This window comes from Mucilaginibacter sp. GW821-FHT07H05, from assembly GCF_059418485.1.
In genome coordinates this window covers 865,068-922,738 of sequence record NZ_JBWKPY010000001.1, presented here as the reverse complement: position 1 = coordinate 922,738, position 57,671 = coordinate 865,068, and the positions used below count along the sequence as shown (strand labels likewise).

Below are 57,671 nucleotides of genomic sequence, written 5' to 3'. Positions count from 1 at the left end.
ACCAGCGGTAAGCGAAACAATCTCTTCTTTATTAAACGCGCCGGTTAAGTCTGTACTCCATTCAAAACCCTTATTTTGCGAAACAATGTTACGGGTTGATAAACTTAATTCGATACCACGGTTACGGGTATTACCCACATTTGATATTACCTGGCCAAAACCGGTTGATTGCGGCAACGCGAAGCCCAGCAACAAATCGAACGTATTGCTACGGTAGGCTTCAATTGAACCTGTGATGCGATCTTGTAATATACCGAAATCTAAACCGATGTTATAAGCCTCGGTGGTCTCCCATTTCAAATTAGGGTTGGGGATACTGTTAGGATAATAACCTAATGCGGCAACATCATTAAAATCATAATAAGTACGGCCAAGTACGGCCAGGGTTCCGTATGGATCTACAGCGGTATTACCGGTGCGGCCATAGCTGACCCTTAATTTTAAATTGGTAATTAAGTTGATTTTTTTAATAAACTCCTCGTTTATAAGGTTATAACCAAATGCTGCTGATGGAAAGAAACCCCATTTATTACCCGGCGAAAACACTGATGAACCATCGGCGCGGGCAGTTACGGTTAGCAGAAAACGGCTATCGTAATTATAATTGATACGCCCCATGTAGGATAAGATATCATACCGGGAATAATTACTTGTGGCACTTAATAAAGTACCCGAACCTAAATTGGTATAAGTGGTAGTGGCAACAGGCAAATCTTTAACATTTGTAGACCCGTTTTCGTTTACACGCTGTTGTATACTGTACAAGCCTGTAAAGCCAATTTTATGCTTGCCAACGGTTTTATCGTAACTCAATATATTCTCTAACGTGTACGAGAATGTATAATCGTTTGATGTACCGGCGGTTGGCAACGTAGTTCCCTGGTTGGTACTGCTATTTTGCGATTTAAAAACCCCGGTACGACTATTACTTAAATCGGGACCGAAGTTTACACGTAACTTAAGGCCTTCTAAAATTTCGGCCTGCGCGTAAAAGCTGGTTAATACCCGGGTCCTTTTTTCCAGTTGTATGGAGTTGTTATCAACAAAATCAAACAATGGATTGTACATCAGCGGGTCGCCGGTAGGGAATTTGGCTAAGGTGCCGTTAGCCTCGTAAGGGGTACCAATAGGGATTTGCACCACCGCCGCAGCAATTGGGTTTAAGCCCGCATTATTTCTTTCGGCGTACGAACCTAACATGGATACACCCAGCTTAACACGGGTACCAATATCCTGATCTAAATTTACGCGCAGGTTATAACGCGTATAGTCCTGTGTAAGGATATAGCCTTTATCCTGGTAATAGCCCAAAGAGATATTATATTTTGTGGTTTTTGATGCACCCAAAATACTAACATCATGGTTTTGCTGTGTACCGCGACGGGTAACATTGCGTTGCCAATCGGTAAACTGGCCGGCTGCTATCGCGGCAATCTCATAAGGTGTAAAAATTTTGGCGTCCGAGCCTGCGGGATCGGCGTCGTTGTAAGTATTTGGCGCCGGTAATGAACGGTACGAGTCGCGTTTAAATTCAACATATTGTGGCCCTGTTAAGTTATGGATATACCTGTTAATTTTTGTGATACCAAAATAACTATCATAATGTACATCCGGCTGTCCGTCCTTACGCTCTTTACCACGGGCTGTAGTAATGATAATAACACCATTAGCGCCCCTTGAACCGTAAATAGCGGTAGATGACGCATCTTTCAGCACATCCACAGATACGATGTCGTTTGGATTAATATCATTAAAACCATCGGTAGTTGGGATACCATCAATCACGTATAAAGGGTTGTTACCCGCTGTGATAGACCGATGCCCCCGTAACAAAACAGATGGTTCGGCACCCGGTTTGTTTGAACCTTGCTGTACCACCAAACCGGCAACGCGGCCCTGTAATAATTGCTGGGCGTTAGTTACGGGCACTTCGCGCAAAGTTTTCTCACCAATGTGCGAAACCGCGCCTGTTACGTCAATACGTTTTTGAGCGCCGTAGCCAACCACAATCACATCATTTAAGTTAGTGGTGTTATCTTTTAGGGTTATAGTAATAATGGTTTGGCTACCTACAGCTATTTCCTGCGTAGCATAGCCTACCGACGATACTACAAGTATTGCGCTACTGCTTTTTACGCGCAGTTTAAAATTACCGTTAACATCGGCAGCAACGCTATTTTTTGTACCCTTTTCGGTAATTGTAGCACCAGGGATTGTTTGTCCTTTATCATCAAGCACTTTACCGGTAATATCAATATCAACTATAGCGGCTATCTTTTTAGCTATTGCCGCTTTTGCTTGCTGAACCGGCAACAAACTGACTGACAGCACAATGAGCGCTAAAGCAAATGTTGTTTTATATATACAGCGCCGTGCGCCGCAGATAAAAAAATTTAAGTTTTTATACATATGTTTAATTTATAATTGGTTTTAGGATAGAATTATGTTTGGTGCTTGCGCAAGGCAACCAGGCAGATATCTTGATGGAATGTTGTGCGTAATTTTAAAACGATAAACATCCCTCCTTTCCAGTATTTAGCGGGCGCTGATGGCCTTTTTCATCGTAACCTGATGGAGCAATGATATAGCAGCATTTTACGATAGCGAATTTTTCTATCATCATCATTTACTTTTTAAAAATTGGACATTTTGAGTAAGCGTGCTTCCCATATAATCTCCCGTTGGAAGTGTGAAGTTTATTGCCGTGCCTTTACCTAAAGGCTGCGTATACTTACCCGTAACTTTTTTATTGATCACCAGCTTAATTTTTTCCTGGCGGTGAATAGGGTCGGCTACAGAAATGGCGTAGCCCTGCAGTTTTCGTTCGATCATTACTGTCGCTTTGCTATAGCAAGTGATACTTAAACCATCAGTCAGGGTAACTGTGCCGGGTTCGTAAAAAACAATTCCATAGTAATTTTTATAGCTTACAGCCTGCACATCAGGGGTGTTTTGGTTGATAACAAATTTTTGTATAGCTGCTTCAGCTTTAAAAGTTTCAAGCGATTTAGCAGGCATAACGATATAGGCATATTGCTGATTTGTGGGCCCGGTGCCATGGTTTAACCATGCGCTAAATACCGGCAATTTAACAACCGTATCGCTGCCTGTTACATTTAAGCTTTTCCACGTGCCCTGTTGTACTGCTTTACGCACCGTAATATTTGCTTTGCCTGGGAATATATAACCTACCCCATCATGGTATATCCATTTTAAATCTGCAAAGGCCTGGCTATCTCCGGTTAGTTTATTGATGATGCTGCCAGCATTTACGGTTACATCGCCATTTAAAAAGCATTGGTTAATGGTGGTTTGTACACTTTGTACCCCCAGGGCGTTAATTCCGGCACCTAAACAAAGCATAGCATTATCCATAAAAAAGTAAGCTTTTTTTGCTTGTACACCGTTGTAACTATGCTCATACGCGATCAATCCATTTTTACCATTACTTACCCCTCCTGAAAAAATATTTGAACCGTACTGATACCACGATAATAATGTAGACGACTCATTATTTACAGACGTTGTGCCGGGCACCTTTGTCCAGTCCCACACGGGGAATATGTTATAATATTCCTTACCTGTTGTAGCGATATTGGTAGCACCTAATGGCAGGTTAAAACCCTTAGCATTTTCGCCATTAAGCATTTCGGTGCCGGCAGTACGGGTGGAGATTACTTTGGCCGACAAATAATAATCGGCCCCGTGGTGGGTCATAATGTCCGATTTCCAGAAATATTTATTGCCCTGGTATTTGGATGGATAAGGCCCGCTATTAAGATGATCACGCCAGGCTTTATAATCGGCAGCATGTGCGGGGTCAACCGCCATCATGGTGCTTAATGTTTCATTATCAACATTATTCATCGAATTTGGGCGGGAGATTCCCCTGCCGATGGTACCAAAATCAATAGTATTGCGATAGCCAAATAACTGGTGTCCATTTAGCATCAGGCCTGAAAATAATCTTCGTTTTTCGGGGCTGAAAACAGCGGCAAAAGTGGTGTTAGTAGTAAGAGCCATTAACCGGGCGATGGATTTCACGAAAGCCATACCATAGCCCCCCGAATATAGCTGCGGGCGATGCTGATGAAAGCTATCATCCACCTTAATACCTTCGGCCCCCTGTTTACTTTCAACAACCAGTGTAGATGCTATGGAGGTAAAACCACCAGCAATTAAGGCGTAATTGTTTTCGATACAGCCTTTGTAAACCGTAATGGTTGATACGGAGATCCGGTTTTGCCCCTGATGGGCCTTATTATCAGTAGCATCTTTTAAATAAGTGGCATATTTTAATAATTGATCGTCAGGTATTTTGTTTTTCAATAAAATGAGCGCTACCATATAGTTAGATGGGGCAGCGATATCGGTATCATACCAGTTCCATGAAGGATATTTTTTATTATAGATGAAATCGAACCCTTTTACTATTGCCTTTAGCAAGTTAGCATCGTGATAGCGTTTGTGGTGCGGGTTATTAAACGCAATAGCCATTTGTTTTAAGCGCTGGCTGTGCCATGTCCACTGCACGTGTACCCCATCTTTATAGTTAATATCATTCCAGCTACCATCAGCCTGTATATTTTTTGCCAGGCTATCCACTTTACCAGGCGCTGTCTCGTTCAAGGCCAGTTGTATTAAACGATTGGTTAGCGTATCCACATTGGCTTGCATAACCGCCTGCGTTGGCTGCGCATTTGCACTTTGCACCAATATCAAACAAACAGGCACAACCAGGTGGTAAATAAATTTTAAATAATATGTATAAAGTGTTTTCAAGTTTGGTTTAATTACGGCTTCAATCTTACAGCACTGGTATGTTGCAGATCAATATAGTTTGGTTATTGCTTCTTAATTGGTTATATCAAAGCTAAGTGCCAGTGGAAAAATCGTTCAATGTTTTTTTAGCATTTTATAATACTAACTAAACAAAAAATGGAGCTTAAGCAGTTTCCTGTTTTTTTAGGGCTTCGATAAGTCTTTATCATAAAGCCTTCTCCTAATTTCAAGCAGGCATCTGCTATTATGATATGGGCATTTCCATATACCGGCTTTATCCTGCCCCTGCATAATCGTATGCTGGCCCTCTATCCCCCAATACCACTCGCCATTTACATGATCAATAATATACCGTTCAATATATTCGTAGTTATGTTTAAAAATGTCCAGGTAAAAATCTTTACCGCTTATTTGCCACGCATTTAGCAAACCAACAGTTGCTTCGGCTTGTACCCACCAATGTTTTTCGGCTATTAAATGCCCGCCGTCAACTTCGTAATTTAATCCGTTATCAAAACCTGGCAAAATGGCATCAACCATAGCTATGGCCAATTGCTTAGTTCGCGCTATCAAGGTCTCATCGCCCAATATTTCTGCAGCCTCGCACAATAACCACGATGCTTCGATATCATGCCCATAGGATATCATATCTGATCGTTTATCCCAAACATCATTAAAAAACAGCACTAGGTGTTTGGTTTTCGCGTCAACAATACGATCGTGAAACAGATTGACCAATTTTAAAATCCTGCGGGCAAGGGCAGCGTCGGGCCAAACACGGTAAAGGTTTACATAAGCTTCCATAATATGCAGATGCGTATTCATGGTTTTTTGCTCATTGCTATCTTTGTCACTCAAACGCAAGTCATCAGCGGTTGACCAGTCCCTGTTGAAGGCCTCAAAATAACCATCGTTTACCGGGTCGTAACTGTAGCGTTCTATCAACCAATACAATTCCTTTGCCTGGTCTATAATACTGTCATCGGGGTTAATCTTATAATATTCCGTTAAACCATATATCGCAAATGCCAGCGCGTAGATCTGTTTTTTATCAGCAAGTGGCTGCCCGCTGATATCTACCAGCCAATATATACCGCCATAGGTTTTATCCCAAAAAACTGTTGTTAAACAGCGATAAGCTTTCCCGGCCATTAATAAATGGCCGGGATTGTTGGTTGCCTGGTAACCGGCAGAAAAAGCCCATAATGTGCGTGCATACATCACCGAACCCAACGGCGCAGTTTCGTCGGGTACATTATTTTCATCTACCCGGCCATAAAAACGGTCGCGTTTTTTATCATAAACTACTGTAGACCAATAGCTTAGTATACTTTGTAATTGGTTATAATAACGATCGGTATCGGTCATCAATCAGGCAAGGGTTTTAACCAGTTTATTTTGCTCAATAACATTCATGATGGTTTTAACCGTACTGGCCGATGTTAAACCATCTGCCGTTGTGTGCAATACATAATCCAGTAAGCACTCAATTGTACTGGTAGCTACATGCATCCGCGAATCGGAAGAAGCATAGTAAATAAATACTTTTCCATCATCATCCAGTATCCAGCCGTTGCAAAACACTACGTTAGATACATCGCCAACACGCTCTTCGCCTTCGGGCGCCAATAAATAACCGGCGGGCTTGTATATTACTTTAGTCAGATCGTTAAGATCAGTCATAAACATATACAGCACATACCGTAAACCAGCGGCGGTATTACGCACACCGTGGGCCAGATGCAGCCAGCCATGTGTGGTTTTTATAGGCGCGGGACCTTGCCCGTTCTTGGCTTCATAAACGGTATGATATACTTTTTTGTCTAAAATAGTTTCCCTCTCAATCACGGCATTCTCTATAGATGCAGAAAGCCCGTAACCAATGCCGCCACCTTTACCAGCCTGGATAAAGGTATCCTGAGGGCGGGTGTAAAAGGCGTATTTACCGTCAACAAATTCGGGGTGCAACACTACATTGCGCTGCTGTGGCGATGGCGTTTGCAAATCGGCCAAACGTTCCCAGGCAATAAAATCTCTGGTGCGGGCAATACCGCATTGTGCTATAGCGGCCGACTGATCAGCTTCGGGCGCCGACGGGTCCCTTCGCTCGGTACAAAACAATCCATATATCCAGCCGTCCTGATGCATCGTTAGGCGCATATCATAAATATTGGTGTCGGGGGTACTGGTTTCGGGCATTACTATCGGGTACTCCCAAAATTTAAAATTATCTACACCGTTATCACTCTCGGCTACCGCAAAAAACGATTTCCGGTCGTTACCTTCTACCCGGCAAACCAATAAGTATTTATTGTTCCATTTGATAGCTCCTGCATTAAATACCGCATTTATCCCTACCCGCTCCATTAAATAGGGATTGGTTTGCGGATTCAGATCATATCGCCAGCTTAAAGGCACATGCGCAGCGGTTAATACAGGTAGCTTAAACCTGTTAAAAACACCATTACCCAATTCTTCCGCTTCATTTTTTTTGTGAAGGATAGCGGCATGGTCGGCACGCAACTTATTTAGTCTTTCTTCAAAATTCATCTCCATCTCTGGCATTTATATATAGTTATTAATATTTATTAGTCTTCCAGCTTATTCCACCAGGTTCTTTTCAGGATAAAGGCTATTACACCTAATATCAATACGGTTACCAGCAATGGTAGTTTCATACTTAATATCAAATACATGGGCAATATGGTTAAGCATAACTGGGCAATGATACCCAATGCCACATTAAGCATATCCTTCCCAAAATCCTTATTAGCTTTAAAGCCGGGATCGTCCATCAGCACCTGGTTATGTACCGGCTGCCAAAAGCCCCATGGGCGTACATTGCGGTAAAAACTTTTGAGCACCTGCATATCTGTAGCAGGCGCGGCATAGGTGCCAAATACACAACCGGCCAATGATATGGCGAACAATACCGGGAAGTAATACAGGAATTCGACACCATTGAAAAAACGGGTAAAAACCAGCGCGGCAATAATACCGGCAAGCATACCCCAAAAAAAGCCATTAGCGTTAAAACGCCACCAATGCCATTTTAAAACATTAGCAGCAAAGTAACCGCCGTATAAAGCCGATACGATCCATTGCAAAATACTGTTTACATCTTTAGCATAAAAACCCAGCACAATCCCTATCAAAACCACCACAATACCCACCAGGTAATTCATGGAGATGATTTGCCTGGTAGGTGCATCCGGACGGATATATTTTAAATAAATATCGTTTACAATGTAGGCCTGTGCAGCGTTAAGCGTACCACTAAAAGTACCCATAAAGGCGCCAAGCAAACCCGTAAGCACCAGCCCTACTAAACCGGCAGGCAAAAAGTTATTAATAGTAACTGGCAGTATCCGCTCAAAATCAATGATCCCTTCAGGTGTTTTCAAGTTCATTTGGTGATAGTATAGCAGGCCCAATACCGTTAAGCCAATAATTAACGAATACCGGATAGGCAACAAAATAATGGATACAAAACCACTCATTTTACTGGCTTCTTTGGGCGATCGGGTTGACAGAATCTTCTGCATATCATAATTAGGCGCCGGCCCCGCCAGCGATGCAAATACACCTTTAAACAGCATCATCATAAAAAACAGCCCGAACAGGGAGTAACCGTCGTCCTTTATTTTCAGATTTACATCGGCAATAATCTTACTCCAGTCCAGGTTTAAGCGATAGCCAAAGAAGGGATTAGCCCATCCTTGCGGCACATTTAGCTTTTGGCCATTGAGATGTGTGTATGCTATAACGGCAATAATTATGCAGGCCACAGTCATAATCGCATACTTGATCATATCACCCAAAACGATACTGTGCATCCCCCCTAAAATGGAGTAGAACATCGCAAACAGCGTAAACACTATCCCGTAAAAATGAGCTACATATTGTGGCGGTACGTTAAATGGCACATAAGCTTTAACCACATCCCAGGGGATAAAGATCTCTATGAATTTACCTAAGCCAATAAAGCCATAAGCCAAAAAACCCAGACAGCAGATAAGCGCGAAGGCAATTACTATTTTGTGCGATGCGCCTACGCCCTGCCCTTTAACCCCAAAGCGGGTTGATAACCATTCGGCACCTGTATTGGCGTTTGAGCGGCGCAACCACTTGGATAGGTACATCATTAAAAATACCTGGTTAAACACAGGCCATAGCCAGGGTATCCAAATACTTTTCATACCATATACAAAACACAGGCTTACCATCCACATGGTGCCGCTGATATCGAACATATCCGATGCATCGCTTAAACCCAGTTTATACCAGGGCAACGATTTGCCGCCCATCATATAGCTCTCTTTGTTTTGCCGCGCTTTTTTACGATACCAGAGGCCTATCCCAATAGTAATAACCAGGTAGGAAAGTATGATAAGCAGGTCGATTAGTTTTAATTTCATTATAGGTTAACAGCTAATTTTAAATAATCACAGGTGTTAAAAAAAACAAATGCAGCACATTGGCATTAACAAAAAATACATGCAGTGTGCAAAAACCTGTGATGTAAATATAATTGGCCGTTTTTATATATACGCATGTTCAAAAATACCTTCGGTTTTAGGTAATTGGTTAATACTTTTATAACATAATAGAGTACAATTATTACAAAATTAACCGACCCCACGCTACCATTTATTGCTTGATAAACTGTTTGATAATAACAGTGCCATTAACATGTATCCTTAAAAAATAAGTAACGCCAGGCGTTAAAGCACTGATATCAACCTCGGTCCCATGCACAGTTGGAAACTTACGCCCTGACAGGTTATAGACTTCAATGTCCGCTGCTTCGCGTAAACCTTTTACATAAATTACCGAGGTTGCCGGATTAGGATAAATAGAAATAGCTCCGGATATTTTGGTGTCGTTATCCAATGGCTCGATCAGATTGTTTGGATTTCCACTTGCCATTAAACCACTATTAATGGAGAAGAAATTGGTCCTTGTTTTTCCTCTTTCATCTGCCGAATAAGTGTCTACGGTAATCACCGTTTGGCCGGATGCATATACAGCGCCGGGACCTGTCAGGTTTTGGTTTAATGTTATTTTAATTGGCGATCCGGTATATTCCGGGTCGCATACAGATACCCGGTAGGTTGTTGAATATTTCTTGATCTGCACAACGGCGGGTTTATCTGATTTAATCAGCAAACCGTCGGGAGTGGTGATCTGCCCGGCGGCGTAAAAAATAACCGCGTACTGGTTTGTTCCCACGTGCCGGATAGCCTGCAGATTAACGGTATTTTGATCTACCACAAACCCGTGGTTTGCGGCAAGTGCTGTCATATCCGTAGCCAGTTTATTGGGTGCCACTATATAATAATAGGTGCCATTTAAAGGCGTTGGACTATGCCGTACATACAAATTAAATACCTGATTGCTTTGCACCGTTGTCGACCCTGAGTTATCGATACTTTTCCACGTACCTGTTTGTGTTTTATTAGTAAGCGACAATACACCGCCCGCTGGGAACAGGTAGCCTACGTTATCGTGATGCACCCACTGCAAAGTGCTATTGCTAATAGAATCGCTTGTGAAAGTTTGAGCAGAACCGTTATAAAATGCCGTAATGGTGCCGTTGGTCTTGGTTTGATTTACGGTGGTTACTATCTCGTTAGTTTTACTGGCAGTAATACTGTTGCCCAGGCAAATCATCATATTTTCCATAAAAAAATATGCTTTGCGCGCGGTAACACCTCTTTTGTTATCCAGTTTGAAGGCTATCGCTCCGGCCTCGTTAACAGCAAGGGTACCGCCAAAGGTATTTGTGGTTGTCACATAACCGCTATCAAGGCCGAACGAGGTTGATGCCTGCGCTTCGCTCATTTCGGCAGTGGTGCCAGGTATGCGCGACCAGTTCCAGGTTGGGAAAATATCAAAATACTCGTTCCCGGAGGTCATAATGTTTGTGGCGCCCCAGGGAAGATTGTAGCCCTTTAAATTTTGGCTGTTCAACGCTTCGGTACCCTTATTGCGTGCAGACATAATTTTAACCGACATATAGAAATTGGGGCCATGGCTTACCAGCATGTTCGACATCCAGAAATGCCTGGCGCCTGTTACAGGAAATGCACCGCCGCTCAGGCTTGTTTCCCAGTTTTGGTAAGCGGTAGCATTGCCCGGATCATTCAATTTTTGGGTCTCCAGGATACTGCTATCAATATTGGCCGTCATCCCTGCCCCGGTAACCGCCCTCCCCATAATGCCAAAATCCAGCACTCCCCGGTAGCCAAAAAACTGCAGGCCATTCAGCATTATGTTTTGCAGGTTGGTACGCCGTGTAGTAGTGAATTGAGAACTAAATGTGGTGTTATCCGCATCGTGCATATATCTTGATTCGTAGGTCATAAAATCTATACCGTAGCCTCCAATATTAATTTGATGACGATGCTGATGAAAACTATTGTCGGCCCTTGGCCCTTCGGCCATCGACCAGCTGGCCAGGTCCAGCGCGGCGCCCATACTTTGAAAGCCCGTGTTGGCCACAGCATAACGATCCAACGCCAAACCTTTTCTTATAGTAATAGAAGCAACCCATGACTTATTAGCACCCTGGTTACCCGCATCACCTGTATCATCCTTAACAAAATAGGCATACGCAAAAAGCGAATCGCTGAGTATCGCGCCCCTCATCAGCATCAGCCCATTAATAAGGTTTTGCGGCGAACGTATAACGGTATCGTACCAGTTGGTAGAGGTAAAATGCTGGTTAATAAAATAACGCATACCCAGTTGAAATTTTCCCGGTATCCGCGAATCATTATACAATACATTAGTAGGATCGCGGTAAGCGCAGGCAAGCCAGTTCAAACGCAGGGAATGCGATGTCCAGTTGTTACCTGTATAATCCATCTGCCCGGGTATGGCTGGCTGGCCGGGGGCCGCCTTGTCGGGCCATTTACCATTAGATTGCATGGAAGTGATCAACACGGTTAAATCGCCGGCCGGTGCGGGAGATTCGGCAGCCAGCCGGTTTCTTACGGTACTGATATCGCTCAGTTGAGTTGAGGTCGACGGATCATAGCCATAAACCTTAAACTCAGCTATGCGATAGCCCAGGGTGTTGGCCCTGCCGCGCCCATTAAAACGCACATACTGGTATTGCCCATGTAACCCGCCTATGGTTAACGACGATAGTGCATTAGTTGGCGGGATGGTACGCATGGTAACCCACGAACCCGCTACCGTAGGTGTATTTGTCCCCTGAATATCAAATGTGAGCGCGTAGCGCCCGTCGGCAAAATAGATCTGCACGTAATCGATATCTTTTTGGGCACTAAGATCTACATACAGCCACTCGTTATAACTTGCCGATGAGGATGACCATTTAGTGGTCAAACTACCGTCAACCGCATTAGATGCGGGGTACGAAGCGCTTTCGGTAGAAGAAACGGTTACCGTTTTACCTTGCGAAAGCAGCGTTTGCGCTTGTGCGCCGGTAAAAAAAACCAATAGCATTGCCACAAGCAAAACCGGGCTTACAAAGCTTGGTAATAGTTTTTTCATAGTGTTAATTTAAAGGTGAATAATTGCATATACTGCTGTACTCATTTGCACACCACAGCGTTGCAGACGGCACAGGTTAATAAAATAACATCATATTTTATCTGTCTCCCGTATAGCTGTAACAGGCTGTACAGAAACCATATAATCGTATTAAATAATTTAGTACTGAATAATTTATTATTGGTTTATGAATTCAAAAGTAACGGCATTACCGGGGGCTGGTTAATACTTTTATAGCAAAATATAATGTATTTATTACAAAATGGGGTATTTGTTTTATATTATACTTATTAGGTGATATATTTAAAATTGAGAATGTCTGGTCAGACAACCAATTATTATGAAAACTAATATCATCAGGGAAATTACCCCTCTTACCCAAAGCGATTGCTTTACACTTTTTTCGAGGCAAAAAAAACAATTTGATTTCCCTTTACATTATCACGATGAGTATGAGCTAAACCTGATCATCAACGCAGAGGGGGCCAAACGCATAATTGGCAATCATATTGATAAGATAACCGAACTTGAACTGGTATTTGTTGGCCCTAATTTAAGCCACGGTTGGTTTAATCATGAGTGTAAAAGCGACTTGATTAAGGAAGTTACCATACAGTTCCATAATGATTTTTTCAGCGAATCGTTACTCAAAAAAAATCAGCTGAGCTTTATACGGGCTATGTTAGACCGATCGCAACTGGGGATATTATTTTCTAAAGAAACCATTGAAACCATGGCCCCCCGGATAATTGCCTTAACTAAAAAAACAGGGTTTGATTCTGTACTGGAACTAATCTCTATTTTGCACGACCTTTCCACCTCGCGCAATACGGTTACACTGTCCGACGCGGAAAACAACGCTGATGCGATTAATTACAACAGCCGGCGTATACAAAAGGTATTTGAATATCTCAACGAAAACTACAGCAAAATGGTTTCCCTGGCCGAGGTAGCTCAGCACATTAACATGCCCGAAGTATCGTTTAGCCGGTTTATTAAGAAAAAAACAGGAAAAACATTTGTAGACAGCTTAAACGATATCCGCATCGGGCATGCCAGCCGTATGCTTATCAACTCTACCGACACCGTTGCCGAAATTGCCTTTAAGTGTGGGTTTAATAACATGTCTAACTTCAACCGACTTTTTAAGCGTCGGAAAAACACAACGCCGAAAGATTTCAGGGAAAATTACTCGGGTACAAGGGTGTTTATATAAACTGTCTCTGTGCTTACTACTATCTCACCGTTTTCGGTCATCACCCGGTGAGCCTCATAAGCCTGGTTTTGGAGATTGCCGGAGACAGGCGTTAAAAGCAAAGGATTTGCCCTAAAACGAAAAAGCCTGTAAATCAAATGATTCACAGGCTTTTAATGTGTTTTGCTAATCTAATCAGCGGTGAGGGAGGGATTCGAACCCTCGGTACAGTTTCCCGTACGTCAGTTTAGCAAACTGATCCTTTCGGCCTCTCAGGCACCTCACCATTTCGTGGCCTTTGCAGGCCGGTCAACAAATTGCTCCCCTTTTTTCGGGACTGCAAATATAGCAATTCAAGTTACCCGTCAAAAAAAAATTTAGAATTCTAATTTTGGTAATTTGTTGATTGGGTTCATCAGGTTTATTGAACCCGTGGCTGTTTAGATGAATTGAGTGAGCAGGAAGTCTGAACCACTCTCTTAATCAGCTTGATAACTTAATCAACCATTATTTAATGTTCAGCAGATCGATCCGGACGTGGTAAATACTCATCAGCATTTTTTTGAAAATAACTTTTATCGTTTCCAGGTCTTTCAAGGTAATATCGCTGTCGTTTAGCTGTCCCTGGTTCAGTTTATAGCTTACTATACGGTCAACCAGGTCGTTTATACTTTGCGCGTCGGGTTCACGCAGCGAGCGTGATGCCGCTTCTACCGAATCGGCTAGCATCAGTACACCGGTTTCTTTAGAGAATGGTATAGGCCCCGGATAGCGGAAAATATTTTCGTCTATCAGTTTTTCCGGGAAATTTTTCAGGAACGACTGGTAAAAATAATCTACCCGGGTATTGCCATGATGCGTGCGGATAAAATCGATCACAATTTCGGGCAGGTTTTCTTTACGGGCCATCTCTACCCCGTTGCTCACATGGCGGATAATAATTTGCGCGCTATCCTCGTACGAAAGCTTATCGTGCGGATTAAAGCCCGAACTTTGGTTCTCGATAAAATAAAGCGGGTTCTCTATCTTACCAATATCATGATATAAAGCCCCTGCCCTTACCAGTAATGAATTGCCGCCAATGGTGTAAATAGCGTTCTCGGCTAAATTAGCTACTTGTAACGAGTGCTGGAATGTGCCGGGTGCATTAAATGCCAGTTGGCGCAATAAAGGCGCGTTGGTATTGGTCAGTTCAATCAGCGTAATATCTGAGGTGATCTGGAACATCTGCTCAAATATGTAGATTAAAGGATAAGCCAGTAAAGTAAGCCCCACGCTTACCACAAAGGGGAAAAAGCTCATCCATTCCAAATTAATCAATGTCCCTTCACGGATAAAGGAGATGCCTAAAAACGAAACAAAATAGGTAAAGGTAATGATCAGGGCCGATACCAAAAACTGATCGCGCCGTACCAGGTTTTTAATACTATAGATAGAAACCATCCCGGCGGTAATCTCAAAATAGGCAAATTCAAAGCTATTCGGCACAAAAAAGCCAGCTATCAGTACCACCAACAAATGGATATTTAAGGCTAAGCGAGTATCAAAAAGGATACGGATAATAATAGGTACAATACAGTAAGGAATGTAGTAAACATTAAACTCCTGTATGCGTATAGCCCATGATAAAGTGGCCAGCATGCCTGTTACCACCAGCAATATCAAACTCACCAGCCGGTTATCCCGATAAATATCTTTCCTGAACAGGTATAAAAATATCATCAGCAAACCAACCGCTATAGATACCAGTAAAAACTGCCCCAACAGCACCAGGTTAGGATCGCCATTAACACGGGCGTTATCTTCAAATGCACTTTTATACGATCGCAGCTTTTGATAGATCTCATCATTAATAACCGATCCCTTAGCCACAATTACCTCGCCTTTTTGCACCATGCCCCGGGTAAGCGATAAACCGTCCAGCACTTCCCGCTCCTGCTTGGCTGTTAGTTTATCATCGTAGCTTAAGTTGTTTTGCAGCCGGTTTTGAATAATATTTAATAAAAAGGTTTTATCAATATCTTTCAGCCCGTTCAACTGGGTGATGCAATAAGCAATCGCCCGCTCGCGGGTAAAAAGCTCCATAGTATTTTTATCGGCTGCAATATTTTTATTTAATATGGTAATCGCGTAGTTTTCGTTACCGCGCTGGTATTTGGATACCAGGGTTAAAAGGCCGCGATCGTATATCGTTTTTAGCAGGTTATAGCCTGTTTGCAGGTATTTTTCCTTTTGCTTTTCGTTGATGCCGGCATTATGCCATTTAATTTCAAAGTCGTTTTTAAAACCATTGAGTTGCTGATCGGCCACATCCGGCAATAGCTGGTAAATAGGCGTTATGCTGCGCAGCGCGGCTTCCTGATCAGTAGCCAGTTCCTGGCTTGTTTTTAATATGGCAAAATTATAGGGTGATATCAGGTCTTTCTGGTTCCAGATACGGCCCTTCTCGTACTCGTATCTGAATTTGGCCTGCCTTGGGAGCGTATAAACAATCAGGCAAATGCTGACCAGCATCATAAAATATTTGATATTCCGGGCGTATTTGCGAAACAATGCCCTTTGGCGCGATGCTGATAGTGTTGCCATTTAGTTTTATACCCAGCAAAAATAGCATTTTATTTATTATCAGTTTATTCTTGCATTTCTCATTTTATATTTGATATCTTTATGATATCATTTTAAATCACAAAAATCATGGAATCCGAAAAATCAACCAGTCCTTTATCAGGCTTTTTTATGCTGATCGTTGTACTTGTAATGTTAATTGTTGCCATTGTGGTAGCTGTAGCCGGATTGCCGGTTGTAACTGCTGTAATCGGCGTCATTACCTTTTTTATGTTACCCGGTTTTATTGTAGTTAACCCTAACGAATCGAAGGTATTAACGCTGTTTGGCAACTATATTGGCTCGGTAAAGCAGTCGGGCTTTTATTGGGTAAACCCATTCGCGTTTAAAAGGAAACTGTCGTTAAGGGCGTTTAACTTAAACGGCCAGCAGTTAAAAGTTAATGATAAGGTGGGTAACCCTATAGAAATTGCCGCGGTAATAGTATGGCAGGTAAAGGATACGGCTAAAGCTGTGTTTGCGGTAGATAATTATGCGCAGTATGTAAATATACAAAGCGAGGCCGCGGTGCGCCACTTAGCCAATTCATTCCCGTATGATAACTTTGAGGATGAACAGGCGACAGTAACTTTGCGCGATGGCGCCGAGCAGGTGAGCATTATGCTGGAGCAGGAACTAACCGACCGGCTGGAGCGCGCCGGCATTGAAGTGCTGGAAGCCCGGATCTCGCACCTGGCCTATGCCCCCGAAATTGCAAACGCCATGCTGCAGAGGCAACAGGCATCGGCTATTATAGCTGCCCGTAAGCTAATTGTTGAAGGCGCGGTTAGCATTGTGGAAATGGCGCTGGACAGGCTGTCCGAAAAAAATATTGTTGAGCTGGACGAAGAACGCAAAGCCAGTATGGTAAGCAACCTATTGGTGGTTTTATGCGGCGAACGCGCGGTATCACCGGTGATTAATACAGGCACTTTATATCATTAATAGCAATGGATAATTACTACAGAGATTTTAACTCATTACGTACTGATGAGTTAACCGTAACAAAAATTGGCTGGTTTAGCCCATATTACGAGTTAACCGACGGGCAGTTTGTATACGGAAAATTAAGCTATACCAATTGGTCAAGGCGTAGAGCCACGCTGGAAATTGCAGGCACCACCTGGACTATCATACCCAAAGGTACGTTTAGCGGCACCGTTTATATCCATCAATCTGACGGAAAAATGATTGGGGAGATAAAGCCCGAAACATGGTCGGGTAAAATAAACATCGCTATGAACAATGGCTTCCAAACTATTTTTACCGCTAAAAAAATATTTTCAAGAAAGTATACCATAATCCATGATCAGTATGGCGACCTGATTAATATTGAGCCTAAAATCTGGAAATTTTCAACACCATTTATAATCACGTTTCAGCAAAACATGCTAAAAACCATACCCGATATGCCTTTATTAATATTATCGGGCATTTATTTGGCATTATTGCGCCAGCGACAGGCAGCAGCAGCCCATTAAAAAACTATGGCCGAAAAAAAACCATTTGTACTAAGGATAAATGCCGATATGCTGAAAGAGATTGAAGCCTGGGCAAACGATGAATTCAGGAGCACTAACGGCCAGATAGAGTACCTGCTGCAACAAGCTTTACTGGCGCGTAAAAAGAGCAGCAAAAAGAAAAAACCAGACTAACAGGAATTTAACCGCAGAGGTTTGCACGGAGGGGCACAGAGCATTTTTTAATCCACAATAAATCTCTGTGCCTTCTGTGGTTAAATCATCAATTATAAAAATCCTCTGCCCCCAAATCACTAAAAGCTTTTTTCTTTTTGATAAAGAACTCCCATACAATATTGTATTTATACATGCACTTCAGGGTAGAGTGATGTGCCTTGGCTACTTTAATACCCTGTTTATTTGATTTAAACAACTGGCGTATAAAGTTTTGATGCGCGCGGCTAACCGCCCAGGCGTCCTTACGTTTCCCCTCGTTCATAAAGCGGACAATAGCCAGCAGGTCAAGGCAAAACCGCAGACTGATAGTAAACACCGCCCGCCCAAACGACAGGTTCTTTTTCAGCAGCAACAGGTTGTTGCGGAAATTGAGATAAGTTTTAAAAGGGTTCTCCTTATCCAGCGTACCGCCGCCAACATGGAATACTTCCGATTCGGCACAGTACATAATTTTATAATCCAGGTTTTTTAAGCGCCAGCAAAGGTCTATCTCTTCCATGTGGGCAAAAAAGCGTTCATCAAAACCACCGGTTAAGTCCCAGCATTCCTTTTTAATAAACAGCGCGGCGCCCGTAGCCCAAAACACTTCGCCTGATTGATTGTACTGGCCCCTGTCCTCCTCTACCTCGTAAAATATCCGTCCGCGGCAAAAAGGGTAGCCATAACTGTCAATAAAGCCGCCTGCAGCCCCGGCGTGTTCAAAATGAGTGGGATTATGATATGCTTTTATTTTAGGTGCAGCCGCGGCAACCTGCTCATCGGCCTCCATTAGTTCAATAACCGGCCTTATCCAGTTGGGGGTAACTTCAATATCCGAGTTTAGCAGGATATAGTAATCAGCTTCAACCTGGCGCAATACGCGGTTATACCCGCCTGTAAAGCCATAATTACTATCGTTCTGAATGATCCTGACGGTTGGGAACGTGCTTTGCAAAAAACGCACCGAACCATCGCTGGAGGCATTATCGCCTACAACAATCTCCAGGTTATCCCACTGGGATGCCATAACCGACGGCAAAAACTGGCTGAGATGTTTTAAGCCATTCCAGTTTAAAATAACTACTGCTACCTTAGGGGTATTATTCATGCTATACGTTTCTCGGCTTAAATTTCCATCTTCTGTGGCTCCATAACCAATATTCAGGCGCCCTTCTTATTTCTTTTTCCAGGTGGGCCACATGCAAATTAGTAATTTCATAATCGGCCGTATTTTTAGGGTCGATTGCCAGCGGGATAAAGTTATAACTATAATGCCCTCTTTTAACACAACGCAAATCACAAAATACAACAACCGAATCTAAGGCCTTCGCCAGTTTCTCCACACCCAAAAACACAGCCGTTGGCTGGTTTAAAAAATTAGTGAAATATTGTACGGTTTCCTGCACCGGGGTTTGGTCGGATAATAATACCGTAAAGCTGCGTTTGTTGCGGATCCGTACCAGCTTGCGTAAAATATCCTTCATAGCAACGGTTTCGGCCCCAAATTTTGAGCGCGATTTGTTAAAAAGCTCATCAAACACCTCATTAGCCAGCGGCTTATAAACCACTATTCTTTCCTGGTCGGTCATCATACTGCAGCTTAAGGCGGCAAATTCCCAGTTACAGTAATGGCCGGCCACCCCTAAAATACTTTTCCCCTGTGCAAAAATATCGGTTACCAGTTGGTTGGTATGTTTATCCATGGGCACCATGCGGCGCATTACTTCCTTTTCGGTTATACTGAGTGCTTTAATGGTTTCTACAATCAGGTCGCCCAGGTAACGGTAGTATTTTTTTTCGATAGATAAGCGTTCGGCATCCGTTTTTTCGGGGAAAGAATTGGCCAGATTTTCGCGCACAACATCTTTACGATAACCTACCAGATAGTAAAGTACAATGTACACCACATCCGAAATTGTGTAGAGGATCCAAAAGGGCAATAAAGAGATCAGGTACAAAAAGAATACTCCTATTCTTGAAAGCCCTTTTATTATCATTATTTTCGGCGGATTTTTGATTGCAAACATAAAAATTTATGATGGATAAAGGCGCTGTTTTTCCAATGTTTTATCTCCCGCCTGTTGAATACTTCGCGCGCTTAAATCAGCATAAGCAAAATATACTGATAGAGCGGGATGAACACCTGATTAAGCAAACGTACTGTAACCGGGCCAACATTTACTCGCCCGATGGGTTGCTTACGCTGGTTGTGCCGGTAATAAAAGGATCTAAAGTGCATACCAAAATGCGCGACGTGAAGATCAGTTACGATTTTCGCTGGCAGCGCCTGCACTGGATGAGTTTGCAATCCTGCTACCGCCGTTCGGCATATTTTGAATATTACGAAGATGATTTTGCCCGCTTTTACGAAGACAGGTTTGAATACCTGTTTGATTATAATGAACAGCTATTGCGTATGTTATTAAGCATGGCCAAAATAAAAGCCGAAATTACTTTTACAGATGAATATCAGCCGGCTTACCCCGACCGTGCCGATTACCGTTTAAGTTTCAATGCTAAAAAAGAGCCCGGTTTTGAACAAAAACCCTATTTCCAGGTTTTTGAAGAGCGGCAGGGCTTTTTAAAGAACCTGAGCATTGTTGACCTGCTGTTTAACCAGGGGCCGCAAACCATAAATTACCTGTAATGGATTTAAAAATCAAACCCCGCATTAAATTCCGCTCCAACAAAAAAAGATTGGGTAACGTGGGCGACAGCCCCGGCATGATCCATATTGCCGAGGATGCGCTGAAACCACATATCAACATCTATTCGTATAACGAAAAGGAACTGGTAACATCAAAAGGCACCAATATAGCGGTTATACTCGATCAGTTTAAAAAGTGTGATAACCATACCCACTGGATCCAGATAAACGGGCTGGGCGATATGAAGCTGATTGAGGCCATTGGCGAGCATTTGCACATTAACGCCCTGGTTTTGGAGGATATTACCAGCGGCACCCAACGGCCTAAGTTTGAGGAATACGAGCATTATGTTTTTGCAGTAAGCCGGATAACCCATTTGGATGAGCATAACGAACTGCTGAACACCCAGTTTTCGGCCATTGTAAAAAAGGATCTGATCATCAGCTTTGAGGAAGATCACGAAGACCGTTTTGATGCCGTGAAAAACAGGTTAAAGGTGGGCAAAGGCGCTATCCGCACGGCCGGGCCGGGTTATATGTGCTACGCGCTGACCGATACCATTATAGACCAGTATTTTGTAATACTGGCCATTATTGGCGATGCATTGGATGGTGTGGAAGATCAGGTTTACGTTAAACCCGATAAAAGCATTATGTACAATGCCCAACACCTGAAACGATCGCTGATAGGGATGCGCCGCGCCAGCTGGCCCGAGCGTGATAAGGTGAACGATATGATCCGTACGGATAGTCCGCTGATTACCGCCGAGGTAAAAACCTTTTTGCGCGATGCCTACGACCACTGTATCCAGATCATGGACCTGATTGAGAGTTATAAGGAGATCACATCCAGTATTATCGATCTGTACCTGTCCATGGTAAGCAATCGCATGAACGAGATTATGAAGGTGCTGACCATTATCTCAGTAGTATTTATTCCGTTGACTTTTATTGCCGGGATCTACGGTATGAATTTCTCGCGTCAGGGTACCGATGGGAAGGTGATCCCCGATAACATGCCCGAATTGTACTGGAACCACGGCTATGTTTACGCTCTGATCCTGATGTTTGTGATTGCTTTTATACAGATGTTTGTATTTTGGCGTAAAGGGTGGTTTAACAGGTTGTGACCTCACCCTGCCCTCTCCAAAGGAGAGGGTTCTAAAAAAAATGACACCATAAAACGTTATGGTGTCATGCATTCTTCAAGTCCTCTCCTTCGGAGAAGATTTAGGAGAGATTTCTTACTTGGCAAACTCCGGCTTTAGATAAGCCTTCATCGCTTTACGCATTTTGATCACTTTGGCCTGCGATACTTCGGCAACGTAAGGGTTATCATCAATATGTTCCTTATAATACCCCTGGTGGTACTTTTCGCCGGCATAAAATACGGTGAATGGGACTATTTGAGTTACTACCGGGTTAGCAAAATGCTTGGAGGCATTTACTTCCTTTACACCGGCTTCTAAAGCTTTCTTTTCTTCCGGGGTGCGGTAAAACGCTATCGAACGGTAGTCGGTACCTTCGTCAGGGCCCTGCTTGTTTAACGTGGTCGGGTCATGCGCGCTGAAAAACGCCTTTACCAATGTTTCATAACTGATCACTTTAGGATCGTAATAAACCTGGGCGCACTCGGCATGGTTGGTAGTGCGGGTGCATACTTCCTGGTAAGTTGGATTTTTAGTGTTGCCACCGGCATAACCGGCTATCACTTTATTTACGCCTTTTAATTCGGAGAAAGCTTCACTGCTGGCCCAGAAACAGCCGCCGCCAAAGGTGGCCACCGCCTCGCCGGGGGCAAGTTTTGGTAAAGAAACGATATCATGATCGCCTTTTTTATTTTGCGCTTCGGCACAGCCTAAAAACAGGATGGCCATTAAATATAAACTGATTTTTTTCATTAGTTTTTTGCTTTGTTAGTCTAATTTACGAAGATATCCTTACAACGGTTGGTCATCAAAACATCATTTATTTAGACGCTTCGTCTACCTGCATCTTTTCAGTATTAAAGCCGCGAACAATCAAACGGTTATCGCTATCCTTATTAAAATAATTAATGGCCCAGCTAAAAAAAACGATCAGCTTATTACTAAAACCTGCCAGCGAAAGCAGGTGGACAAACATCCACAGCAACCAGGCAAAAAATCCCTGGAAGTGCAAATGCCCAATATCGGCCACAGCCCTGTTACGGCCCACCGTGGCCATGGTGCCTTTATCAAAATATTTAAAAGGCAGGGCCGGCCGGCCATTAATAATATTAATTAAGTTTTTAGCCAGGTGTTTGCCTTGCTGCATGGCTACGGGGGCAACGCCGGGCAGGCCTTCGGGCAGTTTATCGGTTATCATAGCGGCCACATCGCCGATAGCAAATATGTTTTGGTAACCTTCTACCCTGCTGATATCGTCGGTTTTTATACGGGTACCACGGGTAAGCGGCGCATCGGCAAGGCCTTCGGGCATTTCGCCCCGTACGCCTGCCGCCCAAAATACATTACGCGTTTTTATCACGGTGCCGTTATCAATGGTTAAAACAAGCCCATCGTAATGATCAACATGCACGCTGTTGATCACCGTTACGCCCCTGTCGGTTAAAAACTGTTTTGCCTTGCACGATGCACCTTCACTCATAGCCGCCAGTAGTTCCGCTTTACCCTCGGCCAGGTAAACTTTCATATCTTCCAGGCACAAACCGGGGTAATCCTTACATAAAATGTGCATCCGCATTTCGGCCAATGCGCCCGAAAGCTCTACACCTGTTGGTCCGCCGCCTACCACCACAAAGGTTAGCAATGCCTGCTTTTCTTCAGGGTCTTTGGTTATCAATGCCTTTTCCAGGTTTTGCAGTATCAGCGAACGCAGGTTAAGCGCTTCGGGCAGGTTCTTCATGGGCATGGCATTGCGCTCTAATTCTTCGCTGCCAAAAAAGTTGGTATTTGCCCCGGTAGCTACTACCAGGTAATCGTACTTAATATCGCCGATATTGGTATTCAGGATATTAGTTTCCGGATTGATCTTTTTTACATCGGCCATCAGGAATGTAAAATTCCTTTGCCCGGCAAAGATACGACGGATAGGGAAAGCTATCGAATCGCCCTCGAGCGCGCCCATGGCTACCTGGTATAATAGGGGCTGAAAAGTATGGTAGTTGTGCTTATCCAGCAGGATAACCTCAACCGGTGCTTTTTTTAAGTTTTTAGCTACTTGTATGCCGCCGAAGCCGCTGCCAATAATAACAATGCGTGGGGTCCCTGCGGTAGTATTTATCAGATCCATAGATATATTAACGGTAATAACCGCTGGTAATTAATTGTAATAATAAGGTAATATCGTTTGCTTATGTTTTCAATAATAGCAAATTTAGGTAGATTAAGCGCCGGTTTATTAATTTAGCTAATTGATTTACATTGAGATGAAAGTACGATACCCCCTGATGCTCCTCCTTTTTTTAACTATTGCCGCTTGCGGGCAGATTAGACCGGTAGACAGTAAAACCGATGGCAAATACGTACGCGTGAACGGCGCCAAACTTTGGGTAGTAACCGTTGGCGAAGGCGACCCGATCATTTTTATTCCCGGCGGGCCGGGTGGTACGCACCTTGGTTTGCGCAGTTTCGACCCGCTGGCGCAAAACCATCACCAGCTGATCTATTTTGATGCTTTTGGCCGCGGCAAATCAGATACTGCGCTAAATGTTGCCGAATACACGCTTAACCGCGATATTGAAGACATTGAAGGCTTGCGTAAAGCTTTAAAGCTGGATAAGATCTCGGTACTGGGGCACTCGTACGGTGGCGTGGTAGCCCAGGGTTACGCCATTAAATACCCCGAACATTTGAGCCATTTAATACTGGCCAATACCTTCCATAGCTTTTTGATGTGGCAGGAGAATGATGATAACTCTAACCACGAGATTAAAACCAACTACCCCGATGTTTGGAACGAACTGATGAAGATCAGGGAGAAAGGCGCGGTTTCCAGCGATGCCAAACACCAGGAAATCTATGGACGCGTGCCTTACGGCTTCCTTTATGCTTATAACCCTTCCAAATTTGAAGGGCGGGGCAATAACGATTATCCTAATCCGAACAATACCAAACTCTACTACCAAATGGTAGGCAAGGACGGCGATTTTATTGTGGGCAGTGATATCGGCTCCTTCGATTACCGTAAACAGTTGAAAGACCTGAAAATGCCGGTACTTATTTTGGCAGGGCGGTACGACCGTGTGGCCGTACCCTGGATGATGGTTAAATTTAAACAGTACTGCCCGCAAGCCGAGTTTGTGATGTTTGAACGATCGGGCCATAACCCGCAGGTGGAAGAACCTACACGTGAGTTTTCGGTGATTAATGCGTTTTTGGCGAGATAAAGGTTAATTATTTTCTTTAATATATTGCACCGATCCGTTATTGAACGCGGTAAGTTTGTTAGTATCCATAAACAAGGTGATCGAATCCGCGGTTAATGTTGTGTGTTCTTTTTCATTCTTAGCAATGGCCGCACCCTGATAAATTTTAGTTTTAGGATCAACCCGTCCGCTGGCAATTATCTTACGGTTCTTCTCATCTACAATAATGTGCGCAGCATTTAAGCGCACATCACCGTAGGTTAAATCTACCCTGCCATAAAAGTGATTTACTTTATTTTTAGTATCAAAATGTCCCGAATCGGCTGTAAATAATTTAAGAGTAGGTTTATCCACCTTATTCGGAACGACAGCCGCTTGCTTTACCTCTTCATAAAATTTATTAAACTGCTCGGGGTTTTTAATACCATAATCTTTAATATCAGTACTGATAGCTACCCAATCTTTTACCATGTATTCTTTATTGCCTCTTTTTACTTCGTGTACAAAGCGCAGGCGCACATGGTCGCCCTGTGATATATTGCCCATCGCCGGCGCGTCAGGTTTAAAGCTCAGGTTAAATTTGTAGCCGTTAACAGTTTCAAACAAAGCTGTTTTCCATTTGCCGTTAGGATATTTCACAATGTTGCTTATCTGTCCATCAGCAAAGCGTACTTTATTAGCTTCGTATAAAAATGGATAGTCTGGTATTTTATCAGCCTCGGCCAATTGGAATATTTTTACGTTATTTTTCGTAATAAAGGCCGGGGAAATATTGATGAGGTGATCTTTCCCAAACGCGCCGCTAAATATTTTCATTTGTATCTCATCGCCCACCTTTAACAGGCTGTTTAATTGTTTTAACTGACCGTACGATGTTGCTAAAACATAATCATTACCATTATAACTGATCAGGAAGCCCGTACTCCAGCCCATATTTTTACCATCTATTTTATCCTTTATCTTCACCGTAACTGTTTTACCGCCCGAAATATCCGCCATTTGTTTTTGCTTTGTTTTATAATCATCTGTTTGGCGGTATTCATCAAATGTCTGGCGGTTTTTTTCGCGTTGTTCTATTTGTTTTGGGGTGCCTTTCTGGCGATATTTGGGTTTAATTGTAGTATCAATAAGTGTACTGTTAGTAACATTTGTTTTAAACATAAATGGCACGGCATAATTTCCATTCTTTGGAAGTTTATTGCGATTAAAATTTGCGCGATTATTATCAAATACCAGTTTCGAGGTTCTATCAGGATTAAGCTTAATAATAGCGGCCTCATCATAAAATTCGCCATCAATAAATACACCTGCGGTATCTGTGGTACCTAAGTTAGCGGAGGCTGAAGAACCGTTTGATAACGTGAATGTTATTTTATCATAATTGGTGCCGTCTGCATGTTGAAAATGTGTCCTTTTAAAGAACCGTGGTTGCGCAGTAGTTGCTACTCCTATCGCATCCTTTAATTTTTGCTGCAAATTTTCAAAGTTAAATGCCGCCTCGTAACCATCCAGATTTTGCTGATAACCCATTTTACGCAGCACAGAAAAATATTGGGCGTTGGTAGCCCCTACACCCAATGATGATGATTTAGCAGTTACAGCAGTGGGTGCTATTTTGCTAAACTCATCCTCGTTATAAAGCTTACCATCTACTAAAAAGGCAACTTTACCATTATGCGAAATTTTAGAGGAAGCCTTCGCACCGCTTTCCAATGCAATAATCACTTTATCATAAACACTGCCGTCAGCATTTTTTTGGGTAATACGGGTGTAAAGCTGGTGCTGAGGCGCCGATCGTTCCACAGCCAGGTTTTCTTTTTCCAAATCATCCATATAAGTGATGTTGCCATTTTTTGTATCAATAACAACTACACCATCGTAATACAATTTACCTTTCACATCCACGCTCTCACCAGGATAGGTGATATAAGTGGTTTTAATACACGATTTACTTATTTTATACAGCACATCTTTAGCATAAAACTTACCGTCAATCAGCACCGCCGTGTTTTTACCGGCTTTATCAATCCCTTCAATAACGCTGTATTTATTGTCATTACTTTTTAGCCGGGCAAAGGCCAGGCAACTGATCAGTACCACGGGCACTACCAGTACGTAAACTATCTTTTTCATATTTGTGGAGGGTTGGTTAAATAACATGGTGATGCGCTTCTTAAGCGGCACTTTGCTAAAGTTGTGGTATAACATGCCCTGCCCGGCTACCGAAAGGTGGAGCAAGAGATTGGCATAGTTATGTTTATCTGTATCGCGGGCTATGGCCCGGTCAACTTCAAACTCGTGGTTCTCTTCTACCGATCGTGCATACAGGTAAATGAATGGATTAAACCACAGGATGATCTGCGCTATTTTAACAATGATACGATCTACCGAATGATACAACTTTACGTGCAGCATCTCGTGCGCGATGATCTGCTGCATTTCATCAGCGCTTAGTTCGTCCTCGTTCAGGAAGATATAATTGAGGAATGAACCATTGGCTATCTTTTTATTCCCGCTCAGGATATTCACGTTGCCTACTTTGGTAATTCGTTTACCTTTCAACCTTTTAAAGAAAGCTATCAGGGTTATCATTAAATGACCGCTTAATGCCAAAACTGCTGCCAGGTAGGTAAACTTTAATATCGTGCCCCAATGGATAGGTTCGGGGGCTATAATTGTGGCGTGGGTTACCCGCGGGGCAACTTGCACTTTAGGCGCATATACATATACTACCTGCTCTACCACACCGGTATATACGTGCGGTTGGCTAACCGGTATTTTTATTAGCGGTATTACAAAACTTAATATCACCGTGATTAGCAAGTACCACCTGTTGGTTACAAAAAAAGTAAGCCGGTTTAAAAACAGGTAGTAAAACAGGTAAAAAACAGCCGTACAAGCTGTTACCTGTAGCAGGTAAATAATACTGGTCATTTTGCTTTGTTTTTGTTGATGATATCTTTGATCTTGTTCAGGTCGTCTTCACTCAGTTGCTGCTCTTTCACCATAAAGCTAAAAAGGCTTTCGGCCGAGTTATCAAAATAACCGGAGAAGATTTTTTTGAACGAGGCCTTACGGTACTCGCTTTTACTGATGGCCGGGAAATACTCGTAAGTTTTACCATAGGCTTTGTAGTTGACATAACCCTTCTTCTCCAGCAGGCGCACTACTGATGATATGGTATTGTATGGTGGCTTGGGATCGTCGGGCAATGCGTCAATAATATCCTTAACAAAGCATTTTTTCAGCTGCCATAAAATGTGCATTACGCGCTCTTCGGTTTTGGTTAACTCTTCCATAAATCAAACCTATAACTTATTTTTCAGTTTTACAACTATATTTTACGTTATATAACGTTTTTATCAGTTACTTAATTTAATTAACTGATAATCAATGAAATAATTTCAACCACAGCGATCACGGAGATTCTCACAGAGGTCACAGAGGCATAGTTCTATAGCACATCCATGGTAAAATATTAAATAAAACTCTGTGAACTTTGTGGTTTCCCTCTGTGAACTCTGTGGTTAAATTCTCCCCGTCGCCATCCTATTCTCTACTAAATCAGTAGAATTTTAATTTGATATCCCCGTTTTTGCTTCGTTTTCTCTATTTTCGCAGCAATTAAAATCATGCAATCGCTATACATCATTAAAATTGGCGGGAATGTTATCGATAATTCCGAAAGCCTGCACAAGTTTTTAAAGGACTTCACCGCGTTGAAGGGCTATAAAATACTGGTGCACGGTGGCGGCAAGGTGGCTACGCAGCTATCTGAAAGCCTGGGTATTGAAGCCAAACTGGTGGATGGCCGACGGGTTACCGATATTGAAACGCTACGCGTGGTTACCATGGTTTACGGCGGCTTAATCAATAAAAACATAGTGGCCCAGCTACAGCGCTATGGCAGTAACGCGATAGGATTAACCGGTGCCGACGGCAATTTTATTAAGGCTAAAATACGCCCGGTTAAAACCATAGATTATGGCTTTGTAGGCGATCTGGATGATGATTCGGTAGATGCACAAGGCATCAGTCGTTTACTGGAAGCCGGCTTCACCCCTGTTTTCAGCGCGTTGACGCACGATGGCGAGGGACAAATGCTGAATACCAATGCCGATACCATAGCTTCGGCTCTGGCGGTTGGTTTATCGGCTTTATATACCACTACGCTGATCTACTGCTTTGAGAAAAAAGGTGTCTTGAAAGATATTGACGATGAGGATTCATTGATCAGAGAGATCAATCCCGAGCGTTACGACGAATTAAAAGCCGCCGGGATCATCCACAGCGGGATGCTGCCCAAGTTGGATAATGCCTTTAAGGCGATAGATTTTGGGGTACAGGCCGTCATCATTGGTCATGCCGATGATTTGGGCAAACTGAATAGTGATAATACCTTTGGTACACGATTATTAAAATAAACCATGAGCACATCAAACATAGCCGTTTTAGGCAGCGGTAATATCGGCTTATCCTTAGCTAAAGGATTAGTGAAGGCCGGTATTTACCAACCGGCACAAATTACATTAACACGCCGTAATGTGGCCGCCCTATCCCCTTTAAAGGATATCGGCTACCAAACCACCGGCAACAATGCCGAAGCCGTAAGCGGCGCTACTATTATTGTATTAGCCATTTTGCCACAGCAGTTAAATAAACTGCTGGACGAGATTAAACCAGCTATCGATCCGGCTAAACATTTGCTGATCTCGGTAGTATCGGGCGTAAGCTGCCAGGATATCCGCAAGTATCTGGCTTTAGATGTGCAGGTAGTGCGCGCAATGCCCAATACGGCTATAGCTATTGGCCAAAGCATGACTTGTATTGCTACCGATACCGCAACGGATGCTAATATCAGCCTGGTTACCTCGCTTTTTGATACCGTTGGGGTAAGCATCCGCATTAACGAAGAGCTGATGACATCGGCTACGGCTTTATGTGCCTGTGGTATCGCATTCTTTTTGCGCTCTATCCGCGCGGCATCGCAGGGGGGTACCGAAATTGGCTTCCACGCGCACGATGCTTTAAAAATGGCAGCCCAAACAGCCAAGGGCGCGGCCGATCTGCTGTTACAGCTATCATCGCACCCCGAGCAGGAAATTGACAAGGTTACATCGCCGAAAGGCTGTACCATTGCCGGCCTGAACGAGATGGAGCATAACGGTTTTAGTTCGGCCATGATCAAGGGCATTAAAACATCGGCCGAAAAGGCGGGAATACTTTATAAACAGTCCTAAATAAAATCAATAATTCAATCCTTCGATAATTCAATAATTGAAATAAAGTGTTTACAGTAGAGAAAATAGGCGGCACATCTATGAGTGCCCTGAAAGACGTTATCAATAACATTATCCTTTATAACCGTACCGGCGACGAACTATATAACCGCATTTTTGTGGTTTCGGCATTTTCGGGCGTTACCAATTTGTTGCTGGAAAATAAAAAGACCGGCGAACCTGGCGTGTATCACAAACTGGCCCAATACCAGGATTTCCACAAACCTTTAAAAGACCTTGTAGTAAAGCTAAAAGAGATCAATAAACAATATGTTCCGCTGGGTTTGGACTTGGCTGTGGCCGATGCGTTTATTGAAGAGCATATCCACGGCGCACAAAAGTATCTGGAAAACCTGTCGAATATACTGGCATCAGGTTATGTAAGTAAGGATGGCATTTTACAGGCTGCCCGCGAGATCCTGGCTTCTATCGGCGAAAGCCACTCGGCTTTTAATTTTACCAATATTTTGCAAAATATGGGTATTAACGCCACGTTGGTTGATTTGAGCGGCCTGCACGACCATCGCTCCTACACCATCGATCAGCGGATTAAGCATGCTTTTAAAGGCATTGAGTTTGAAAAAACCATTTGCATAGTAACGGGCTACGTAAAGGGTACCGAAGGCATTATGCGCGAATTTGACCGGGGCTACAGCGAGGTTACCTTCAGCAAAATTGCCGAGGAACTGAAACCTGCCGAAGCGATTATCCATAAAGAATACCACCTCTCTACTGCCGACCCCGGCATTGTGGGTTTGGAGAATTGCCACCCGGTAGGTAATACCAATTATGATATTGCCGATCAGTTAGCTGATGTAGGTATGGAAGCTATCCATCCCAAGGCATCAAAACCTTTAGAGATAAACGGCATTAACCTGCGGATTAAAAACACGTTTGAGCCGGCACATGCGGGTACCCTGATCACCAAGGATTTTATTTGCGAAACCAAGCGTGTGGAAGTAATTACCGGTACCGATAAACTGGTGCTGATTGATGTATACGACCCGCTGATGGTAAGCAACGTAGGTTCGGATTTAAAGATCATGCAGATCTTTTTTGATCATAGCGTAAGTTATATTTTTAAAGCCACCAGCGCCAATAGTATCTCTATTGTTATCTGGGAGCGCGATTTTGATAAAAAACTGATCAACGAACTGGAGGACAGTTTTGAGAAAGTAACGGTAGAAAAAACCGCCATGGTTTGCATGCTGGGCACCAATATGGATCAGCCGGGCTTGCTGGCCCGCGCCGCAGCAGCGTTAACCGAGGCAGGTATCAATATCCAAAGCGCCGGTTTTGCCCTGCGTAAGGTAAATATCCAGTTCCTGGTAGCACGTGAGCATTTTAAAAGCGCGGTGATAGCGCTGAATAAGGCAATGTCTGACCGTTAATGCTATAACTGAGCATATTGACATAGCACCTTCCCTCCCTACTGGAATGGTGCTATGTCTTCTATTTAACCTTTAAGACAGGCTTTTTAAAACCCCTGCTGTATATTCTACCTGTGCTGGATGGATATCCAGGTGCAATACAAAGCGGATACGGTTAGGGCCTGTTGGCAGGCACATGATGCCTTTATCACCCAATTTTTTTATGATACTATCGGCGGGTTCTTTAGTATCAAACAATACAATATTGGTATCGGCAGGTAGTACATTGGTTACCCAGCTGCATTTGGCCAATTCTTCGGCTAAGATCCGTGCGTGGGTATGGTCTGTCTTTAAACGCTCCACATGGTTATCCAGCGCGTAAATTCCCGCGGCAGCTAAAAACCCGGCCTGGCGCATGCCGCCGCCTAATACTTTGCGGATACGGCGTGCATATTTAATGGTAGCAGTATCGGCTAAAAGTACCGACCCTACCGGAGCGCCTAAACCTTTTGATAAACAGACAGAGATCCCATCAAAGTATTTACCGTAATCCGCCGCCTTATCGCCGGTGTTGGCTAAAGCATTAAATATACGGGCGCCATCCAGGTGCAGCTTCAGGCCTTTTTGTTTACACAGATTGGCAATGGGAGCAATATCATTTAATGTATAGCAACTGCCGCCACCCTTGTTCACCGTGTTTTCCAATACTACTAAACTGGTATGCGGGAAATGGATGTTCTCGGCATTAATCTCGGGCGCTATCATTTCGGCGGTAATGCGGCCACGGTCACCATCCAGCAAACGGGTAGATACCCCCGAATTAAAGGCAATGCCCCCACCCTCGTAACGGTAAACGTGCGCCGTTTGGTCGGCTATCAATTCATCCAGCGGCTGGGTAAAGCACTTAATGGCTATCTGGTTGGTCATAGTACCCGAAGGACAGAAAATACCGGCTTCCATGTCAAACATCGCGGCTGCTTTGGCTTCCAGGGCATTCACGGTTTCATCCTCACCAAAAACATCATCGCCTACTTTGGCATTCATCATGGCCTCGAACATGCCGGGCGTAGGTTTAGTAACGGTATCGCTACGTAAATCAACAGTTGTCATAAATATTAAAAAAGTACGTTATTTGTGTTAACTATGGTACGTCCAATTTTAATCATTTTATTTTTAATGCTGACTTTCGTATCAGCAAAATCACAAAAATTCCAGCCCGGCTTTTTTATCGACAGGCGCGATCAAAAAGTAGATGGATTTATCCGCATCAACCCATCGGGCAAGGCCCCCATTAAAGATGAAGGCTTTATTGTTTATAAGGATAACCCCAAAGGAACCGAAACCCGGCTAAGCGCCAGCGATATTAAATGCTTTGTTGTTGGGCAGGATAGCTTTGTAGTGGCCCATGCCCCCCATAACACTACCTGGACCGCCCAGGAACTTGATTTTGTGAAAGTAGTTTTAAATGAAGAAGTGAAACTGTACGTTATTAATGGCGGCGGTACGGGCGGTGGCGGCAGTGGCTTTAGTTTCCACCCCGGTATATCCATTGGTGCGGGCGCAGGTGGATATGGCGGTTTTGGCGGCGGCATCGGCACCTCCATTGGCGGCGGCGGCAACCAGGGCAAAAACGCGAAAGTTACTTATTACTACGGCGTCAATACTGCCGAAATGAACCAGCTTACCCCCGAAAACTTTAATGATGCCATGAGCGATATTATGGGCGACGAGGAAAAAGCGCTGGAAGCTATCCGCAGCGGAAAGTTCACCGTAGGCAATATTAACGGCCTCATCACTTACTTTAAGCAATTAAAAGCAGCACGGCATCCTTAACGGCATTAAGCGGTAGCCAGGTTATTATCCTGCGGCTGATCAAGCAAATTGTAATAATTATTTCCTTCGGGCTTGTTAGTTTCTTTTACCGCTAAGTTTGTAAATATCAACTCGTAAGCAATCATAAACCACACGGCTATGCATGGCCAGGCCTTCATGTAATAGTCGCTGATGATCTCTTCGCGGATATATTTAGGGAAAGCATCAGTTAAACCCAGCCCGGTTATTACCAACAATAAAACCAGCAGTATAATATTACGCCGGGTAAATGGCTTATCCTGCAAAAATATCCATAGCATAGCCCCGGCCACAGCAATAATGTAGGTTGGATGTTCGGACCCTGTACTGAAAAGCACTACCGTAAGCAGGGCTGATGCTAACACACGTAAGCGAAAGTTTGCAGATTCAAACTGATTAAACCGCAATAAAGGCAACCCGAATACCAGTGCGCCGAACATTAAAAACGGCAGGTTAGGTAAATATGGGTTACCGGCAATACGGCGGCAAACACCCATAAAGGAGATATCCTGCGAGGCACCAAAACCAATATTCTGACTATTTTTTTCTACCAGCGAGTGGTACCAGTCGTTATAAGATTGCACAATGAAATGGGGACTGGATATGGCCATAGGCAGCACAAAGAACAGCGCGAACCACATGACAGAGGTAGCAATAAACCTGCCTTTATTTTTAGAGAACATAAAGAACGCCAAACCAATGATGGGATATAATTTTATCATAGCCCCTAAAACAATAAACAGCGTTGCCCAGCCATCCTTACCCTTGTTAACCAATACAAAGCTGAAAATAATAAAAGCAGTAATAATGGGATTGAACTGGATATTATGTACCGAATTGGCAAACTCTATACTGCAAAACAGCAGGATGAGCATTTTTATTTTATTAGATAACGGCAGCAAGTGCACCGCCCAAAGTAATAACACCGCATTTATCAGGCTCCAAAATAAAAGTCCCCAGCCATCGGTCATTAAAGCAAATGGGGCAACAACCATACTAAATACCGGCCCGTAATGATTGGAATCATAATATTCGGCCGGATAAAGTCGATATAGATTGGTTTGAGCCTGGGTATGATAATACACCTGCTTAAATATCAGGTAATTGTTATACCTGTTGGGTTCATACTTGTAATACGCGCAGAAAGCAGCCACTGCAATCCATAGCACGCACACCAATCTATAGTTGGTTAAAAAGGGGAATTTCTTTGTCATGCAACAAAAGCGTTACAAAGATAATATCCCTTTAATAATTTGCAATACCTATGGCGGGTATTTTCTTAATTGACAATATTATTACATTAAACTATAAGTTTTGAGCAATAACAAAGCCACTTGCCCAGGCCCACTGAAAATTATAGCCCCCAAGCCAGCCAGTAACATCCACACACTCCCCGCCAAAAAACAAGCCGGGAATTTTTTTAGATTCCAGCGTACGCGATGATAACTCATCTGTTGAAACCCCGCCCCGCATTACCTCGGCTTTATCATAGCCCTTATCACCCGCAGGCTTTACTTTAAACTGGTGGATCAGGTTGCTGATACTTTCCAGTTCCGCTTTGTTCAGCGATGCCAGGTTTTTATCGGCAGGTAAATGAGCGCTGATTGCATCCGCAAATTTGCGGGTGAATAAATTAGAAATTAAGGCCAGCAAAGGTTTTTTTCCATTTAGTTTACGCTCTTGCTCAATCAGTTCAACAATATTTTGATGAGGCAGCAAGTCCATCATCATACTTTCGCCCGGCCGCCAGTACGATGATATTTGCAGGATAGCCGGTCCGCTTAATCCCCAATGGGTAAACAGGATATTTTCCTCAAAGCTTGCCCTGTCGTTCCACACCCTGCAAAAAATACTATTGCCGGATAATTGCTCGTACCAGGGCTGATCTTTGCCTGTAATGGTTAAGGGCACCAATGCCGGTGCTGTTGGTACAATCTCCATATTAAATTGGCGGGCCACACGCAGGCCAAAATCGGTTGCGCCCATTTTGGCAATAGGCAGGCCGCCGCTGGCTATAACTACCCGTGGCGCTTTTATTTCGGCTGGTTTACCATTCCTTTCGTAGCTGATAGTAAACCCTCCATCGGTGGCTTCAATATGCTTCACTTCGGTATCGCACCAGATCTCCTGCCCCATATCATCACACAAATTGGTAAATACGTTTACCACGTCGCGCGCCTTATCGCTTTCGGGGAAGAGCTGGCCTAAGGTTTTCTCCTTGCCGGTGATACCGTAGGTTTCAAAAAAGCTGATGGTATCCTCTACCGTCCACTGCGCAAAGGCTGATTTACAAAAATGCCCGTTCGCTGAAATAAATTGCTGCGGCGAGCTATACAGGTTGGTATAATTACAACGCCCGCCGCCGCTAATCAGGATCTTGGCGCCTACCTTATCGTTCTTTTCCATTACCAGCACGCGCTTGCCTAAAAAGCCGGCTTGTACGGCGCACATTAACCCGCAGGCGCCGCCGCCAATTATTATGGCATCAAAGTGGGATGGATTTATTAAATTTGCTGTCATGAGCGAAGTTTCGCAAATATCAGAATTTGGAAAGATATTGGTCTTTATAATTACCGGATTTGTTTTGGTGGCCGTAACCCTGTTTGCAGGTAAGCTGGTGGCGCCAAATAATCCTAACCCAGAGAAGCTAACATCGTACGAGTGCGGCGAGGAACCTACCGGCAGCGCCTGGATTCCTTTTAACCCGCGGTTTTATGTTATAGCGCTGATATTCTTGCTGTTTGATGTGGAGATGGTATTTATTATCCCCTGGGCTACCATATTTGGCAGTCATGAACTGATAGCTGCCGATGCCCGCTGGGGTAAGCTCACACTGATAGAGATGTTCATTTTTATGGGTATCCTGATACTGGGTTTAGTATACGTTTGGCGCAAAGGCGACCTGAACTGGATAAAACCCAACCCCGAAATACCGCATACCGGTGTAATCATCCCATCATCTTTATATGATAAACTGAATGCCGAACAGGGTAATTATACGGTGAAAGAGTTTTCGGCGTTAACACAGAAAGAAGCTGCCAGTTCGTTGACTGCTGCTACAAGTGCCACTGAACCAATTGCAACTGCAACCACCCCGCCGCCTATACGCAAGCCCATGTTTAAACCAACTTTTAAAAAGCCGGAAAATGAATCCTGAAAGCATGAACGAAAGCGGTGGTATAATGGTCACCAAATTGAACGACCTGATGAACTGGTCGAGGTTATCATCATTATGGCCCTTAAGTTTTGGTATTGCCTGCTGCGCGATAGAAATGATGGGATCGATGGCGTCTACCTACGATCTGGATCGTTTTGGTGTGTTCCCACGCCCGTCCGCGCGCCAGGCAGATGTGATTATTATTGCAGGTACCGTTACCTTTAAAATGGCCGAACGCATTAAACGTCTGTACGAGCAAATGCCCGAGCCTAAATACGTGATCAGCATGGGCTCCTGCTCCAACTGCGGCGGGCCTTACTGGCAGCACGGTTACCATGTGGTAAAAGGCGTTGACCGGGTGATCCCCGTTGATGTTTATGTGCAGGGTTGCCCCCCGCGCCCCGAGGCTTTAATAGGCGCTATTTTGGAATTACAGAAGAAGATTGAGGGCGAGCGGTTGGTAGGTTAATTCGGATTAATTTCATATTTCTGATCTGCATACTTGGCTCTTTGTTGAATTATATAGTTTAGCATCTGTTGCAGCAGGAAGGAATCCCAATCAGTTAAAAAGTAAAGGCTTTTATTCAATTTGGCGTTATCTACATGCCTTATCACAAAATAAGTTATATACTCTTTTAATTGTATTTTATCCCATGAAAGGAATTCTTTTTCGTCCCACCTTAGGCCATCTTTGTTAAATTCTACACCACTGATATATAAGGTTTCACCGTTGCTGAAGCGATCTGATATATCAACCATATCAGGGTGAAACAAGTTTTCCCAAACGGCATTAATCAATTCATGGTATTTATTAGCATACAATTCCTTTTTAATTCCGTAATAACTTGAAAAACTAAGGGGTATAACAGCCCCATTATCTAATTTTAGTTCAATTTTGAAGTGTTTCCCTATTGGAAAATAAAGACCTTTTATCCATTTAATGCCAAATCGCAGAGAAATGATCTTTTCTTTAGGGATTTCTGTTTTCGCATTTTTAAAAGCATCATCGGTTATGATAAAAGCATGATCATCGAAATGATAATTTTTCCCTTTTCAGAAAAAAGTTTAGGTATCTGTATAATTGTTTGGGCACACATATTCTAAGAGCAATTTAAGGAAATTTTGTGGATTAGTAAAAAGGGGGCGATGTCATTTTGTGATTCGGAACCTCTTGCTTAAACGCTACTCTCATCCCCCTTATAGGGTGATTTTCACATATTTCCCTATCGATTTTTAGTCATGATTATGATTTTTAAGGTTTTTAATTATCTTTAAAAAGCTTTAACCCAAACTATTATGACGGTCCGAATCAGAAATCAAGGTATTATCAAATATATATTATTAACCTGGCTGCTTTGCGGCACATTGGATGCGTTATCGGCCATTGTCCTTAACCCGCAGGTTCCGGTCGCTGCGATATTTAAATATATTTCAAGCGGATTTTTTGGGCGGGCTGCTTTTACGGGCGGAACCGAAATGATTGTTTACGGTGTGCTGTTCCATTACTTCATCGCGTTAATATTTACAGCGATACTTTTTAGAACTTATCCATTTTTTATTGGCTTGCTGCGCAATAAAATTATACTGGCCTTTGTATTCGGCCTCCTGATATTCGCTATTATGAATTTTATTGTGGTGCCCTATTTAAGCCATATCCCCGTGAGGCCTATGAAACTGACCGGTGTGCTCAAAAATATGGCCGCGTTAATTGTGGCCTTCGGCTTCCCGATAGTGTTTATAGCGGATAGGTATTATAGAGATTAGTTAATCAGTGATTAGAGATTAGTTCAAATATTAAAGAAAACTAATCTCTAATTAACCAATCTCTAATCACCAAGACTTACTGCCCCTGCGCCAGCGTATACCCTATTTTACCCCCAAAGTTCATCAGGAATTCAACCGAGCAAACCTTTACCTCTTCGGATAGGTCGGCGGCTATGTGCAATATCTCTTTTTGTTTGATCTGGCGGCCGGCTTTTTTCTCAAAACGGATGCGGTATTCGTTCACCAGTTCGGTATAGATAGAGCCGGTTGGCCATACCTGTGTACCGCGGTTGGATATCATCACCAGATCGAAGTTATCATTAAACCTTAAGCTCTTTTTAGCTACTTCGGCCAGTTCATCCGGCTGCACGTTCGATTCAACAAAAACGTCTACCCCTATCATCTCTTCCACAATCCCTTTGGTAGCAGTCAGTTTATTTTTGATCAGGTGCTCGTGAATATCTTCGCTTACTTCAAAACTGGTATCTTCAAACACACCGCCATCGGCAGGCACTTTACCCAGGTTAGCGATAATGGCATCGGCAAATTCATTCGTGTTTGATGCCGGGACAGACTTATCGCCGAAATCGCCGGTATGTACGCCCTGCTCTAATGTATAAAGCAAAGCATTTTCAATAGCCGCCGCGTTTGACGCGTAACCCAAATAACGCAGCATAGAAATACCCGATAGCAAAAGTGCCGTAGGGTTAGCGATACCCCTGCCTGCAATATCGGGCGCAGTACCGTGTACAGCTTCAAAAATGGAAATATTATCGCCAATGTTGGCTGATGGCGCGAAGCCTAATCCGCCTACCAAACCGGCGCAAAGGTCGGATACGATATCGCCCTGCAGATTGGTCAGTACAATAGCCTGGAACATTTCCGGGCGCGATACCAGCTTCATGCACAGGTCGTCCACAATAATATCGGTGGCCTCTATTTCAGGATATTCCTTAGCTATATCCTGGAAAACTTCCAGAAACATGCCATCGGTCAGTTTCATGATATTGGCTTTGTGCGCGCAGGCCAGCTTGGTATAACCTTTACGCTTAGCCATCTCAAAAGCATAACGGATCACCTGGGCCGATCCCGGGCGTGTGATGATCCGGCGGCCAACGGCAACATCATAAGTCAGCAGGTGTTCAATACCCCCGTAAGTATCTTCAATATTTTCGCGGATGATAGTTAAGTTGATCGGGATCCCAGCTTTAGAGAAAACAGTATTAACACCGTTCAGCGTACGGAAATCGCGCTGGTTAGCATAGGTATTCCAAACTTTGCGGGCAGTTACGTTAATACTTTTTACACCTTTGCCTTTTGGGGTTTCCATGGGGCCTTTAAACAGCAGGCCTAAGGTTTCGATAGTTTCCTTGGCCTGGTCGGTCATCCCTGTTGAATGGCCGGCATCGAAATAGGACTTGCCCATTTCAACAAACTCATAGGTTAATTTAACATCGTTGGCCTTAAATATCCGGAGCACGGCGTCCATAATTTCCGGGCCGATACCGTCGCCCTTAGCTACCGCTATTTTAGTTTTCATTCAGTATGCTTTATTTCTGATAATACTATGCAAACATACAATTTTCAGGCTTGTTTTAAGGATTTTGAGCCTGATAAAAGTCAAATAATTATCATATAACGCGGCTTTTAACCATATGTGTACACATCACACTAAGAATATACCTTTTTTGAATTAGCAAATAATACTTTTAGGCTTTTTAAAAGATTTGGGCTAAACTTGCATCATCAACAATGAAAGCATTTTACGGAGACCTTAAACTTGGCATTTTAGGCGGCGGCCAGCTTGGCCGTATGCTTATTCAGCAGGCTATAAATTATAACGTAACGGTTAAAGTATTAGATCCGGATCCGGAAGCGCCATGCCGTAAACTGTGCGACGAGTTTACTACCGGGTCATTAGGCGATTACGAGACGGTTTACAACTTCGGTAAAACAGTTGATTTGCTGACTATCGAGATCGAGAAGGTTAACGTAGACGCCTTAGAGCGGCTGGAAAAAGAAGGTGTGGTAGTTTATCCGCAACCGCGTATTATCCGCCTGATACAGGATAAGGGCCTGCAGAAACAGTTTTTTAAGGAGAATGATATCCCTACGGCCGATTTCCAGATCGTTAACTCGCTGGAGCAATTAAAGCAAAGCCATATCCCCTTTCCGTATATTCAAAAACTGCGCCGCGACGGTTACGATGGTAAAGGCGTTTACAAAGTAATTGACGCGACGTACCTGGCTAAAGCATTTACCGAACCCAGTTTGGTAGAACGCTGGATTGATTTTGAAAAGGAAATAGCCGTAATAGTTGCCCGTAATGCCGATGGCGAGGTAAAATGCTTCCCCATGGTTGAGATGGAATTTAACCCCGAAGCTAATTTGGTGGAATTCCTGATCGCGCCCTCTACCCTTCCGTTTGAGATACACCAGGAAGCCGAAAATATTGCCAAACGCATTGCCGAAAGCCTGAAGGTAGTTGGCCTGCTGGCCGTTGAGATGTTTTTGGACAAACATGGCCGAGTGCTGGTAAATGAGTTAGCCCCGCGCCCTCACAACAGCGGGCATCAAACTATTGAAGGTAATACCGTATCGCAATTTGAACAGCACCTGCGCGCTATATTTAACCAGCCATTAGGCAATACCGACTGCCTGAACAACGCTATTATGGTAAACGTTTTAGGCGAAGCGGGTTATGAAGGCCCGGCTGTATACCAGGGGATTGAGAAAGTATTGAACCAGCCGGGGGTTTATATCCACCTGTATGGAAAGGCTATTACCAAGCCGTTCCGCAAAATGGGGCATGTAACTATTGTGGATGCGAACAGGGAAAAAGCGATTGAGAAAGCAAGATTTGTGCAGGAGACTTTGAAAGTGATTGCATAACCGACTTGTCATTGCGAGGTACGAAGCAATCGCGAACTATGCATGACCGCTCTTTGGGTGTGCGATTGCTTCGTACCTCGCAATGACATAGTATATACAATTAGATATTTTCACTATGGACTATGAACCATCAACTATGAACCAACCAAAAGTAGGCATCATTATGGGCAGCAAATCAGACCTGCCGGTAATGCAGGATGCCGCCGATGTTTTAAAGGAACTGGGCGTTGAATACGAAATCACCGTGGTATCGGCGCACCGCACGCCCGATCTGATGTTCAGTTACGCCCGTGCCGCTGCCGATCGTGGCCTGAAGGTTATTATAGCCGGTGCTGGTGGCGCCGCGCATTTACCGGGAATGGTAGCGTCGTTAACGCACTTGCCTGTAATTGGGGTGCCTGTAAAATCAAGCAACTCTATCGACGGATGGGATTCGGTTTTATCTATACTGCAAATGCCAAATGGTATTCCGGTGGCAACCGTGGCGCTTAATGCCGCTAAAAATGCGGGGATATTGGCGGCCCAGATCTTAGCCACCTCGGATATCGTGATCACCAGCGCTTTAATTGAATTTAAAGATCAGCTCAAACAAAAAGTAGAAGCATCGGCAAAGGAAATGCGCGATGAAGGGTTAGCGGGGTAAGTCGTTAGTCTGAAGTTCTAAGTCTGAAGTTCTAAGTCTTAAGTCTGCATCTCCAATTTAAGACTTTCGACTTTCGACTTCAGACCTAGGACTTCTGACTTAAGACTCAATTCAAAGTCGGGTTCTCCGGGAAATTGGCGATATGCGCGTAACGTTGTCCCAGGCTAATCACTACCTGCTTCCATAAGTTATGTTCGGCATCGGCAAAAACCGTATCAGTAGTAAATTTATTAGCTACAATCCAGGTATCTTCCTGCAATTCATTATCCAACTGGCCAGCCGTCCAGCCCGAGTAGCCGGTAAAGAACTTGATCTCGTCGGTATTCAGCTGGTAATTATTAATGAGTGTTTTAACGTTGTCAAAATCGCCTCCCCAGTAAATTCCGTTCCATATCTCCAGCCCGCCTTCAATTTTTTCGGGACAGCGGTGGATAAAGTGCAGGGTATCGGCCGCCACCGGTCCTCCGTTATAAACCGGTATCTCCGAATAGGAAACATCAGGCAACAGGTCGCCCAGCAAATTCTCGCTTTGGTGGTTCAACACAAAGCCAACGGCGCCTTCCTCGTGGTATTCGGTCAGTAAAATAACCGAGCGCTTAAAATTAGGATCCATCATAAATGGTTCCGAGATCAGTAACCGTCCAACAGCTGCGGGAATAGAACTTAGCATATTATAGAAATTAAAAACACTAAAATAATGATTAGTTTGGTCAAAATGACCTATATCATATATACGGTATAATTAATTTGTAAGTTTGCAGCAATGAACAACGAGGAATTACAGAATTTAAGGAACGACTATAGCGCTGCCACACTTACAGAAAAGGAAGTAAAGCAGGACCCCATTAACCAGTTTGACAAGTGGTTTAACGATGCCATCACCGCCAATGTGAACGAACCCAACGCCATGACCCTGGCAACTGCTACTACCAACGGACATCCATCGGCACGTATTGTGTTACTGAAGGGCTTTAACAAAGAGGGCTTTATGTTTTATACCAATTACCTGAGCCGTAAGGGAAAGGAAATGGCGAAGAACCCTTTGGTATCGGCCGTATTTTTTTGGCCGGAGTTAGAGCGCCAGGTACGTATTGAAGGTATTATAGAGAAACTTGACCGCGAACAAAGCGAAGCTTATTTCCATAGCCGCCCCAAAGCCAGTCAACTGGGTGCGGTAGCGTCGGCGCAAAGCCAGGAAATTGTTGGCCGTAAAGATCTGGAAGCTAAAATGGCCGAATTGGAAATTGAATTTGCCGATAAAGAAGTGCCCAAACCATCGTATTGGGGTGGCTACATCATTAAACCACGTTTGGTAGAATTTTGGCAGGGACGCAGCAGCCGCCTGCACGACCGGATTGTTTATAAAAAAATCGATAACAAAAACTGGAAAATAGTTCGCCTTGCACCATGATGCTTGCTGAAATAAAACAATTACTGACCAATAAATTTGGCGACCAGGTAATTGCCGGCGAAGAACTAACCGGCCTGCAACCTGCTTTGCTGATTAATCCGGATGATATTGCCAAAGTTTGCCTCGAGCTAAGGGATAACCCGGCAACCTATTTTGATTTCCTGAGTTGTTTAAGTGGCGTAGATTATGGCCTGGAAGCCGGTCGCTTTGGTGTGGTGTATCATTTAGCTTCTATCCCCTATCAAACACAATTGGTGCTTAAGGTTAGTAAAGAGCATGATCGCACAGGCGATGCCCTGCCTCATTTCCCAAGTATTGTTTCGGTATACCGATCGGCCGACTGGCACGAGCGCGAAGCTTACGAATTGATAGGGATTTACTTTGAAGGCCACCCCGATATGCGAAAGTTGCTGTTGCCTGATGATTGGGAAGGTTACCCTTTGCGTAAAGACTATCAAACGGCTGAATATTATAAAGGAATCAAGATAGATTAATTGAAACTAAGCAACAGCTACCATTGCTATGTCGAACACCATATTACCAATATATAACGAAGCTTTAGATCGCTATAACCAAAAGATAGCCCACGCGGCTACCGAGGATATGGTGCTGAATATGGGCCCGCAGCACCCATCTACCCATGGTGTTTTGCGGCTGGAGCTGATCACTGATGGCGAGATAGTTAAAGAGGTGATCCCTCATATCGGTTATCTGCACCGCTGTTTCGAGAAACACGCCGAATCGCTTACCTATCAGCAAACTATACCTTTTACCGATCGTATGGATTACCTGGCCAGCATGAATAACAGCCATGCCTGGGTAATGGGTGTAGAACGGATGCTGGGTATTGATAAAGACATCCCCAAACGGGTAGAGTATATCCGCGTATTGGTTTGCGAGATGAACCGCATTGCATCGCACCTGATAGCCATTGGTACTTATGGTATTGATATTGGCGCCTTTACTCCCTTTCTGTGGTGTTTTCGTGATCGGGAACATATTATGGGGATGCTGGAATGGGCATCAGGATCGCGTATGTTGTATAATTATATTTGGGTGGGCGGTTTGTTTTACGATCTGCCGGTTGGCTTCGAAGAACGCTGCCGGGAGTTTGTTGATTATTTTAAACCTAAAATGGTTGAGCTTAACGGCCTGCTGACCGATAATCAGGTATTTATTAACCGTACAGCTAACGTAGGCGTATTACCGCTTGATGTGGCCATTAACTATGGTTGCAGCGGCCCTATGCTGCGCGGATCGGGCCTTAAATGGGACCTGCGGCGTATTGATGGTTATTCGGTATATCCCGAACTGGAATTTGACATTCCGGTTGGCACTGGCCTGGTGGGCACTGTTGGCGATTGCTGGGACAGGTATAAAGTGCGTGTTGATGAAATTGAGCAATCGCTTAAGATTATGGAGCAATGCCTTGACCGCCTGCAAAGAGAACTAAAGCGCACTGCCGACTTTGATCCGCGTGCCAAAATGCCTAAAAAGATCATTCCAAAAGCGCAGGACTATTATATGCGGGCCGAAAGCAGTAAAGGCGAACTGGGTTTTTATTTTATTGCCGACGGACGCAGCGAAGTACCCTTCCGCGTAAAATCACGCGGGCCAAGCTTCAGTAACCTTTCTGTACTACCAGCCATGGCAAAAAATGTAATGATAGCCGATCTGATAGCTATTGTAGGTTCAATTGATTTTGTTTTGGGCGAGGTGGATAGGTAACTTAACGTAGATTTAACCACAAAGATCACGAAGATTTTTCTCAAAGAGCACCAAGAAAAAGCTGAAGCTCATTATCATAAATAAGGCTTTGTGGCCTTTGTGGATTCTCCCTCTGTGACCTTTGTGGTTAAATTGCCACCCCACTTTCCAAACTAATCCAAATGAAAATATACAGGAATAGTTAATATCATACTTATATTCTTGCCATCTTGTTTGGCTGGCGCCCAGGCGGGCATAGTTTTAATCAGGCGCAGCGCTTCGGGCTCAAATAGCTTGTTGCTGCTTTGCACAATCTTTACATCTTTAGGCAAGCCTGTTTTCCAGTCTATCAAAAAACTAACAAATACCTGCGCGGAAAGGCCCTCTTTTTTTGCATCTGGCGGGTAAATGATATGGCTTTGCAAATAATCGTACAGGGCGCCGGCGCCGCCTTTAAACTCGGGGATCTTTTGTACAAAGGTTTGTGTTTTTGCAAAATTGGCCATGCTTTCTATAAATTCTTCGCGGGCGATATCCGGGGCAGACTGCGCTTTGCTTCCCTGACACACAATAACACAAAACAATATCAAAAGGTATTTTAACATTTCGCTGATTTAATGATCAAACATAAAAAAAGAGACGCAATTTTACGTCTCTCTCTGGATCCTGATGTGTTGTTACGGTAATCAATATACTTTCACCATAAATACATAGTTCTGCAGTCTTTTAATCTGCTGAATCCGGCTCAGGCCTGCTAACGTATTTTTGTTGCCCAGGTTTAACTTACCACTTAACGAGTCTTGCGGTACATTTTGTATAGCCTTATATAAATATCCTGATTTTTTAGCGTACGATGCGCCTTCTGTTTCGGTTTGTTTGCCAGATACGATACCAATAATACTGCCTTTACTGTTAACCAGGGGGCCGCCGCTGTTGCCGGGGTTTACGGGTATGGATACACGATATTCGCTTGAATCGCTTTTATAACCATTGGCCGAACTTACGTATCCCCTGTCAAATACCGGAGAGTCGCCTTCTGAATATCCTATGGCAAAAACTTCTTCGCCTATATCGCTTTTGCCCCGTTTAAAATTATAAGGAAGCGCCGGTAAGCTCTCAAACGAGTCATCAGTAATTTTCAGGATAGCGATATCATATTGAGGCGCTGTATATACCAGCTTAGCCCTGTATGAGTCGCCATTGGCATTTTGTACATATAATGAATCAAATTTACCGCTAACCACATGGTAATTAGTAACGATATAACCATTGCTTGACAGCGCGAAACCACTGCCGCGATAGTTACCCGGACTAAGTAAATGATTTTTTGTACTTATCTGCTTTGCAATTGCATTTGTTTTACGGTTAAGCTGATCGGTTGACTGTTTAATGTTATCGATCTTTTTGCTTAGTTCCTTATATTGGGGCTGGTTTCTGTTAGAAAAATAACCAGCAAAAAACATCGTAGTCAACACAGCAAAAATAGCTACCGATGCCGCCACCGATATTTTAGAGTGATGGTTACGCCACATCTGCACAATTTTAGATGGGTGCACGGTCATCTCTTCTACCAAAGCATGTACATCTATCTCATGGTGTATCGCGTTTAGCTTATCCTCTAACTCCAAACGCTCGCGGTATTGGTTTAACAGCCCGGTAAAATGCAGGTGCTCGGCTATTTTGCTGTCAATATCAGCATTATCCTTGCGCAGTTGTTCAAAATGGGCACGCTCTTCGGTGCTCATTTCGCCTTTTAAATAGCGCTCAATTGCTTCTGTTAACTGGTAATTGCTCATTTCTTCCTTTTATTTCTGCTGAAAAAACAATTTCTTCAGCCTTTGCAGGCATTTGTATTTCTGAGTTTTGGCATTATCCGCATTGGTATAACCAAATTTCTCGCAGATCTCCTGCATAGATCTGTTATTGATATAAAAGTCCTCGATAATGGTTTTACAAGGCTCGCCCAGTAATTGCAGGGCGCCTTCCATTTTCGCAAACTGTATGTCGCGGTCGCTATGCAGGTCAACATCTTCCTCAACGGGTAAATGCTCCTGAAAATCCCTGATATCGCCTCCGTAGCGGTTCATCTGGCTTAAGCGTTTAAGCCATAAGCGCCTGCATACCGAGTAGATAAAGGTTTTCAGCTTGCTGCTCAGCTCAAAATTGCCGCCTTTAACTTTATTATAAAGAACTATGATAGCTTCCTGATAAATATCCTTGGCATCGTCCTGGGTGCCGCTATTGTTAATAACCAGTTGCAACACCATAGGAAAGTAAGCGAGATATAATCTTTTTAATACCGTTTCCGAATTATTAAGTATGCCCAATATTACTTCGCTATCGGTTGGCACACTGTTGTTCATCTCTTTACTCACTCCTTAATACTATTTGTGCGAAATTGTAACCCATAATCCATAAAAAAAAATAAATCACCTATAATATTACTATTACCGGCCTTCATTGCTGGCACACAGGGTAATAAAGATTTTAAAAATAGCTGATCATATCCTTAAAACATAATATGGGCAGAGTGGTTATATCACCTGTTATATCATCAATCAGCAATATATATGAAAAACGCATTCAAAACATTTGGCCTTGCATTAACCATCGCCATAGCTATAACGGCGTGCAACGCTGGCGGAACAGGCGGTTCGGCCGATTCCAGTAAGGTCGATTCTTCAACATCAACCAGCACAAGCACCGATACCCTCATTAAAACCGATAGCGCTGAAACAGATAGCACCAAATTAGCTACCGATACCCCCAAAGTTAAGGTAGATACCCTATCAAAAACCGTTACCAGGAAAACTGTTGTTAAAAAAACGGTAGTTAAAAAACCATAATTGTAATATTTTTAAGATTATTGATGTAATTCGTTATTTTTTTTAAAATATACGGGTTACCTTTTTATATTTGTAGGTATTAACACTAAATTTATAATCACTTTTAAAAAATTAACAATGAAAAACGCATTCAAATTTGGCTTTTTAGCTTTAGCTATCACTTTAACTGTTGCTGCTTGTAAAGGTTCTGGTTCAGGTTCTGCTGCTGATTCAGCTGCTAAAGCTGACTCTGCTGCTAAAGCTGATTCTGCTGCTAAAGCTGCTGATACAACTGCTAAAGTTGATTCAGCTAAAGTTGACTCTGCTAAAAAAGACTCAACTAAAAAAATGTAATTTTTGCTTAGCAAACAAAAAAGCTCCCGGTGTATGCCGGGAGTTTTTTTGTTTTATATCTTTTTTTTTAAAAACATGGGTTACCTTTTTTAATTCCCGGTATTAACAAGCGAAACTAATACACTTAAAAAAAGATTTTAACATGAAAAATGCATTCAAATTTGGCTTTTTAGCTTTAGCAATTACTTTAACTGTTGCTGCTTGTTCTGGTTCAGGTTCTGGTTCTGCTACAGATTCAGCTAAGAAAGATTCAGCTGCAACTGTTGATTCAGCTAAGAAAGATTCTTCTGCAACCGTTGATTCAGCTAAGAAAGATTCAGCTGCTATTAAAGACTCTACCAAGAAAATGTAATTTTCACGGTATCTAATAAAAAAGCCTCCTGATATTTATCGGGAGGCTTTTTTATTGCTCAGCTATTTTTATTCTTCCGAATAAACACTTTGTACCCTATCCCTCAGGTTATAATTAGATACCATTACCTCGCCATAAGCGCCGGCAGTGCGTACAGCAACCAAATCTCCGCGGAAGGATTCGGGCAGTAACACATCCTTACGGAAACAATCGGTGCTTTCGCAGATGGGGCCAACTACATCGTACTTAGTGATTAGAGATTGGTGATCAGAGATTAGTTCTTCTTCTGACTTTCCGACTTCCGGACTTTCCGACTTTCCGACTCCTTTACTCAAATTATCAATCTGGTGATAAGCCTGGTAAAGCATCGGGCGTATCAGCTCGGTCATTCCCGCATCCAGGATCAGGAAATTCTTTTTCAATCCATTTTTCACATACAATACCCGCGATATCAACGATGCGCATTGCGCTACCAACGCGCGCCCCAGTTCAAAGTGCACCTCTTGCCCGGGTTTTACGGTCAGGTTATCGGCAAATATTTTAAAGTACGCTTCAAAATCGGGGGTATTATTGGTATCAGGCTGGTAGTAGTCAACACCAAGCCCGCCGCCTACGTTCAGTATTTTAATTTTAAAGCCACGTTCCTCAAACCATTCGTCAAGCACATTCACTTTCAAACAAAGGTTTTTAAATACCTCCATATCGGTAATTTGCGATCCGATGTGGAAATGGATCCCCATAAACTCTAAATTGGTACAGGCATGCAAGGCATCAACCACGTTAGGTAATTGCCAGGTATCCACACCAAATTTATTTTCTTCCAGACCGGTAGTAATAAAATGATGGGTTTTAGCGTCAACATTCGGATTAATACGGATGGCTACCCGGGCGGTTTTACCTTTGGCTTTCGCCAGATCATTAATAATGGTCAACTCCTGAACCGATTCCACATTAAAGCAAAATATATCCGCGTCCAGCGCGTAATTGATCTCTTTATCAGATTTGCCTACTCCAGCAAAAACTACCTGGTTTTTATCAAAGCCGTTCTCTATTGCAGCTTTAACCTCGTTACCACTTACACTATCGGCTCCAAAACCAAATGATTGTACAGCTTCCAGCACCTTCGGGTTAAAATTGGCTTTCATGGCATAATGCACATGGAAGTTATATTTTGACGATGCCGTGCGGCAAGCCTCCAGCGTTTGTTTAAGCAAAGCCAGGTTGTAATAATAAAAAGGAGTTTCTAATTGCTGAAAGCGGCTGATCGTATCTGAATTGAACATGGTATATAAGTCTCCTGCCCCACTGCCGGGGAAGATTAAAAGGGCTGATTAATGTAATTTAAACTATTATTTATTAGTGGTGTTATTGAAAATATTTTTATCCTTGTAGTAAGCTTTTTCAAGGGGCTAAAAATAGGATTTTAAACACATATCGCTCTATAAATGATCAAAATTAAATTTGGCACAGATGGCTGGAGAGCCATTATTGCAGACGACTTTACGGTTGAGAATGTTAAGCGTGTGGCTTATGCTACCGCTTTATGGTTAAAAAAAGAGTTTACCAACCCATCTGCCGTGGTTGGTTGCGACCCGCGCTTTGCAGGCCCGCTATTTGCCGATGTTACAACGGCCGTGCTTGCTTCGCAGGGTGTAAAAGTTTTTCGTGCCGAAAATACCTTTGTATCTACCCCTATGATATCGCTGGGAACAGTACGCCACAAGGCATCGGCAGGTATTATTATTACTGCAAGCCATAATCCGCCTGCTTATAACGGCTACAAGATCAAAGCATCATACGGCGGCCCGGCTACACCTGATGATATTGAAAAAGTAGAGTCGACCATACCGGATACTTTAGACGTGCAATTGAAATCGGTTGCTGAATACCAAAAGGACGGCCTGGTTGAATTTACCAACCTGGAAGATATGTATGTGGCCCATGTAGAGAATAGCTTTGACCTGAATGCCATACGCACCTGCGGTATGAGCTGGGCTTACGATGCCATGTATGGCGCCGGCCAAAATGTAATGCGCCGCCTGTTCCCTGATATTACCTTTTTGCATTGCGAGCATAACCCGGGCTTTGACGGACAAGCGCCTGAGCCTATCCAGCGTAACCTGACCGAGTTTGAGGACATTATTAAGCTCTCGGACGGCGAGATAGCCTGCGGACTGGTTACCGATGGTGACGCTGACCGTATTGGCTTATACGACCAGGATGGCAAGTTTGTGGACTCGCACCATATCCTGCTGCTGCTGATCCATTACATGTACAAAGTTAAAAAACAAAACGGCGAGGTATACTCTACCTTTAGCTGTACCAGCAAAATCCAAAAGCTGTGCGATGCTTACGGATTGAACAATACCGTTACCAAAATTGGCTTTAAATACATTTGCGACCTGATCGTTAACTCGGGCAAACCATTTTTGGTGGGCGGCGAGGAATCGGGCGGTATTGCTGCCGCAGGCCACATCCCTGAGCGCGACGGTGTTTGGATCGGCCTGATCATTTGGGAGTTTATGGCCAAAACAGGCCGCTCGTTAAGCGACCTGGTGCAGGAAATTTATGATGTGGTAGGTTCATTCGCGGTAGAGCGTTATGACTTGCATGTAACCGAAGAGTTAAAACAAAGCATCATAGCTAACAGCAAAGCAGACAAATACCCTTCATTTGGCGATTATAAGGTTGTGCGCAAGGAAGACCTTGACGGCTTTAAATTCTTTTTTGAAGATGGCACCTGGGTAATGATCCGCCCATCGGGTACCGAGCCCGTATTACGCGTTTACGCCGAAGCTGCCGATTCAGCCGCATCGTTTAAAATACTGGATGCAACTAAGGCTACCCTGTTGGGATAGCTTTTTGATTTCGGATTTCGGAATTTCGAATTCGGAATTTTAGGATAATGGAGAGGCCCGCATTAGCGGGCTTTTCTGTTTCAAACGAGTCCCCGCAGGGTCTCTCGGAGATTTAAGTTAACCCATAAAACCAAAACCTATTATTTAAGCTAAAGGGGCATCGCCCCGGTTCATATTTTAGCAACTGATTTCAATCCGTTGATTAATGGAATAGTTTATAGGAGAGCCGTAGGTTCGGGCCATATCATTATCGTTTCTATATTCGACAGAATATTTGCCGTTCCCATGGAACTCCTGTTGGTTTTATACATTAATCAACGGGTTAAAACCCGTTGCTACAAGATATTGCGTCCGCTATGCGGACTTGCTAACAGTATTTATAGCAAATTTTGTGGGTTAACTTAAACTCGGAGAGGACCCTAAGCTATTATGCAGAGCAACAATGCGTATACTTTTCAAGCGTACTCAGGGTCTTTTCCGAGAGACCTTGCGGGATACAAAATCATGTCATTGCGAGGAGCGGCCAAACCTTTGAAGTGGGGCGACGCAGCAATCTCGTAGTTCGCCCTGCTTGCGACGAGATTGCCACGCTATCGCTCGCAATGACATGATTTTTTTACCGCGAGTTATGCTACGCTAAACTCGCGGGAGCAAAACAGCAAAGCCAAATCAATCTACCCCCTATGCCTTCTCTTCTTTTTCTTAGGTGTTTCTTTTTTCTTTTTGGTCGATTTTTTTTCAGACACCGTGCTTTTTTTCACTTCCGCTTTCTTTTCAGCAGGTTTATCGGCAACCGGTTCTTTAACATCTTTTGTTTTCAGCGTATCGGCGCTCAGGTCTTTTACGGTTAAGCTATTACTTCGCAGGTTATACTGCAATATGCGTTTCTGCCCGGTTGGTTTAGCTGTAGATGAATTGCCATCGAATATCGGGAACTCGCGGATCAGCTTGCCGTCTTTCATATAAAAGTTATCATCGCCACGATACCCTTTCTTTTGTGTGCTGGTTAGCTTGGGGAAATCCAGCTTATTAGCCTTTTCGTTAAACTCGTAAGCGTAAATGGTAGTATAATCAATCGTATCCTTTGCTTTGGCTTGTATCAACAGTTCGGGGTTACCGTCGATATCCATATCCGAGTTAAATACGCCGGTAATAGCGCCCTCCAAATCTCCGGTGGTAGTGGTAAAACGTTTGTTTATGGTATCCGACCGTAAGATCAGTAACGCCCCCTGACTGGTGCTGCCCCTGCCCCAGCTCATAATATCAAAATCCTGCCCCGGCGATACTTCTATCATTTTATGATATCTGAATGGCTGCATCACTGCCGGCGCTGCCGGCTTAGTATCCGAAAAATTCTTTTTAGGCTGCTCCTGTGTACAGGCACATAGCGCCATGCCCATGCCTGCCAGTAAAAAATTGCGTACTTGTAATATTTTACTCATCATCATTTTAGTTATAGATCGATTCGGCCGAGAGTTCGCCTTTGGGCCTGCCCGGTATTACCATATAAACATGCAGGGTATTGGTGTTTGATGTGCCGTTGTCAAAATACCTCAGTGTAAATTTATGATATCCTTTTTGCAGCAAAACCTCTCCTCCATCATGGTATAATCCGTGTTTGGCATCGTTCAGCACAACAGTCTGATCGTCAATCTGTATATTGGCGCCATCTTCCTGCCGTGTGGCAAACACATATTTTCCATCAGTATCAATACGGATATAGCCGCTAAATATTACCCCAAAAGGTTTATTCTTTCTAAAAGACGTTGTGCTGAAGGTCTTCGTTACGCCCGAATCAATTACAGGCGCCGCATCTAACTGACTGGCATCGGTAAAAGCGCCTTCAACTACCTTATATTTTACGCCTGGGGTAATGCCATCAAAAGCAACCGGTGCCAGTGGCGGCCTGTTGGTAACCATAGCATGCGATATTAAACCGCGGTGGCCGGCTGGCGTAATAACAATAGTCTTCAGTTCGCGATACTGACCGTCGGGTATATTAAGTGTAAAGGGGTGCTCGTAAAGCAAGGTTGTTTCGCCCGGCTTAAACCCATCAATGGTATAGTATATTTTAGCGCCATCTACCGGCGGCTTCAGGTCGACATTTAACTGTGTACCTATACTGATGGTATCAATAGCGCCAATTGCTTTGGGCAGGCGGTAATTAAACCCATTTTTATCCAGCCAGGCCAGGTGTCGGGGAAGGCGCGCTTCAAAATCAGCGATATTTTTATTGGCCAGCGGCGTCCATGCCGTTTCTGATAAGGCGAATAACCGCGGTAGTAACATGTATTCTACCTTTTCTTCGGTGGCGATATACTCCGTCCATAAATTGGCCTGCACACCTAAAACATACTTCTGCTGATCGGCATTTAAAGCCGCAGGTATGGGGTTGTAGCTATAAACTTTTTGATAGGTAGAGTTGCCGCCAATGCTTAAAGGTTCGCGGCTGACAACGCCCTGCTGATGGTCAAAATACAGGCCACCGCTGCCCGGGGTCATAATTACATCGTGGCCTTGTTTGGCTGCAGCAATACCGCCCGCCTCGCCCCGCCAGCTCATTACTGTTGCGTTTGGCGCTAAGCCGCCCTCCAGGATCTCGTCCCAGCCGATGATGCTGCGGCCCTTCGCGTTCACAAATTTTTCCATTCGTTGGATAAAGTAGCTTTGCAGGCCATGCTCATCTTTTAGTTTCAACCGTTTGATCAGTTTTTGGCAAAACTCCGACTTCTTCCATTGTTCTTTAGGAACCTCGTCGCCACCGATGTGGATATACTTGCTTGGGAAAAGGTCGATCACCTCGGTCAGTACATCCTGCATAAAATTGAAGGTGTATTCCGTTGGACAAAAAACATCGTAGATCACGCCCCACTTCTCGCCCACCTTATAGGTTTTTGATGGATCGCAGCTTAACTCGGGGTAAGCAGCAATAGCTGCCAGCGCGTGGCCGGGCATTTCAATTTCGGGGACGATGTTGACATAACGCGCTTCGGCATATTTCACAACATCTTTAATTTCTTCCTGTGTATAATAGCCGCCATGCGGGATGCCATCAAACTGCTGGTTACGGTCAACATAACGCCCAAGCAGGGTTTGCGCGCGCTGACTGCCAATTTGAGTCAGTCGCGGATATTTTTTGATCTCGATACGCCAGCCCTGATCATCAGTTAAATGCCAGTGGAAGGTATTTAGTTTGTAAGCTGCCAGCAGATCGATATATTTCTTCACAAACTCTACCCCAAAAAAGTGACGGCAAACATCCAAATGCATGCCACGGTAGCCAAAGCGCGGATAATCTTCAATTTGTACGCAAGGCAATTTTACGGTAGCGCCATGCGCTAACGGCAGAAGCTGAATCAGGGTTTGTATCCCATAAAATAAACCCGAACCCTTACCGGCAATAGTGATCTGTTGCGGCGTAATATTTAAACGATAGCCTTCGGCAGGCAGGTTATCGGTACCAGCGGCAGTAAGTATAATGGTATTGTTGCCATTATTCCCGGTATTGGGCTTTAACTGATTCCGCAACGCGTATTTATTTTGCAGGTAACTGACTAAAAACTGAACGGCTTTATTATCTGTGCTATCGGCAAACAGGATGGTTTCCTGACTCAGCACAAATTCGCCGGGAATTTTTTTAACGGATACAGGGGCCGGGATGATCCCCAGGTTAGTACCGGGCGATTGGGCTTTAACCATACTTAAACTGAACAGGCATACCAGCGTAAACAGCGCGTACTTTTTATACATAGAAATATCAATAGTATTAAAACTGAAATGGTGAAGTTAGCAGATTTTTAAAATTTATACGATTTATGGTATGTAAAAAATCAATAACATAAAATTGGCATCACTTCATATTATTCCTGCCCTCTTTCCGCCGCAGGCGAAGAGAGGGCAGACGGGCGAAGCCTCGTCGGGTGAGTCACGGCGTATGCAGAGCGGTAATGCAAAGCCGGCGAGTTTACTCACCCGCCCATCGCTTCGCTGGGGCACCCTCTCTTCGCCTGCGGCGGAAAGAGGGGAAACTTAAGCTTGTTTGAAGTATCATTGGGAGGCCTACGCACGGTGCGTGACAAACCCTTTAGAACATGTGCTGAAAACAAAAAACAGCGCACCAAAATGGTGCGCTGTTCTATATCTTCCGGACTTCCGGTCTTTTCTGACTTTCGGACTAAATTATGCTATTACTCGTGTTCTTTAGCGGCCAGGTAACGTTCGGCATCAATGGCGGCCATACAGCCGGTACCGGCGGCGGTAACTGCCTGGCGGTAAACGTGGTCCTGGGCATCGCCACAGCAAAATACGCCTTCAATATTGGTGTAGGTAGTGCCGGGTTTGGTTTTGATATAACCGGTTTCGTCCATATCCAGCCAGCCTTTAAAAATGTCGGTATTAGGATGGTGACCAATGGCCACAAAAAAGCCGCTTACATCAACTGTTTTTTCTTCATTGGTTTTGTTATTATGCACCTTTACCCCGGTAACATTCAAGCCATCGCCTATGATTTCTTTGGTTTCGGTGTTGTATAGTATCTCGATATTGTGGGTATTCAATACGCGGTGCATCATGGCTTTTGATGCGCGGAATTCGTCGCGCCTAACCAGCATATACACTTTTTTACAAAGCTTGGCTAAATAGGTAGCTTCCTCGGCAGCGGTATCCCCTGCCCCTACAATGGCTACATCCTGTCCGCGGAAAAAGAAACCATCGCACACGGCGCAGGCAGAAACACCGAAGCCGTTATATTTCTGTTCAGATTCCAGCCCCAGCCATTTAGCTGATGCGCCGGTAGATATGATCACAGTATCGGCCAGGATGGTTTTGGTTTCATCAACCACCACTTTATGCGGCAGGCTGCTGAAATCAACTGAAGTAATATACCCAAAACGGATATCAGTACCCAAACGCTCGGCCTGACGGCGAAAGTTTTCCATCATTTCGGGGCCTTGTATGCCATCCGGGTAACCGGGATAATTTTCTACCTCGGTGGTTTGGGTAAGCTGGCCGCCGGCTAATATACCGGTATAAAGTACAGGCTTCAGATCAGCGCGCGAAGCATATATAGCAGCCGTATAACCGGCAGGACCCGACCCGATGATCAGGCATTTTACGTGTTCAGTTTCTTGAGACATGATAATTAAATAGTGGGCGAATTTAAGATTTATTGTGTTGCGGGGCAATAGCTAAAGGTCAGGGCATTGCAATTAGACATACAACCCTAAAGCCCCAAACCGATAGCCGTACTTTGTACCGTTGAGTTAACAATAAATCGGGAAGGAAATTACTGGAATTCAAGAAGGTTCTTCATTCCAGGTAATAATGTTTAATGGTGTTTAATCCATCGTCCAGTTCATACACCCATGGTACAGCGGTAGGTATTTCCAGTTGGGTAACATCCTCGTCGGATAAATTATCCATGTATTTGATCAATGCCCGAAGGCTGTTACCGTGCGCGCAGATAATTACTTTTTGATTTTGACGGATAACCGGCACGATGATCTCATTCCAGAAAGGCAATACCCTGTCCATCGTTTCGCTCAGGTTTTCGGTCAGGGGGATTTCGCGGTCGGTCAGGTCCTTATAACGCAGGTCGTGGCCCGGATAACGGTCGTCCTCTTTCGTAATCGCCGGTGGGTGTTCATTCGGGTCGCGCCGCCACTTTTGTACCTGGTCAAATCCGTATTGGGCAACCGCTTCATCCTTGTTTTTTCCCTGCAAGGCACCGTAAAAGCGCTCATTCAACCGCCACGATTTTTGTACGGGGATCCACAGGTGATCCAGCTCTTCCAATATAAAATGCAGGGTTTTGATAGATCTTTTCAATACGGAAGTAAAGCCGGCATCAAAATTATAATCATACTTTTTAAGCACTTCCCCCGCCTTTTTTGCCTGCAGGTAACCCTCTTCACTCAGGTCAACGTCGGTCCAGCCGGTAAAGCGGTTCTCCTGGTTCCAAACACTTTCGCCATGACGTATCAACACTACTTTTTGCATATGCTATCATTAACGGCAAACACCGCTGCCTGTTTGTAAAAATACTTGATAATTATTAGTAAATAAATTAGATTGCCTCTTCAATCCACTTAAAAACCTAAAATAAATTATGATCCCTACAACACCTGTACCCGTATCGGACGGCATTGCAAATCCGGCACCATTAGGACTGTGCGCTTTCGGCATGACCACCGTTTTACTCAACCTGCATAATGCAGGCATGTTCGAAATGAATTCCATGATATTAGGCATGGGCATTTTTTATGGTGGCCTGGCCCAGGTAATTGCCGGCGTTATCGAGGCTAAAAAAAATAACACATTCGGGCTTACCGCTTTTACCTCTTACGGTTTCTTTTGGCTATCGTTAGTTGGCCTTATTGTGATGCCTAAACTGGGTTGGGTTGCTGCAACGCCGGCAAATGCCATGGCCGCTTA

Annotated in this window: 51 protein-coding genes and 1 tRNA gene (2 of these 52 cut by a window edge); 24 read left to right on the top strand and 28 right to left on the bottom strand. The window is 43.7% G+C overall.

From position 1 onward, the window contains the following. The 6 genes from AC07M6_RS03945 to AC07M6_RS03920 all read right to left on the bottom strand — a co-directional run. Window positions 1–2,409 carry the 5' portion of a SusC/RagA family TonB-linked outer membrane protein gene (locus tag AC07M6_RS03945; RefSeq protein ID WP_494887613.1) on the bottom strand. Its footprint begins 684 nt before the window's first position, so only the first 2,409 of its 3,093 coding nucleotides appear in the window; the start codon lies at window positions 2,407–2,409; the stop codon falls past the left edge of the window. Between the two features lie 213 nt (window positions 2,410–2,622). Then, complete coding sequence (locus AC07M6_RS03940) at window positions 2,623–4,782, bottom strand: polysaccharide lyase family 8 super-sandwich domain-containing protein (protein WP_494887612.1); 2,160 nt, start codon at window positions 4,780–4,782, stop codon at window positions 2,623–2,625. Between the two features lie 183 nt (window positions 4,783–4,965). Next, window positions 4,966–6,150 (bottom strand): AGE family epimerase/isomerase, encoded by a 1,185-nt coding sequence (locus AC07M6_RS03935; RefSeq protein ID WP_494887611.1) that lies wholly within the window; start codon window positions 6,148–6,150, stop codon window positions 4,966–4,968. A gap of 3 nt (window positions 6,151–6,153) precedes the next feature. After that, on the bottom strand, window positions 6,154–7,338 hold the full coding sequence (locus AC07M6_RS03930; RefSeq protein ID WP_494887631.1) for a glycoside hydrolase family 130 protein: 1,185 nt from the start codon (window positions 7,336–7,338) through the stop codon (window positions 6,154–6,156). A gap of 32 nt (window positions 7,339–7,370) precedes the next feature. Then, window positions 7,371–9,200: a sodium:solute symporter family protein gene (locus tag AC07M6_RS03925; protein WP_494887610.1), complete on the bottom strand. Its 1,830-nt coding sequence runs from the start codon at window positions 9,198–9,200 to the stop codon at window positions 7,371–7,373. Between the two features lie 232 nt (window positions 9,201–9,432). Further along, entirely contained in the window at window positions 9,433–12,306 is a 2,874-nt protein-coding gene (locus AC07M6_RS03920) for a polysaccharide lyase family 8 super-sandwich domain-containing protein (RefSeq protein WP_494887609.1), read from the bottom strand. A gap of 340 nt (window positions 12,307–12,646) precedes the next feature. On the opposite strand from AC07M6_RS03920, the gene AC07M6_RS03915 reads away from it, so the two are divergent. Continuing rightward, a complete protein-coding gene (locus AC07M6_RS03915; RefSeq protein ID WP_494887608.1) occupies window positions 12,647–13,522 on the top strand; it encodes an AraC family transcriptional regulator in 876 nt (291 codons plus the stop codon). A 178-nt stretch (window positions 13,523–13,700) separates the two neighbouring features. Here AC07M6_RS03915 and AC07M6_RS03910 read toward each other — a convergent pair. Both AC07M6_RS03910 and AC07M6_RS03905 read right to left on the bottom strand, forming a co-directional pair. Continuing rightward, window positions 13,701–13,787 (bottom strand) — tRNA-Ser (locus AC07M6_RS03910). 221 nt (window positions 13,788–14,008) lie between these two features. Next, window positions 14,009–16,087, bottom strand: coding sequence for an HD family phosphohydrolase (locus AC07M6_RS03905; RefSeq protein ID WP_494887607.1), 2,079 nt, complete (start codon window positions 16,085–16,087; stop codon window positions 14,009–14,011). Between the two features lie 108 nt (window positions 16,088–16,195). Between AC07M6_RS03905 and AC07M6_RS03900 the strand changes: the two genes are divergently transcribed. Genes AC07M6_RS03900 through AC07M6_RS03890 form a run of 3 tightly spaced genes read left to right on the top strand, consistent with a single transcriptional unit; the run spans window position 16,196 to window position 17,760 of the window. Continuing rightward, window positions 16,196–17,050 (top strand): SPFH domain-containing protein, encoded by an 855-nt coding sequence (locus AC07M6_RS03900; protein WP_494887606.1) that lies wholly within the window; start codon window positions 16,196–16,198, stop codon window positions 17,048–17,050. Between the two features lie 5 nt (window positions 17,051–17,055). Next, a complete protein-coding gene (locus tag AC07M6_RS03895) occupies window positions 17,056–17,586 on the top strand; it encodes a hypothetical protein (protein ID WP_494887605.1) in 531 nt (176 codons plus the stop codon). A 6-nt stretch (window positions 17,587–17,592) separates the two neighbouring features. Further along, complete coding sequence (locus tag AC07M6_RS03890) at window positions 17,593–17,760, top strand: type II toxin-antitoxin system antitoxin (protein ID WP_494887604.1); 168 nt, start codon at window positions 17,593–17,595, stop codon at window positions 17,758–17,760. A gap of 88 nt (window positions 17,761–17,848) precedes the next feature. On the opposite strand, the gene AC07M6_RS03885 is transcribed toward AC07M6_RS03890, so the two are convergent. Beyond that, entirely contained in the window at window positions 17,849–18,889 is a 1,041-nt protein-coding gene (locus AC07M6_RS03885) for a glycosyltransferase family 2 protein (protein WP_494887603.1), read from the bottom strand. A 1-nt stretch (window position 18,890) separates the two neighbouring features. Then, complete coding sequence (locus AC07M6_RS03880; protein ID WP_494887602.1) at window positions 18,891–19,778, bottom strand: lysophospholipid acyltransferase family protein; 888 nt, start codon at window positions 19,776–19,778, stop codon at window positions 18,891–18,893. A gap of 38 nt (window positions 19,779–19,816) precedes the next feature. Here AC07M6_RS03880 and AC07M6_RS03875 point away from each other — a divergent pair, with 38 nt between their 5' ends. Then, the gene (locus AC07M6_RS03875; protein ID WP_494887601.1) at window positions 19,817–20,428 is read left to right on the top strand and encodes a WbqC family protein; all 612 of its coding nucleotides are present in this window, start codon (window positions 19,817–19,819) and stop codon (window positions 20,426–20,428) included. After that, a complete protein-coding gene (gene corA / locus AC07M6_RS03870) occupies window positions 20,428–21,558 on the top strand; it encodes a magnesium/cobalt transporter CorA (RefSeq protein ID WP_494887600.1) in 1,131 nt (376 codons plus the stop codon). Before AC07M6_RS03875 ends, corA begins: the two co-directional genes overlap by 1 nt. 114 nt (window positions 21,559–21,672) lie before the next feature. Here corA and msrA read toward each other — a convergent pair whose 3' ends face one another. Both msrA and AC07M6_RS03860 read right to left on the bottom strand, forming a co-directional pair. Next, window positions 21,673–22,329 (bottom strand): peptide-methionine (S)-S-oxide reductase MsrA, encoded by a 657-nt coding sequence (gene msrA, locus AC07M6_RS03865; protein ID WP_494887599.1) that lies wholly within the window; start codon window positions 22,327–22,329, stop codon window positions 21,673–21,675. Between the two features lie 67 nt (window positions 22,330–22,396). Continuing rightward, the gene (locus AC07M6_RS03860; RefSeq protein ID WP_494887598.1) at window positions 22,397–23,701 is read right to left on the bottom strand and encodes an NAD(P)/FAD-dependent oxidoreductase; all 1,305 of its coding nucleotides are present in this window, start codon (window positions 23,699–23,701) and stop codon (window positions 22,397–22,399) included. 136 nt (window positions 23,702–23,837) lie between these two features. Between AC07M6_RS03860 and AC07M6_RS03855 the strand changes: the two genes are divergently transcribed. Next, entirely contained in the window at window positions 23,838–24,797 is a 960-nt protein-coding gene (locus AC07M6_RS03855) for an alpha/beta fold hydrolase (RefSeq protein ID WP_494887597.1), read from the top strand. Window positions 24,798–24,800: 3 nt separating this feature from the next. On the opposite strand, the gene AC07M6_RS03850 is transcribed toward AC07M6_RS03855, so the two are convergent. Together AC07M6_RS03850 and AC07M6_RS03845 are read right to left on the bottom strand one after the other, a co-directional pair. Further along, window positions 24,801–27,710, bottom strand: coding sequence for a M56 family metallopeptidase (locus AC07M6_RS03850; protein ID WP_494887596.1), 2,910 nt, complete (start codon window positions 27,708–27,710; stop codon window positions 24,801–24,803). Next, the gene (locus AC07M6_RS03845; RefSeq protein WP_494887595.1) at window positions 27,707–28,075 is read right to left on the bottom strand and encodes a BlaI/MecI/CopY family transcriptional regulator; all 369 of its coding nucleotides are present in this window, start codon (window positions 28,073–28,075) and stop codon (window positions 27,707–27,709) included. Before AC07M6_RS03845 ends, AC07M6_RS03850 begins: the two co-directional genes overlap by 4 nt. Window positions 28,076–28,408: 333 nt before the next feature. Here AC07M6_RS03845 and argB point away from each other — a divergent pair, with 333 nt between their 5' ends. The 3 genes from argB to AC07M6_RS03830 are packed head-to-tail and all read left to right on the top strand — an operon-like array spanning window position 28,409 to window position 31,446. After that, complete coding sequence (argB, locus tag AC07M6_RS03840; RefSeq protein WP_494887594.1) at window positions 28,409–29,200, top strand: acetylglutamate kinase; 792 nt, start codon at window positions 28,409–28,411, stop codon at window positions 29,198–29,200. 3 nt (window positions 29,201–29,203) lie between these two features. Further along, the gene (proC, locus tag AC07M6_RS03835) at window positions 29,204–30,016 is read left to right on the top strand and encodes a pyrroline-5-carboxylate reductase (protein WP_494887593.1); all 813 of its coding nucleotides are present in this window, start codon (window positions 29,204–29,206) and stop codon (window positions 30,014–30,016) included. Between the two features lie 47 nt (window positions 30,017–30,063). Continuing rightward, the gene (locus tag AC07M6_RS03830) at window positions 30,064–31,446 is read left to right on the top strand and encodes an aspartate kinase (protein ID WP_494887592.1); all 1,383 of its coding nucleotides are present in this window, start codon (window positions 30,064–30,066) and stop codon (window positions 31,444–31,446) included. A 72-nt stretch (window positions 31,447–31,518) separates the two neighbouring features. Here AC07M6_RS03830 and AC07M6_RS03825 read toward each other — a convergent pair whose 3' ends face one another. Further along, on the bottom strand, window positions 31,519–32,535 hold the full coding sequence (locus AC07M6_RS03825) for a threonine aldolase family protein (protein ID WP_494887591.1): 1,017 nt from the start codon (window positions 32,533–32,535) through the stop codon (window positions 31,519–31,521). A gap of 66 nt (window positions 32,536–32,601) precedes the next feature. Here AC07M6_RS03825 and AC07M6_RS03820 point away from each other — a divergent pair, with 66 nt between their 5' ends. Beyond that, complete coding sequence (locus tag AC07M6_RS03820) at window positions 32,602–33,258, top strand: hypothetical protein (RefSeq protein WP_494887590.1); 657 nt, start codon at window positions 32,602–32,604, stop codon at window positions 33,256–33,258. A 5-nt stretch (window positions 33,259–33,263) separates the two neighbouring features. On the opposite strand, the gene AC07M6_RS03815 is transcribed toward AC07M6_RS03820, so the two are convergent. Together AC07M6_RS03815 and AC07M6_RS03810 are read right to left on the bottom strand one after the other, a co-directional pair. Then, window positions 33,264–34,490: a glycosyltransferase family 87 protein gene (locus AC07M6_RS03815; protein WP_494887589.1), complete on the bottom strand. Its 1,227-nt coding sequence runs from the start codon at window positions 34,488–34,490 to the stop codon at window positions 33,264–33,266. Between the two features lie 91 nt (window positions 34,491–34,581). After that, window positions 34,582–35,796 carry a BaiN/RdsA family NAD(P)/FAD-dependent oxidoreductase gene (locus AC07M6_RS03810; protein ID WP_494887588.1) on the bottom strand — a complete coding sequence of 405 codons (1,215 nt, stop codon included), beginning with the start codon at window positions 35,794–35,796 and terminating at the stop codon, window positions 34,582–34,584. On the opposite strand from AC07M6_RS03810, the gene AC07M6_RS03805 reads away from it, so the two are divergent. After that, entirely contained in the window at window positions 35,795–36,433 is a 639-nt protein-coding gene (locus AC07M6_RS03805) for an NADH-quinone oxidoreductase subunit A (RefSeq protein ID WP_494887587.1), read from the top strand. The genes AC07M6_RS03810 and AC07M6_RS03805 overlap by 2 nt on opposite strands. Then, window positions 36,423–36,902, top strand: coding sequence for an NADH-quinone oxidoreductase subunit B (locus AC07M6_RS03800; RefSeq protein ID WP_494887586.1), 480 nt, complete (start codon window positions 36,423–36,425; stop codon window positions 36,900–36,902). The genes AC07M6_RS03805 and AC07M6_RS03800 overlap by 11 nt, the downstream gene beginning before the upstream one ends. On the opposite strand, the gene AC07M6_RS03795 is transcribed toward AC07M6_RS03800, so the two are convergent. Next, complete coding sequence (locus tag AC07M6_RS03795) at window positions 36,899–37,255, bottom strand: hypothetical protein (protein WP_494887585.1); 357 nt, start codon at window positions 37,253–37,255, stop codon at window positions 36,899–36,901. The two genes, AC07M6_RS03800 and AC07M6_RS03795, sit on opposite strands and share 4 nt — an antisense overlap. Window positions 37,256–37,729: 474 nt before the next feature. On the opposite strand from AC07M6_RS03795, the gene AC07M6_RS03790 reads away from it, so the two are divergent. Continuing rightward, window positions 37,730–38,197 carry a hypothetical protein gene (locus AC07M6_RS03790; RefSeq protein ID WP_494887584.1) on the top strand — a complete coding sequence of 156 codons (468 nt, stop codon included), beginning with the start codon at window positions 37,730–37,732 and terminating at the stop codon, window positions 38,195–38,197. A gap of 76 nt (window positions 38,198–38,273) precedes the next feature. On the opposite strand, the gene AC07M6_RS03785 is transcribed toward AC07M6_RS03790, so the two are convergent. After that, window positions 38,274–39,737, bottom strand: a complete 1,464-nt coding sequence (locus tag AC07M6_RS03785; protein ID WP_494887583.1) for an isocitrate/isopropylmalate family dehydrogenase — start codon at window positions 39,735–39,737, stop codon at window positions 38,274–38,276. 212 nt (window positions 39,738–39,949) lie between these two features. Between AC07M6_RS03785 and AC07M6_RS03780 the strand changes: the two genes are divergently transcribed. Together AC07M6_RS03780 and purE are read left to right on the top strand one after the other, a co-directional pair. Next, on the top strand, window positions 39,950–41,089 hold the full coding sequence (locus AC07M6_RS03780) for a 5-(carboxyamino)imidazole ribonucleotide synthase (protein ID WP_494887582.1): 1,140 nt from the start codon (window positions 39,950–39,952) through the stop codon (window positions 41,087–41,089). A 136-nt stretch (window positions 41,090–41,225) separates the two neighbouring features. Then, window positions 41,226–41,732 carry a 5-(carboxyamino)imidazole ribonucleotide mutase gene (purE, locus tag AC07M6_RS03775; RefSeq protein ID WP_494887581.1) on the top strand — a complete coding sequence of 169 codons (507 nt, stop codon included), beginning with the start codon at window positions 41,226–41,228 and terminating at the stop codon, window positions 41,730–41,732. Between the two features lie 106 nt (window positions 41,733–41,838). Here purE and AC07M6_RS03770 read toward each other — a convergent pair whose 3' ends face one another. Further along, window positions 41,839–42,402 carry a YqgE/AlgH family protein gene (locus AC07M6_RS03770; RefSeq protein WP_494887580.1) on the bottom strand — a complete coding sequence of 188 codons (564 nt, stop codon included), beginning with the start codon at window positions 42,400–42,402 and terminating at the stop codon, window positions 41,839–41,841. 93 nt (window positions 42,403–42,495) lie between these two features. Here AC07M6_RS03770 and pdxH point away from each other — a divergent pair, with 93 nt between their 5' ends. The 3 genes from pdxH to AC07M6_RS03755 all read left to right on the top strand — a co-directional run bounded on the left by pdxH (window position 42,496) and on the right by AC07M6_RS03755 (window position 44,871). Further along, window positions 42,496–43,143 carry a pyridoxamine 5'-phosphate oxidase gene (gene pdxH / locus AC07M6_RS03765; protein ID WP_494887579.1) on the top strand — a complete coding sequence of 216 codons (648 nt, stop codon included), beginning with the start codon at window positions 42,496–42,498 and terminating at the stop codon, window positions 43,141–43,143. Next, on the top strand, window positions 43,140–43,637 hold the full coding sequence (locus AC07M6_RS03760) for an NADH-quinone oxidoreductase subunit C (RefSeq protein WP_494887578.1): 498 nt from the start codon (window positions 43,140–43,142) through the stop codon (window positions 43,635–43,637). Before pdxH ends, AC07M6_RS03760 begins: the two co-directional genes overlap by 4 nt. Window positions 43,638–43,746: 109 nt before the next feature. Then, window positions 43,747–44,871 (top strand): NADH-quinone oxidoreductase subunit D, encoded by a 1,125-nt coding sequence (locus AC07M6_RS03755; RefSeq protein WP_494887630.1) that lies wholly within the window; start codon window positions 43,747–43,749, stop codon window positions 44,869–44,871. A 152-nt stretch (window positions 44,872–45,023) separates the two neighbouring features. On the opposite strand, the gene AC07M6_RS03750 is transcribed toward AC07M6_RS03755, so the two are convergent. The 3 genes from AC07M6_RS03750 to AC07M6_RS03740 form a co-directional block, all read right to left on the bottom strand. Then, the gene (locus tag AC07M6_RS03750) at window positions 45,024–45,455 is read right to left on the bottom strand and encodes an energy transducer TonB (RefSeq protein WP_494887577.1); all 432 of its coding nucleotides are present in this window, start codon (window positions 45,453–45,455) and stop codon (window positions 45,024–45,026) included. Between the two features lie 81 nt (window positions 45,456–45,536). Next, a complete protein-coding gene (locus tag AC07M6_RS03745; RefSeq protein WP_494887576.1) occupies window positions 45,537–46,646 on the bottom strand; it encodes a S1C family serine protease in 1,110 nt (369 codons plus the stop codon). Between the two features lie 9 nt (window positions 46,647–46,655). Beyond that, a complete protein-coding gene (locus tag AC07M6_RS03740) occupies window positions 46,656–47,225 on the bottom strand; it encodes an RNA polymerase sigma factor (protein ID WP_494887575.1) in 570 nt (189 codons plus the stop codon). Between the two features lie 195 nt (window positions 47,226–47,420). Here AC07M6_RS03740 and AC07M6_RS03735 point away from each other — a divergent pair, with 195 nt between their 5' ends. The 3 genes from AC07M6_RS03735 (at window position 47,421) to AC07M6_RS03725 (ending at window position 48,381) form a co-directional block, all read left to right on the top strand. Beyond that, window positions 47,421–47,696, top strand: a complete 276-nt coding sequence (locus AC07M6_RS03735) for a hypothetical protein (RefSeq protein WP_494887574.1) — start codon at window positions 47,421–47,423, stop codon at window positions 47,694–47,696. A 117-nt stretch (window positions 47,697–47,813) separates the two neighbouring features. Further along, window positions 47,814–48,029 (top strand): hypothetical protein, encoded by a 216-nt coding sequence (locus tag AC07M6_RS03730; RefSeq protein WP_494887573.1) that lies wholly within the window; start codon window positions 47,814–47,816, stop codon window positions 48,027–48,029. A gap of 142 nt (window positions 48,030–48,171) precedes the next feature. After that, entirely contained in the window at window positions 48,172–48,381 is a 210-nt protein-coding gene (locus AC07M6_RS03725; protein ID WP_494887572.1) for a hypothetical protein, read from the top strand. 68 nt (window positions 48,382–48,449) lie between these two features. On the opposite strand, the gene lysA is transcribed toward AC07M6_RS03725, so the two are convergent. Continuing rightward, a complete protein-coding gene (lysA, locus tag AC07M6_RS03720; protein ID WP_494887571.1) occupies window positions 48,450–49,664 on the bottom strand; it encodes a diaminopimelate decarboxylase in 1,215 nt (404 codons plus the stop codon). 162 nt (window positions 49,665–49,826) lie between these two features. On the opposite strand from lysA, the gene AC07M6_RS03715 reads away from it, so the two are divergent. Beyond that, the gene (locus AC07M6_RS03715; RefSeq protein WP_494887570.1) at window positions 49,827–51,239 is read left to right on the top strand and encodes a phosphohexomutase domain-containing protein; all 1,413 of its coding nucleotides are present in this window, start codon (window positions 49,827–49,829) and stop codon (window positions 51,237–51,239) included. Window positions 51,240–51,913: 674 nt separating this feature from the next. Here the strand turns inward: AC07M6_RS03715 and AC07M6_RS03710 are convergent. From AC07M6_RS03710 to gpmA, 4 genes are all read right to left on the bottom strand, one after another. Continuing rightward, on the bottom strand, window positions 51,914–52,687 hold the full coding sequence (locus AC07M6_RS03710) for a hypothetical protein (RefSeq protein WP_494887569.1): 774 nt from the start codon (window positions 52,685–52,687) through the stop codon (window positions 51,914–51,916). 1 nt (window position 52,688) lies between these two features. Then, the gene (locus tag AC07M6_RS03705; protein WP_494887568.1) at window positions 52,689–54,989 is read right to left on the bottom strand and encodes a family 20 glycosylhydrolase; all 2,301 of its coding nucleotides are present in this window, start codon (window positions 54,987–54,989) and stop codon (window positions 52,689–52,691) included. Window positions 54,990–55,426: 437 nt separating this feature from the next. After that, the gene (trxB, locus tag AC07M6_RS03700; RefSeq protein WP_494887567.1) at window positions 55,427–56,374 is read right to left on the bottom strand and encodes a thioredoxin-disulfide reductase; all 948 of its coding nucleotides are present in this window, start codon (window positions 56,372–56,374) and stop codon (window positions 55,427–55,429) included. Between the two features lie 172 nt (window positions 56,375–56,546). After that, the gene (gene gpmA, locus AC07M6_RS03695; protein ID WP_494887566.1) at window positions 56,547–57,236 is read right to left on the bottom strand and encodes a 2,3-diphosphoglycerate-dependent phosphoglycerate mutase; all 690 of its coding nucleotides are present in this window, start codon (window positions 57,234–57,236) and stop codon (window positions 56,547–56,549) included. A 109-nt stretch (window positions 57,237–57,345) separates the two neighbouring features. Here gpmA and AC07M6_RS03690 point away from each other — a divergent pair, with 109 nt between their 5' ends. Further along, window positions 57,346–57,671 carry the 5' portion of an acetate uptake transporter gene (locus AC07M6_RS03690; RefSeq protein WP_494887565.1) on the top strand. 265 nt of this gene lie beyond the right edge of the window, so the window shows 326 of its 591 coding nt (coding positions 1–326); the start codon lies at window positions 57,346–57,348; its stop codon lies off the right edge, out of view.

What these genes read in the sequence shown, in the direction of transcription:
- AC07M6_RS03935 (WP_494887611.1), bottom strand. Translation starts at nt 6,150, where the DNA reads ATGACCGATACCGATCGTTATTATAACCAATTACAAAGTATACTAAGC.
- AC07M6_RS03930 (WP_494887631.1), bottom strand. Translation starts at nt 7,338, where the DNA reads ATGGAGATGAATTTTGAAGAAAGACTAAATAAGTTGCGTGCCGACCAT.
- AC07M6_RS03925 (WP_494887610.1), bottom strand. Translation starts at nt 9,200, where the DNA reads ATGAAATTAAAACTAATCGACCTGCTTATCATACTTTCCTACCTGGTT.
- AC07M6_RS03920 (WP_494887609.1), bottom strand. Translation starts at nt 12,306, where the DNA reads ATGAAAAAACTATTACCAAGCTTTGTAAGCCCGGTTTTGCTTGTGGCA.
- AC07M6_RS03915 (WP_494887608.1), top strand. Translation starts at nt 12,647, where the DNA reads ATGAAAACTAATATCATCAGGGAAATTACCCCTCTTACCCAAAGCGAT.
- AC07M6_RS03905 (WP_494887607.1), bottom strand. Translation starts at nt 16,087, where the DNA reads ATGGCAACACTATCAGCATCGCGCCAAAGGGCATTGTTTCGCAAATAC.
- AC07M6_RS03900 (WP_494887606.1), top strand. Translation starts at nt 16,196, where the DNA reads ATGGAATCCGAAAAATCAACCAGTCCTTTATCAGGCTTTTTTATGCTG.
- AC07M6_RS03895 (WP_494887605.1), top strand. Translation starts at nt 17,056, where the DNA reads ATGGATAATTACTACAGAGATTTTAACTCATTACGTACTGATGAGTTA.
- AC07M6_RS03890 (WP_494887604.1), top strand. Translation starts at nt 17,593, where the DNA reads ATGGCCGAAAAAAAACCATTTGTACTAAGGATAAATGCCGATATGCTG.
- AC07M6_RS03885 (WP_494887603.1), bottom strand. Translation starts at nt 18,889, where the DNA reads ATGAATAATACCCCTAAGGTAGCAGTAGTTATTTTAAACTGGAATGGC.
- AC07M6_RS03880 (WP_494887602.1), bottom strand. Translation starts at nt 19,778, where the DNA reads ATGATAATAAAAGGGCTTTCAAGAATAGGAGTATTCTTTTTGTACCTG.
- AC07M6_RS03875 (WP_494887601.1), top strand. Translation starts at nt 19,817, where the DNA reads ATGATGGATAAAGGCGCTGTTTTTCCAATGTTTTATCTCCCGCCTGTT.
- corA (WP_494887600.1), top strand. Translation starts at nt 20,428, where the DNA reads ATGGATTTAAAAATCAAACCCCGCATTAAATTCCGCTCCAACAAAAAA.
- msrA (WP_494887599.1), bottom strand. Translation starts at nt 22,329, where the DNA reads ATGAAAAAAATCAGTTTATATTTAATGGCCATCCTGTTTTTAGGCTGT.
- AC07M6_RS03860 (WP_494887598.1), bottom strand. Translation starts at nt 23,701, where the DNA reads ATGGATCTGATAAATACTACCGCAGGGACCCCACGCATTGTTATTATT.
- AC07M6_RS03855 (WP_494887597.1), top strand. Translation starts at nt 23,838, where the DNA reads ATGAAAGTACGATACCCCCTGATGCTCCTCCTTTTTTTAACTATTGCC.
- AC07M6_RS03850 (WP_494887596.1), bottom strand. Translation starts at nt 27,710, where the DNA reads ATGACCAGTATTATTTACCTGCTACAGGTAACAGCTTGTACGGCTGTT.
- AC07M6_RS03845 (WP_494887595.1), bottom strand. Translation starts at nt 28,075, where the DNA reads ATGGAAGAGTTAACCAAAACCGAAGAGCGCGTAATGCACATTTTATGG.
- argB (WP_494887594.1), top strand. Translation starts at nt 28,409, where the DNA reads ATGCAATCGCTATACATCATTAAAATTGGCGGGAATGTTATCGATAAT.
- proC (WP_494887593.1), top strand. Translation starts at nt 29,204, where the DNA reads ATGAGCACATCAAACATAGCCGTTTTAGGCAGCGGTAATATCGGCTTA.
- AC07M6_RS03825 (WP_494887591.1), bottom strand. Translation starts at nt 32,535, where the DNA reads ATGACAACTGTTGATTTACGTAGCGATACCGTTACTAAACCTACGCCC.
- AC07M6_RS03820 (WP_494887590.1), top strand. Translation starts at nt 32,602, where the DNA reads ATGCTGACTTTCGTATCAGCAAAATCACAAAAATTCCAGCCCGGCTTT.
- AC07M6_RS03815 (WP_494887589.1), bottom strand. Translation starts at nt 34,490, where the DNA reads ATGACAAAGAAATTCCCCTTTTTAACCAACTATAGATTGGTGTGCGTG.
- AC07M6_RS03805 (WP_494887587.1), top strand. Translation starts at nt 35,795, where the DNA reads ATGAGCGAAGTTTCGCAAATATCAGAATTTGGAAAGATATTGGTCTTT.
- AC07M6_RS03810 (WP_494887588.1), bottom strand. Translation starts at nt 35,796, where the DNA reads ATGACAGCAAATTTAATAAATCCATCCCACTTTGATGCCATAATAATT.
- AC07M6_RS03800 (WP_494887586.1), top strand. Translation starts at nt 36,423, where the DNA reads ATGAATCCTGAAAGCATGAACGAAAGCGGTGGTATAATGGTCACCAAA.
- AC07M6_RS03790 (WP_494887584.1), top strand. Translation starts at nt 37,730, where the DNA reads ATGACGGTCCGAATCAGAAATCAAGGTATTATCAAATATATATTATTA.
- AC07M6_RS03785 (WP_494887583.1), bottom strand. Translation starts at nt 39,737, where the DNA reads ATGAAAACTAAAATAGCGGTAGCTAAGGGCGACGGTATCGGCCCGGAA.
- AC07M6_RS03780 (WP_494887582.1), top strand. Translation starts at nt 39,950, where the DNA reads ATGAAAGCATTTTACGGAGACCTTAAACTTGGCATTTTAGGCGGCGGC.
- purE (WP_494887581.1), top strand. Translation starts at nt 41,226, where the DNA reads ATGAACCAACCAAAAGTAGGCATCATTATGGGCAGCAAATCAGACCTG.
- AC07M6_RS03770 (WP_494887580.1), bottom strand. Translation starts at nt 42,402, where the DNA reads ATGCTAAGTTCTATTCCCGCAGCTGTTGGACGGTTACTGATCTCGGAA.
- pdxH (WP_494887579.1), top strand. Translation starts at nt 42,496, where the DNA reads ATGAACAACGAGGAATTACAGAATTTAAGGAACGACTATAGCGCTGCC.
- AC07M6_RS03760 (WP_494887578.1), top strand. Translation starts at nt 43,140, where the DNA reads ATGATGCTTGCTGAAATAAAACAATTACTGACCAATAAATTTGGCGAC.
- AC07M6_RS03755 (WP_494887630.1), top strand. Translation starts at nt 43,747, where the DNA reads ATGGTGCTGAATATGGGCCCGCAGCACCCATCTACCCATGGTGTTTTG.
- AC07M6_RS03750 (WP_494887577.1), bottom strand. Translation starts at nt 45,455, where the DNA reads ATGTTAAAATACCTTTTGATATTGTTTTGTGTTATTGTGTGTCAGGGA.
- AC07M6_RS03745 (WP_494887576.1), bottom strand. Translation starts at nt 46,646, where the DNA reads ATGAGCAATTACCAGTTAACAGAAGCAATTGAGCGCTATTTAAAAGGC.
- AC07M6_RS03735 (WP_494887574.1), top strand. Translation starts at nt 47,421, where the DNA reads ATGAAAAACGCATTCAAAACATTTGGCCTTGCATTAACCATCGCCATA.
- AC07M6_RS03730 (WP_494887573.1), top strand. Translation starts at nt 47,814, where the DNA reads ATGAAAAACGCATTCAAATTTGGCTTTTTAGCTTTAGCTATCACTTTA.
- AC07M6_RS03725 (WP_494887572.1), top strand. Translation starts at nt 48,172, where the DNA reads ATGAAAAATGCATTCAAATTTGGCTTTTTAGCTTTAGCAATTACTTTA.
- lysA (WP_494887571.1), bottom strand. Translation starts at nt 49,664, where the DNA reads ATGTTCAATTCAGATACGATCAGCCGCTTTCAGCAATTAGAAACTCCT.
- AC07M6_RS03715 (WP_494887570.1), top strand. Translation starts at nt 49,827, where the DNA reads ATGATCAAAATTAAATTTGGCACAGATGGCTGGAGAGCCATTATTGCA.
- AC07M6_RS03710 (WP_494887569.1), bottom strand. Translation starts at nt 52,687, where the DNA reads ATGATGATGAGTAAAATATTACAAGTACGCAATTTTTTACTGGCAGGC.
- AC07M6_RS03705 (WP_494887568.1), bottom strand. Translation starts at nt 54,989, where the DNA reads ATGTATAAAAAGTACGCGCTGTTTACGCTGGTATGCCTGTTCAGTTTA.
- trxB (WP_494887567.1), bottom strand. Translation starts at nt 56,374, where the DNA reads ATGTCTCAAGAAACTGAACACGTAAAATGCCTGATCATCGGGTCGGGT.
- gpmA (WP_494887566.1), bottom strand. Translation starts at nt 57,236, where the DNA reads ATGCAAAAAGTAGTGTTGATACGTCATGGCGAAAGTGTTTGGAACCAG.